The following is a 57,671-nucleotide window of genomic DNA, read 5'->3' as shown; positions in this document are numbered from 1 at the left end:
GAGGGATTCGAGCCGCGCGAAGAGTGTCTTCGACAGCGCCCTGGCGTCCAGGGCGCCGACTTCGGCGTAGGGCGGGATCTCGGGGAGTCCCTCGGTGCCCGGACCCTCGCTCAGAAGGTCGGCGTCGCCGGCGGTGTGGGGGGAGGCGGTGCAGGCGCGCGGGCCGGGTAGGGCGCTCGCGGCGGGGGAGTCGGAATCGGTCGGTCCCTGAGGACATGTCGACGTGGCGTTGTGGGTACGCGATACGTCGAGCCGGGGTGACATGGTTCTCCTCCATCGTTCTCGGCATATGGCTGCCGATGCCCATACGTGTTCCTGCGGTGAAGCGGCGCCTCCAAAGCCGATCGAATTCCGGGTTTCGGTGTCCCTTCTACCCTTACCCGGTTCCAACCATGAGTTACAAGTTCCAAATACGCCTGTATGTCCGGTTTGTTGAGGTCTCCGACTACCGTGTGGCGAGGGAAACGCGTAATGTTTTACGCACGTCGGCGACAGCCACGCAGACGACCGCGCACCTGGTGACGCGGACAGTGACGGACGGCGAAGAGAGTCGGGCATGGACCGCGCAACGGTCGGCAGTGCGAACCGGGGTCGGCTTCAGGTCGAGGTCCGGACCGAGGGGCGCAGTGAAGTGGTGACGCCGGTGGGTGAGCTCGATCACCACACCGCCGACCTGCTGCGTGAACCTCTGGAGAGCGCGGTCGAGCAGGGGCGTGCGCGCCTGGTGGTCGACTGCTCCCGGCTCGAGTTCTGCGACTCCACCGGACTCAATGTCCTGCTCGGAGCCCGCCTCAAGGCCGAGGCGGCCGGGGGAGGGGTCCATCTGGCCGGAATGCTGTCCGTGGTGGCACGCGTCTTCGAGATCACCGGGGCCGAGGCGGTCTTCACCGTCCATGCCTCGCTCGAAGAGGCCCTGGACACCTGACCAGGCCTTTCCTGCGCCCTTCCCGCCCCGCGGACCCCGGGTGTCGCACTCGTCACGCTCTTCGCACAGCCGAAGTGGGTGTTGTCACGATTCGGCAGGGCAGGAGACACCCCGGTGGGGTCACGGAGCCAGCACATTCTGTATCTGACCAGTATCTGTTCGATGGCAACACGGTGAATCGGTGAGGTGAAGCGCTGATGAGCACCACCCGGCAGCATCCGCCGGGCGGCCTCGGCCGCGAGCCGGACGGCACGGGCACCGGCTCTGCCGTACCTGCGGACCGGCAGTGGCGCACGCTCTCGCTGAGGCAGGCCAGTGGCATTGTGCCGATGGCCCGGGACTTCGCCCGGCAGGCCCTGCACGACTGGGGCTGGCTTCCGGCGGCCGGAGCCGACCGCCGTGCCGCCGCAGAGGACGTCCTGCTGGTCGTCTCCGAGCTCGTCACGAACGCCTGCCTGCATGCGGACGGTCCCGAGGAACTCCGTATCGCCTGCTCGCCCAAGGTGCTGCGGGTGGAGGTCGTCGACGGGGGCGCGGGACAGCCGTCGCCGCGTACCCCGCACCGCGCGGGGCGGCCCGGCGGGCACGGCATGTTCATCGTGCAGCGGCTCTGCCTGGACTGGGGCGTCATGCGTACGCCGGACGAACCGGGCAAGACCGTGTGGGCGGAGCTCGCGGCGCCCGAATAGCCCGTCCGCCCCGCAGCATGAAGAGCGCGCCCGACGGGCGCGCTCTTTGTCGTTTCCCGGCGGGCGCGACGGCGCTTCTCCGCTGGGCGACGGCGTTTCCCCACAGTGGCGCGACGTCGTTTCCCGCGGGGGCGCCGGAGGGCCGACGTGCTCATCCCGCAGGTACGGCGACTCTCCGACGTGCCGATCCTGCAGGTACGGCGACTCTCCGACGTGCCGATCCTGCAGGTACGGCGACTCTCCGACGTGCCGATCCTGCAGGTACGGCGACTCTCCGACGTGCCGATCCTGCAGGTACGGCGACTCTCCGCCACGCCAATCCTGCACGTACGGCGGTTCTCCACCGCACAGGTCCGACGGAGGGCCGCACAGGTCCGACGGAGGGCCGGTCCGATACGACGGAGGGCCGCCGCACCGGATCGGTGCGACGGCCCTCCGTTCGGGCGGGGTCCGTGTCAGCGGACGTTGCCCATGAGCGCCTTGACCTTGCCGCGGTACATGAAGATCGCGACACCCGCGGCCACCGCGAGGGCGGCCTGGAGCGCCACCACCCCGGTGCCGTTGAGTTCGACACCCGCGATGGACAGCAGACCGGTGGTGCAGTCGCCCGCGGTGACGGCCAGGAACCAGACACCCATCATCTGGCTGGCGTACTTGGCCGGAGCCATCTTCGTGGTGACCGAGAGGCCGACCGGGGAGAGCGTCAGCTCCGCGACGGTCTGCACGAAGTAGATCGCCACCAGCCACATCGCCGCAGCCTTGTGGCCGTCACCCGCGATGGTCAGCGGCAGCAGGAAGAGGAAGAACGACGCACCGATCAGCACCAGGCCGGAGCTGAACTTCACGATCGTGCTGGGCTCCTTGCCCCGCCGGTTCAGCGCCATCCAGAAGGCGGCGAAGACCGGGGCCAGCGCCATGATCAGGACCGGGTTGACCGACTGGTACCAGGAGACCGGGAAGTCCCAGCCGAGTACCGAGTTCTCGGCCGAGGAGTCGGCGAAGATCGCCAGGGTCGAGCCGCCCTGGTCGTAGATCATCCAGAAGATGGCGGCGGCCACGAAGAACCAGATGTAGCCGGACATCTTCGCCTGCTCGCTGTCGCTGAGCTCCTTGTCGCGCTTGATGCGCGTCAGGACCATCACCGGAATGACCAGGCCCGCGATCGTGATCGGGACCAGCAGCCAGTTCAGCGTGTAGACGCCCGTGACGACCGTGCCGATGTAGAAGACGGCCGCGACGGCCATCCAGATCATGGCCTTGCGCAGGGTCGAGGCGCGCTCGACCGCGCTCAGCGGCTTCGGGACGACGAGGCTGCGCTCGTTCAGGTGGCGCGTACCGAGCAGGAACTGGGCGACGCCCAGCCCCATGCCGACCGCCGCGATCGCGAAGCCCAGGTGCCAGTTGACGTTCTCGCCGATGGTGCCGATGACGAGCGGTGCGGCGAAGGCACCGAGGTTGATGCCCATGTAGAAGATGGTGAAGCCACCGTCACGGCGCGGGTCGTCCGGGCCGTTGTAGAGGTGGCCGACCATCGTCGAGATGTTGGACTTCAGCAGACCGGAACCGATCGCCACCAGGCCGAGACCGGCGAAGAACGTGCCCTCGGAGGGCAGCGCCAGCGTCAGGTGGCCGAGCATGATCGTGCCGCCGGCTACCGCGACGGTCTTGCGCGGGCCCCAGACCCGGTCGCCGAACCAGCCGCCGGGCATGGCGAGCAGGTACACCAACGACAGGTAGACCGAGTAGATCGCGGTGGCCGTACCCGGGTCCATGTCGAGCCCGTTGGGAGCGATCAGGTAGAGCGGGAGGAGGGCGCGCATGCCGTAGTAGCTGAAGCGCTCCCACATCTCGGTCATGAAGAGAGTGGCCAGGCCGCGGGGGTGGCCGAAGAAGGTCTTCTCCGAACCAGAAGTACTGGCCGAGTCCTTCGTCAGGCTGGACGCCATGGTCGATCCTTGCTGGTCGGGACGCACCGCCTCGTGAGAGTGACGCGCCCGGTGGGGGGTAGCCGGCACCGGCACGGCTGCGCCCCACCCCCGACGCCTCAAGGGGATTCGATCCGGCCACCGGCTCCGCAGGGAGTCGGGGCGGAGTCGGGGGACCGACCGCACCGGGATCCACGCCCGGTGCGCGCTTCTCGCGCTCCGGGCCCGGCTCACAGGTCATTCACTGGTCAGGGCCGGCGGGAACCGGCCCGCACATAAAAGCGACCCTTGGCGCGAAACGCTGCCCAAAGGTCTTTCTGTAGTGCAACAGGCGTCGAGCCACCATACGACACGACACACGGGGATATGAAAGGACTTGAGACATGGATCACAGGTATCCGTGGAACCAGAGTCCCATATTCAAAGGAGGATGACCGATTCGTGGACCTGACCCGCAGGTCCTCATCAGCGCCTCACCCCGGGCGCCTTGTGCGGACTACCATCACTGCATGACCCGTGTACTGCTCGCCGAGGACGACGCATCCATCTCGGAGCCTCTGGCCCGCGCCCTGCGTCGTGAGGGTTACGAGGTCGAGGTCCGCGAGGACGGCCCGACCGCACTCGACGCCGGACTCCAGGGCGGCATCGACCTGGTCGTGCTCGACCTGGGCCTGCCCGGGATGGACGGCCTGGAGGTCGCGAGACGGCTGCGCGCGGACGGCCATGCCGTGCCGATCCTCGTGCTGACCGCGCGGGCCGACGAGGTGGACACCGTGGTCGGCCTGGACGCCGGAGCCGACGACTACGTCACCAAGCCCTTCCGCCTCGCCGAGCTCCTCGCCCGGGTCCGCGCCCTGCTGCGCCGTGGCGCCACCGAGCCCGCCCCGCAGCCCGCCACCCATGGCGTGAGGATCGACGTCGAGTCGCACCGGGCCTGGATGGGCGAGGAGGAACTCCAGCTCACCGCCAAGGAGTTCGACCTGCTCCGGGTCCTCGTCCGGGACGCCGGCCGGGTCGTCACCCGAGACCAGCTGATGCGCGAGGTCTGGGACACCACCTGGTGGTCCTCCACCAAGACACTGGACATGCACATCTCCTGGCTCCGCAAGAAGCTCGGTGACGACGCCGCCAATCCCCGTTACATCGCGACCGTCCGGGGCGTCGGCTTCCGCTTCGAGAAGAGCTGACGTACAGAACACTCATGCGCCGTCGACTGATCAATTCCACGCTCGCCGTGGTGCTCGTGGTGATTGCCGTCTTCGGCGTCTCCCTCGTCATCGTCGAGACCCGCACCATCAGCAACAGTGCCCAGGAGAGCGTCGACTCCGAGGCGCTCCGGCTGATCAGCGTCGTCGAGAGCCGGCTGCTCGGCGAGGAGCGGATCACCTCCCCCGTGCTGTCCGAACAGGTCGACCCCAGCCGCTACGCGCGGGTCGAGATCCCGGGGCGGCCTCCCATCGAGGTCGGCGAGCGCCCCGACGGCAGCGTCATCCGCAGTACGGAGACGGGCGAGCAGGGCGAGAAGGTCACCGTCGAGGAGTCCCGCTCCGCCGTCACCCGTGAGGTCGGCCGGACCCTGCTCATCATCGGTGCGGTGGCGCTGCTCGCGATCATCTCGGCCGTACTCCTCGCCGTACGCCAGGCCAACCGGCTGACCTCGCCGCTCACCGACCTCGCCGAGACCGCCGAACGCCTCGGTTCCGGCGACCCGCGCCCCCGGCACAAGCGGTACGGGGTGACGGAGCTGGACCGGGTCGCCGACGTCCTGGACGCCTCCGCCGAGCGGATCGCGCGGATGCTGACCGCGGAACGGCGCCTGGCCGCGGACGCCTCGCACCAGCTGCGGACCCCGCTGACCGCGCTCTCGATGCGGATCGAGGAGATCTCCGTCACCGACGACCCGGACACGGTGAAGGAGGAGGCGAGCATCGCGCTCACCCAGGTCGAGCGGCTCACGGACGTGGTGGAGCGGCTTCTGACCAACGCCCGTGACGCGCGCACGGGCTCCGCGGTCTTCTTCGACCTCGACGAGGTCGTCAAGCAGCAGCTCGAGGAGTGGCGTCCGGCCTACCGCAGCGCGGGCCGCGCCGTCGTCTGCTCGGGGAAGCACGGACTGAAGGCGGTCGGCACCCCCGGTGCGGTCGCCCAGGTGCTCGCCGCACTCATCGAGAACTCACTGATGCACGGCGGCGGCACGGTCGCGTTGCGCACCCGTGTCACCGGCAACCAGGTCGTCATCGAGGTGACGGACGAGGGCCCGGGCGTCCCCGCCGACCTCGGGGCGCGGATCTTCGAGCGGACCATCAGCGGCCGCAATTCCACCGGGATCGGCCTCGCCGTCGCCCGTGACCTCGCGGAGGCCGACGGCGGCCGGCTCGAACTGCTCCAGCAGCAGCCCCCGGTCTTCGCCCTCTTCCTCAGCCGGATCGCGCCGACCCGCAAGGAACAGGAACGCCCGGTGCGCTGAGCGCCTCAGGGGAGTACGGGACCGGGCGCTACTTCGTCGGCGGCTCGTCGCTGCTCCAGAAATCGCTCCGCGTTCAGCACGGCCTCCTTGGCGGGCAGTGCCTTGAACACCCAGGTGCGGTACGACCAGAAGCGGAAGAGGGTGGCGACCCCGATCCCGACGATCTTGAAGACATTGCTCTGTACCGGGCTGTTCCACCCGAAGCCGTACGTCGCCGCGTACAGCACACCGTTCTCGATCACCGCACCCGCGGCGCTGAACAGCAGGAAGAGCATCAGTTCCCGGGTCCGGCCGGACTTGTCACGGTCCCGGTAGGTCCAGTAACGGAAGCCGATGTAGTTGAAGAGGATGGCGACGAACGTCGCCAGGACACTCGCCCGGACCACCTGGAGGTCCGTGGTGTGCCTGACCAGGTTGAAGACCGCGATATTGACCAGCAGGCCCAGAGCGCCGACCGCGCCGAACTTGGCGACCTCCCGGGCCAGCAGATCAAGCCGGGCCCGAAGTGCGCCCCGTTCGCTCATGATGATCGCTCAGCCCCGTCCGTTCGGTTTCGTCAACCCGGCCATGCTATCCAGCCCTCCCGTGTGATGCCTGTGAGCCGCCGCTGAGGTGCGGCGATGCCGTGACGAGGGCCTGTGGCGGGAGAGGGTGGGGGAAGCTCCGGCGCGCCGGATACCCTGGACAGGTGACGTTCCCGGTAGTCGGCATGGTCGGCGGCGGTCAGCTCGCCCGTATGACCCACGAGGCGGGTATCCCCCTCGGCCTCAAGTTCAAGCTCCTCAGTGACACCCCTCAGGATTCGGCAGCCCAGGTGGTGAGCGAAGTCGTCATAGGCGACTATCGCGACCTGGAGACGCTGCGTGCCTTCGCGCGCGGCTGCGATGTGATCACCTTCGATCACGAGCATGTGCCGACCGAGCATCTGCGGGCCCTGGAGGCGGACGGCATTCCCGTCCGCCCCGGCCCCGATGCGCTGGTGCACGCCCAGGACAAGGGGGTGATGCGCCAGAAGCTCACGGAGATCGGCGTGCCCTGCCCCCGCCACCGTCTCGTGACGGACCCGGCCGACGCCGCGGCGTTCGCCGAGGAGGCCGGGGGCTTCCCCGTCATCCTCAAGACGGTCCGCGGCGGCTACGACGGCAAGGGCGTGTGGGTGGTCCGCTCCGAGGCGGACGCCGCCGAGCCGTTCCGGGCCGGGGTTCCCGTCCTCGCCGAGGAGAAGGTCGACTTCGTACGGGAGCTGGCGGCCAACATCGTCCGCTCGCCGCACGGCCAGGCCGTCGCCTACCCGGTCGTGGAGTCCATCCAGGTCGACGGCGTCTGCGACACGGTCATCGCCCCGGCCCCCGAGCTGGACGAGCGGCTGGCCGGTGAGGCACAGCAGCTCGCCCTGCGGATCGCTGCCGAGCTCGGTGTGGTCGGTCACCTCGCGGTCGAGCTGTTCGAGACACGGGACGGCCGCATTCTCGTGAACGAGCTGGCGATGCGCCCGCACAACTCCGGGCACTGGACCCAGGACGGCGCGATCACCTCCCAGTTCGCCAACCACGTGCGGGCCGTCCTGGATCTCCCGCTCGGGGACCCGCGCCCGCGCGCCACCTGGACGGTCATGTGCAACGTCCTGGGCGGCGACTACCCGGACATGTACCAGGCGTACCTGCACTGCATGGCACGCGACCCGCAGCTCAAGATCCACATGTACGGCAAGGACGTGAAGCCCGGCCGCAAGGTCGGCCACGTCAACACCTACGGCGACGACCTGGCGGACGTGCGGGAGCGCGCCCGGCACGCGGCCGACTACCTGCGAGGAACAATCACCGAATGACTTCCCCCGGTACCGCCCCTGTCATCGGCATCGTCATGGGCTCGGACTCCGACTGGCCCGTGATGGAAGCGGCCGCGAAGGCACTCGACGAGTTCGAGATCCCCTACGAGGTCGACGTCGTCTCCGCCCACCGCATGCCGCGCGAGATGATCGCGTACGGCGAGCAGGCGGCGGACCGCGGCCTGAAGGCGATCATCGCGGGCGCCGGGGGAGCGGCCCACCTGCCCGGCATGCTCGCCTCCGTGACCCCGCTGCCGGTCATCGGCGTCCCCGTCCCGCTGAAGTACCTGGACGGGATGGACAGCCTGCTCTCCATCGTGCAGATGCCGGCCGGAGTCCCCGTCGCCACCGTCTCGGTCGGCGGCGCACGCAACGCGGGGCTGCTCGCCGCCCGGATCCTCGCCGCCCACGACAGTGAGCTGCTGGCGCGGATGAAGGACTTCCAGCAGGAGCTGAACGACCAGGCGACGGAGAAGGGCAAACGTCTGCGGGCCAAGGTCGAGGGCTCGGACTCCTTCGGCTTCGGGAAGTAGGCGCCCCATGGACAACCTGGACCGTGCCCGGGTGCTCCTCGCCGAGCACCCCGTCGTCGACGGCCACAACGACCTCCCCTGGGCACTGCGCGAACAGGTCGGCTACGACCTGGACGCCCGCGACATCGCCACCGACCAGGCCGGCAACCTGCACACCGACATCCCGCGCCTGCGGGCCGGCGGCGTCGGCGCACAGTTCTGGTCCGTCTACGTCTCCACCCGCCTGACCGGTGACGACGCGGTCAGCGCCACGCTGGAACAGATCGACGTGGTCGCCGAGCTGCTGGAACGCCACCCGGCTGACCTGCGGCGCGCCGTGACCGCCGACGACATGGAGAAGGCCCGCGCCGAAGGCCGTATCGCGTCCCTGATGGGCGCCGAGGGCGGCCACTCCATCAACAACTCCCTGGGCACCCTGCGCGCCCTGCACACCCTCGGCGTCCGCTACATGACGCTGACGCACAACGACAACACCGACTGGGCGGACTCGGCGACCGACTCCGCGCAGGTCGGCGGCCTGTCGGAGTTCGGCCGCGAGGTCGTACGGGAAATGAACCGCATCGGCATGCTGGTCGACCTCTCGCACGTGGCGGCGACCACGATGCGCGACGCGCTCGCCACCTCCGTCGCGCCGGTGATCTTCTCGCACTCCTCCGCCCGGGCGGTCTGCGACCACCCGCGCAACATCCCCGACGACGTGCTGCGGATGCTCGCGGCCAACGGCGGCGTGGCCATGGCGACCTTCGTGCCGAAGTTCGTCCTGCCGGCAGCCGTCGAATGGACGCTCGCCGCCGACCGCAACATGCGGGAGCACGGCCTGCACCACCTGGACACGACCCCGGCGGCGATGCGGATCCACGCGGACTTCGAGGCGGTCAACCCGCGCCCGATGGCCACGGTGGCGACGATCGCCGACCACCTCGACCACATGCGCGAGATCGCCGGGATCGACCACATCGGCATCGGCGGCGACTACGACGGCACGGCGTTCCTGCCCGAGGGCCTCCAGGACGTCTCCGGCTATCCGAACCTGATCGCCGAACTGCTCGCCCGGGGCTGGTCGGACACCGACCTCGCCAAGCTGACGTGGCAGAACGCCGTACGGGTGGTGCGGGACGCGGAAGCGGTCTCCCGCAACCTCAGCGCACAGCGCGGGCCCTCCCACGCGACGATCGACGAGCTGGACGGCCCTGCGGCGTAGCGCCGGCCGGCCGAACGCCGGGCGGGGGCCGAATCACCCCGTCCGGCGGCCGTACCCGACCACTGCGGTCAGGGCCGGATAGCCCGTCCGGCGATCGGGACACGACCACCGGGCGGTCCCGGCGCTCCGGCCCCGCGCGCCGGGGTCACGCCTTCGGCCGGCCCATGGCCCGGTAGGTCCACCCGGCCTCACGCCACACCGCGGGGTCCAGCGCATTGCGGCCGTCCAGGATGATCCGGCGCCCCGCGACCTCGCCCAGTGCCACCGGGTCCAGCTCGCGGAATTCGCGCCACTCCGTCAGGTGCAGCACCACATCCGCCCCGCGCACCGCGTCCAGCGCGGTGTCCGCGTAAGCGAGGGTGGGGAAGAGGCGCCGGGCGTTGTCCATCCCCTTCGGGTCGTAGACCGTGACCTGGCCGCCCTGCAGATGGATCTGCCCGGCCACGTTCAGGGCCGGTGAATCCCGTACGTCGTCCGAGTCCGGCTTGAACGTCGCACCCAGCACCGCGACACGCTGCCCGAGGAACGAGTCCCCGCCCACCGCCTCGCGGGCGAGCTCCACCATGTGCCCGCGACGGCGCATGTTGATGGAGTCGACCTCGCGCAGGAACGTCAGCGCCTGGTCCGCGCCCAGCTCACCGGCGCGCGCCATGAACGCCCGGATGTCCTTCGGCAGGCAGCCCCCGCCGAACCCGATCCCGGCCCGCAGGAACTTCTTCCCGATCCGCTCGTCGTGACCGATCGCCTCGGCCAGCTTCACGACATCGCCGTCGGCGGCCTCGCAGACCTCCGCCATCGCGTTGATGAAGGAGATCTTGGTCGCCAGGAACGAGTTCGCCGAGGTCTTCACCAGCTCGGCGGTGGGGAAGTCCGTCACCACGAACGGCGAGCCCTCACCGACCGGCCCCGCGTACACCTCGCGCAGCAGCTTCTCGGCCCGCTCGCTCTCCACGCCGACGACGATCCGGTCCGGGTGCAGGGTGTCGTTCACCGCGAAGCCCTCGCGCAGGAACTCCGGGTTCCAGGCCAGCTCCGCATCCGTGCCCACCGGCGACAGCTCGGCCAGCCGGCCTGCCAGCCGGGCGGCGGAACCCACCGGGACGGTGGACTTCCCGACCACCAGCGCGGGCCGCGTCAGCTGCGGGGCCAGCGACTCGAAGGCACTGTCCACGTAACTCATGTCGCACGCGTACTCACCGTGCTTCTGCGGAGTGTTCACGCAGACGAAGTGCACATCACCGAAGGCGCCGACCTCCTCCCAGGAGGTGGTGAACCGCAGCCGGCCGCTGGAGCCCTCGATGCCCGAGACATGCTTCTGCAGGATCTCCTCGAGCCCCGGCTCGTACATCGGCACCCTGCCCGCCGAGAGCATCTCGATCTTCTCCGGCACGACATCGAGCCCGAGGACTTCGAAGCCCAGCTCAGCCATGGCCGCAGCATGGGTGGCGCCGAGATAGCCGGTGCCGATCACAGTGATCCTGAGGGCCATGGGTGCTCCTGAACGATGCGGACAGACGTGCGGAGCCGAGCATATCCGGGCCTGCCGGACCCCCGTTTTGCGGCTGTCGGCAAGCTCACGTACCCCGCCCGTATGCCAGGTCGAGCCCCGGCCACTAAAATTGGGTTACTTAACAGTAGTTAGCATCCTTGGGGAGTGAACGTCTTGGCGGGTTCGACCGACTTCGACCTCTACCGTCCGGCCGAGGAGCACGACATGCTCCGCGAGACGATCCGTTCGCTCGCCGAGGCAAAGATCGCTCCGTTCGCCGCCGAGGTGGACGAGGAGGCCCGCTTCCCGCAGGAGGCCCTGGACGCCCTGGTCGCCTCCGACCTGCACGCGGTCCACGTCCCGGAGGAGTACGGCGGCGCGGGCGCCGACGCGCTCGCCACGGTCATAGTGATCGAGGAGGTGGCCCGCGCCTGCGCGTCCTCCTCCCTCATCCCGGCCGTGAACAAGCTGGGCTCGCTCCCGGTGATCCTCTCCGGCTCCGAGGACCTCAAGAAGAAGTACCTGGGCCCGCTCGCCAAGGGCGACGCGATGTTCTCGTACGCCCTCTCCGAGCCGGACGCCGGCTCCGACGCGGCGGGCATGAAGACCAAGGCCGTCCGCGACGGCGACTTCTGGGTCCTCAACGGCGTGAAGCGCTGGATCACCAACGCGGGCGTCTCCGACTACTACACGGTCATGGCCGTCACCGACCCGACCAAGCGCTCCAAGGGCATCTCGGCGTTCGTCGTCGAGAAGTCGGACGTGGGCGTCTCCTTCGGCGCCCCGGAGAAGAAGCTCGGCATCAAGGGCTCCCCGACGCGCGAGGTCTACCTCGACAACGTCCGTATCCCCGCCGACCGCATGATCGGCGAGGAGGGCACCGGCTTCGCCACGGCGATGAAGACCCTGGACCACACCCGCATCACGATCGCGGCCCAGGCCCTCGGCATCGCCCAGGGCGCCCTCGACTACGCCAAGGGCTACGTCCAGGAGCGCAAGCAGTTCGGCAAGCCGATCGGCGACTTCCAGGGCATCCAGTTCATGCTCGCCGACATGGCGATGAAGCTGGAGGCGGCCCGCCAGCTCACCTACGCGGCGGCGGCGAAGTCCGAGCGCCTCGACGGCGACCTGACCTTCTTCGGCGCGGCGGCGAAGTGTTTCGCCTCCGACGTCGCCATGGAGGTCACCACGGACGCCGTCCAGCTGCTCGGCGGCTACGGCTACACGCGGGACTACCCGGTGGAGCGGATGATGCGTGACGCGAAGATCACGCAGATCTACGAAGGCACGAACCAGGTCCAGCGGATCGTCATGGCCCGCAACCTGCCGTAACGGCGGGCGCACGGATCAGCGGTCACGGCCTCCGGCACACCTGCCGGGGGCCGTACGTGTGGGTCCGGCGGCGGCGCGGGCGGTGGGTGACCGGCGCCCTGCCTCCGGCTGTCCGGCCGAAGCCCGCTCCTGGCCGGTCGGCTTGTGCGGTAACGCAGTCGGGGACGTTCGCGGCGGTACGAGACGCCGCTGATATGGTCCGCAGAGCTATCCGCGACGTGATGGAGTTGGATCGGTGAAGCTGCTCCCGCTGTTCCTCCGACGGCCGATAGAGGCGGTGTACGAGCGCCGACTGGCCGCCACCCTCGTGGGGCTGCCGCGTCCGCAGCACGTCGGGATCATGCTCGACGGCAACCGGCGCTGGGCCCGGCAGGCGGGCCACACGGATCTCCGGGAGGGGTACCGGGCGGGCGGCGCCAAGGCGACCGAGTTCCTGGACTGGTGCACGGCCGCCGGAATCGAGCGTGTGACCCTCTTCATGCTCTCCGACGACAACCTCGGGCGCCCCGCCGAACAGCTCGGCCCGCTGATCGAGATCATCAAGGAGACCGTCCAGGACATCACGGCCGTCGGCCGTCCCTGGGAGGTCCAGGTGATCGGCTCGCTCGACCTGCTGCCCGGCGCCACCGCCGAGGTACTCAAGGAAGCCACCGCCGCGACGGTCGGCCGCAGCGGGCTCAAGGTGGATATCGCGGTCGGCTACGGCGGCCGACGGGAGATTGTCGATGCGGTGAAGAGCGCCTTCGAGGAACACATCGCAGCCGGTGGCGACGTGGCCGAACTGGTCGAGCGGTTCGATGTCGAGGACATCTCCCGGCATCTGTACTCGCCGACCGCCGACCACACCGACTTCATCATCCGCACCTCCGGCGAGCAGCGGCTGTCGGGTTTCCTGCTCTGGCAGTCCGCATACGCCGAGATGCACTGGGTGGACTGCTACTGGCCGGCGTTCCGCCGCGTGGACTTCCTGCGCGCAATTCGCTCGTACGCCAATCGACAACGGCGATTCGGCAAATGACCGCCGTCGGCGCCCGGTAGGTACCTCCCGGAGCGGCCGGGACACGCCGCCGTCACCGTGGCTGTGTTCCGGGGCGTCGGGACGGGCCGCCGCGCCGGGGGTCCACCGGCTTGCGCGGCGGCTTCTCCGTCAGGGTCCACGTGACTCCGAAGCCGTACGCCTGGTCGATCTGTTCGTGCGAGGACATGTCGGGACGGCCGGAGAACCAGCGGACCTCGCGGCGAACCGCGAGCCCCGTGACGTCCGGCGTGACGAGGGCGATGGCGCAGGCGATCGCTCCGGCGGGGGATTCGTCGAGCAGGATCCGGCAGCCGGGGTCGCCGGGCGCGGTGACCGTCACCGTCGCGCCCAGCCGTCGGAAGTCCGCCGCGCCCTCGTAGATGTACACGAAGAAGAGCAGCCGGTCGAAGAGCGCACGGTGTTGCGGATTCACCCGGAGTGTCTCGCCGTCGGACGATTCCCCGGTCCGGTCGTCGTGGTCGAGGGCGACGTACGGCCACGAGGTGAGCGAGCCGTAGTCGTCGGCCAGAGCCTGCACCACCTGTACCGTCCCGTCCTTGAACGAGACGAGGCAGCACAGGTTCACATCCGCCCCGGAGCCCGGTAGCCAGTTGAGATTGGCCTGAAGCGCACCTCTCCCGCCGAACCGGCGGGCCGGCGCGGCCCGCGTCAGCTCGGGCGGACGCGCATCGGAGCCGGTCACGGGACCGGTCACGGATCCGGTCCGGGGCGGGCCGCTCGGACCACCCAGTCGGATCACGCCACGCGTTCGGTCATCGGTACTCATGAGGCCCCCAGCCAGGCGTTCCTTCGGGAACGAACGCCTGGATTGTATGCCTGACCTGACGGTGCGTGAGGTACGCTCTGCGCCCACGGCGATGCTCCACGCGTGCGCCGCCGTGCGGGGGGCGAGGGCGTTTCGATCGCTGGGGAGCGAGAGGCGCGAGGTGGGGAGCCCCCTGCGTTTCTCTCGTAGGGATGGGCATGCCCGTAAGTACATTGATGGACCGTCAGGATGTAGCCCGGCAGGTCAGGGAGCTCGCCGCCGAACCCCGGCTCGCTTCACGGAAGGGCGAACTGGCAGCCCTTGCCGATGCGTTCACGGCGAATGACGCGGCGGAGCTGGACCCGTGGACGGATCTTGATCTCCTCCATGCATACGCCCGGCCGGAGAGTATCGACCTCGCGGGCGGCAGCACCGAGGAACACCGGGCCTGGTCCTGGCTGGAGGCGCTGCTGGGGGCGCTGGTCTTCGTGCCCCTGATGATGACGTGGTACGGCCTGACGCAGGCGTCCAGTGCCTATCAGGCGCTGACCGGAGCAGACCCCAAGGCGGCCGCCAGGCCCTTTCTGCAGTTGTGGCAGTCCGGCTTCGAGGGGCATCTGACCGGCGCGTTCACCTTCGGGCACGTCGCGATGGGTGCAACCTCCGCGATCGCGTTGCTCTGTGCGCTCGTGCTGGTGCACGGGCTGCGCAAATCCTCCGTCACCCGTCGGGAGGAGAGTGCGCAGCACGAGGCGGAGAAGCTGAGCAGGCGTCTCGTACCCGTGCTGACACGGGCCCAACTCGTGCTGAACACGCATCGGTTGACGTCACCGCAACGCTTCACCGCCGAGCTCACCGAGGCGGCTGCCACGCTCACCCGCCTCGGTAACCGGGCAGTCAAGGTGCAGAAGGACCTGTCGGCCGCAGCTGGTGTCGTGGGCGACGCGGTGGAGAAGGCCGAGGGGCGTCTCGCCGGGATCGACAGCTCGGTACGTCCGCTGGAGGACGCGGCAGGACGGATCGAGGAGGCCGTGCGGGACGGCGGCAAGCAGGTCGAGTCCGCGGTGAGTGGCAGCGGCGTCCTGGTGGCCAAGGCGCTGGAGGACGTCCGGGAGGTCAACAGCTCCGTACGTGACGTGATCGACGCGGCAGGGGACCGGGTCGAGGATTCGGTCAGCGTGCTTGCCGCGTCGCAGCGCTCGTTCACCACCGGCATCGAAGTGGCCGCCGATGTCTCCGCGCAGGTGCTGGGCAGGCTCAGTGACGTCGCCGAGGATTCGGCCCGTGGCGTCGCACAGTCGCAGGACGCCGTACAGCGCCTGGCGGACCAGGCGGGAGCGCTGCAGGAGATGGCGGAGCGGTTCGGTGAACTCGTGGACGTACTGCGGACCGCGCCGCTGCCCGCTGACCGGCGGAGCCGGACCTCGGTGGCGCTGGAGAAGGTGCCCCAGGACGCCGTCCCGCCGCGGGGCGGCACTCGATGAGGGCACCGCGCTTCAACCCGTTGCATCTGGCGGGCTGGCTCTTCGCCGACATGCTGCTGGTGCTGGCCCTGGTGGCGATGGGGGACCGCGGCGATCCCCTGGCGGCGGAGGCGGCGGCCGAACCCGGGGCATCCGCATCGGCACAGCCGAAACCGCCGAAGGCTCCGAAGTCCAACGGGCCGCGCTCCGTGGTGAACAAGCCCGTGAAGGTATCCATCGACGCCGCGCCGGGGGACCGGCGTCGCATCGAGCAGCGGCTGCGTGCGGCGACGGCCGCGTACCGGGGGCGTCAGGCCGCGTTCGTCCTCACCTTCGGACGCCATACGGATCCGGGTGCCGGCGGTGCGTACGCCCATGAAGTCAACTCCCTCCTGGACAACGCCCGTCCGGACATGTTCAAGGGGGCCACCACGCGCGACTTCTGGAAAGGCGGGTCCTCCTCGGGCCACGCCGACATCGAAATCTACTTCTACACCTACTGACCGGCACCACCGGAGGTACGAGACCGTGCAGATCCTTCCGTTCTACCTGCTCTGTGACGAGTCGGGCTCGATGTCCGGCGGCCCGATCGACGCCATCAACAACGCCCTTCCCGAGCTGCACCACGAGATCAGTACCAACCCGACGGTCGCTGACAAGACCAGGTTCTGCCTGATCGGATTCTCCGACGACGCCGGCGTGCTGCAGCCGCTCGTCGACCTGAGCGATATCGATCAGGTCCCGGCCCTGGCGGCCGGTGGACTGACGTCGTACGGAGACGCCTTCCGTACGCTGCTGCGGTGCATCGAGACCGATGTGGCCGCGCTCAAGGCGGAGGGGCACGACGTCTACCGTCCGGTTGCGTTCTTCCTCTCCGACGGAATTCCTACCGACCACGGCTGGGAGCAGGCGCTCAAGGAGCTGGAACAGTCCCGGTTCTGCCCGAAGATCATCGCGTTCGGCATCGGTGACGCGGAGGAGGCCACGATCGGGCAGGTGGCCAACTTCCGGGCGTTCATGCAGAAGGACGCCTCGGTGTCACCCGCCCAGGCCTTGCGGGAGTTCGCCTCCAGCCTGACGCGCTCCATCGTGCGGTCCGCGAGCAGCATCGCCGCGGACGGCGGGTCGGGCTTCACCCTGGCAGTGGACGAGACGGTGCCGGGATTCTCGACCGTGTCCCTCGACAAGCTCTGAGGACGTGATGATGCAGCAGGAGGGAACGGGCGGGGCCGGCGGGGCTGCCGGGCACGACGACCCGTTGGAGGCGACCTGGAGTTCGGTCGAGTCGATCGTGTCGCCGGGACGCCCACAGCCAACGCAGCAGACGCCGCCCGGCGCGCAGCCACCGCCACAGCAGTTGCCGCCCGGTCCGCAGCCGCTGCAGCAGTTGCCGCCCGGTCCGCAGCCACCGCAGCAGTTGCCGCAGGGTCCGCAGCCACCGCCGCAGCAGTTGCCGCCCGGCGCGCAGCCGCCGCAGCAGTTGCCGGGCCCGCTGCCGCAGCAGCACATGCCCGGCGCGGAGGAACCGCAGCCGTTGCCGAGCCGTGCTCCGGAACCGCAGCCGGAGACCGGGCACCCTCCCGTGCTCCATGAGCCGGCTGACGAACCCGAGCACGGGCAGTCCGCAGCGGGATCGTTCCCGCTGCTCGGGGACCCCTGGCACAGCGGGAAGAAGCCCCCCACCTACGCACCGGTTCCGCAGGAGCTGCCGAACGCGGGCGAGGACCCGGTGGCCGCCGCTCTGCCCGACATCGTGGTGGACGGTGCGGCGTACGGCCCGCTGACCGTCAGGGCCGCATCCGTGCGCGGGGACTCCCACCGTTATCGGGGCGAGCCACGCCAGGACGCGTTGTGCGTCACCCGGATCGGCACCCCCGCTGCCGGGGAAATGCTGCTGCTCGCCGTTGCCGACGGGGTCGGATCAGCAGCCCGTTCACACGTCGGCTCCAACGAGGTGTGCCGTCGTGCGGCCGTCTACCTGGACCGTGCGGCAGGCAGCCTGCTCGCCGCCCTGCGGGCTGCCGACCTGACCGCCTTCACCGAGCTGGCGGACGAGGCGGTGGGCCGCATCGCAGTGCTCCTTGCCGACCTGGCGATGCACGAGGGCCGGCAGCCGGATGCGTACGCGACAACCCTCAGGGTTCTGCTGGTGCCGCTCGACCCCGCCGTCCGCACGCGCGGGTTCCTGGCCGTGGGCGACGGAGGTACGGCCGTGCTGCGGTCCGGCACCTGGTACCTCGATGTCACGCAGGAGGAGGACGCGGACGCCTCGGGGATGATCGACACGCGTACCGCCGCCCTGCCGCTCACCCGTACCGCCGTGACGAGAATCCTCGGTCCCGCGATGCCGGGGGACGTGCTCGTGCTCTGCACCGACGGGCTGTCCACACCCCTGTCGGGAGAGCAGGAGATGCGCGACTTCCTGGGGGCGGCTTGGGGGAACGGCACGGTGCCGGGGCCCGCCGACTTCCTGTGGCAGACACAGTTCCGGGTGAAGTCGTACGACGACGACCGGAGCGCCGTCGTGCTGTGGGAGGGCTCCGCATGAGTGTGCACGACGGCCTGGACGTCCCGTACGACTCCCTGAAGCTGTTCGACAAGGTCGGCGACGGGGGACAGGGGGAGGTGCATGCGATCGGCGGACCCGGTGCGCTTCTCTACAAGAGCTACCGGGAGCCGCACAAGGCCGACGGTGCGGCCCTCGCCGCGCTCGTGTCGCTCCGGCAGGCGCTGGTTCCCGCCGACCGCGACCGGCTGGACCGCGAAGCGGCGTGGCCGCTGTGCCGGGTGGTGGACCAGAACAGGGCCATCGGCTTTCTCATGCACCGGGCGCCCGATGCCATGACGTGGACGACCTCGAAGGGTGAGAGCAAACTCGTCGAACTGTCCTACCTGCTGCGGCCCCCGAAGGCTGCCTGGCAGTCCGTCCAGCAGCCGTCACCGGCCGAACGGTACGCGCTGACCGTGGCTCTGGTGGCGCTCTTCGAGTGGTTGCACGCGATGGGGCTGGTGATCGGAGACCTCTCCCAGGCCAATGTGCTCTGGACCGTCCACCCGGCCCCTGCCGCGTACCTCCTGGACTGCGACGGCGCCAGACTCGTCGGGCGGGGCCCGGTGCTCGAGCAGGCAGACACCCCGGACTGGCACGATCCTCTCGCCCCGCCGGGAACCGTCTCCGTGGACAGCGACCGCTACAAGGCGGCCCTGATGGTCGGGCGCGTGCTCGCCCAGGACGCCTATGTCTCGCCCGGTACGCCGCTGGTTCCCGTGCCGGGCGTGCTGGACGAACGCCGTGAGGCGGCGGTGCGGCGGCTGTGGCAGCAGGCGGACGGCCCCTGCGGTACCCGTCCCGATCTGGGCCAGTGGCGCACAGCGCTCGCGGGCCGCGATGTGATCAAGCTGAGCGCCGCCCGCCCGGCCCGGCGCCCGGCGGTCGACCGGTCGAAGTTCGACGGCAACCGCCAACGGGGCAGCATCAGCTTCCGGGACTGAACGGTCCGGGACCGAGCGGGCGTGCGCAGGTCCCGAACCGAAGCGGTCGCCGATCTTCTCCTTGAGTACGGCGAGGACTCGGACGCACCGGAGAACCGGAGAACCGGAAAGGTCCGGACGGCTCACCGTCCGGACCTTCCTGGGTACCTGCGGTCAGTTGCCCTTGACCGTGACCTTCTCGTCGTTCTTCAGCTGCTCCACGAGCTGCTTGACCTTGGCCTTGTCCCAGACCAGGTTGCCGCCGGTGCTGCCCGAGATCGGGATGTTCATCGACGTGCCCTCGCCGCCCGTGACGCCCTTCATCGCGAAGAACATCTTGCCCAGCGACCAGAGCGACATGTCCTTGTCGACGATCAGCGTGTCCAGGCCCGCGCCCATCGTCGGGTAGAGCTTGAACGGATTGAGGATCGTGGACGGGGTCGCCGTCTGGGAGGCCAGCGCCGCGAGGAACTTCTGCTGGTTCTTCGTACGGTCCAGGTCGCTGCCCGCGAACGCGTACCGGGTGCGGACGAAGGCGAGCGACTGTTCGCCGTTCAGCGTCTGCTTGCCGGCCTGGAAGTCGGCGCCGGACTTCTTGTCCTTGAATGCCTTGGGGATGTCCAGCTCGACGCCGCCGATCGCGTCCACGATCTTGGCGAAGCCGCCGAAGCCGATCTCGACGTAGTGGTCGATGCGCAGCCCGGTGTTGAACTCGACGGTGCGGACCAGCAGCTCCGGGCCGTCCTCCGCGTACGCGGCGTTCAGCTTCACCGTGCGGCCCGTGCCCTTGAAGGTCTTACCGGACTCCGAGCCGACGAAGGTCGGGATCTCGACGTTCGAGTCACGGGGCAGGGAGACCAGCGTCGGGCCGTTGGAGCCGTCGTGAAGGATCATCATCGAGTCGGTGCGCTTGCCCTCGGCGGAGCCGGTGTGCAGCTTCTCCTTGTCCTCGGCCGTCATGCCCTCGCGGCTGTCGGAGCCGACGATCAGGTAGTTCGTCCCGTCGCCCTCGGAGGGACGGTCGATGACCTTGGAGAGGTCGACCTCGCGCTTGAGCTTGCCGTCGGCCCAGAAGTACGTGCCGATGGAGACGGCGAGCAGCGCCACCACGAGGGTCAGCGTGCCGACCTTGATGCGCCGGCCCCAGTTGGGCATGGGGCGGCCCTGCACGTAGCCGCGGTCACCGCCACCGCCGCTGCCGTAACCGCCGCCGCCCTGTCCGCCGCCGTTGCCGCCGCCGTAGACCTGGCCTGTGTTGTAACCGTCGTACCCGCCGTCGCCGTACCCCTGTCCCTGCGGCGGGATCCGGGGCGGGGCCTGCGGTGTCTGCGGCGGTGCGGGGCGCCGCCGGACGTGCGGCATGGCGCGGGCGTTCTCGGGCTGCGGGCTTGCACTGCCCTGCCCGTAGCGCTCGCCGGGTCCGCCGTTCCGTCCTTCGGGCCAATCGTTCATGCAGACCAGTGTGCCGTCCCGGCCCGTAGGTATTACAGGGTGTATCGCAAATCGGACCAGGGCTGTTGCGAAGCTGATGCAATGCGACCGGGTGCAAGCCCCCGCATAAGGTGGACGGCATGACAGATCAGGACCAGCCACCGGAGGGTGAGATTCCGGCCAAGCCGACCGCGGCCTCCCGGACCACCCTCAGCCACATCATGACCGGCAGCGACACCAACCTCCTGGGTACGGTTCACGGCGGTGTGATCATGAAACTGGTAGACGACGCGGCGGGCGCGGTCGCCGGCCGGCACTCCGGTGGTCCGGCCGTGACGGCCTCGATGGACGAGATGGTCTTCCTGGAGCCGGTCCGCGTCGGTGACCTTGTTCACGTCCGCGCGCAGGTGAACTGGACCGGCCGCTCCTCGATGGAGGTCGGCGTCCGTGTCCTGGCCGAGCGGTGGAACGAGTCGACCCCGGCCCAGCAGGTCGGGACCGCCTATCTGGTGTTCGCGGCGGTCGACGAGGACGGCAAGCCGCGCCGCGTACCCGAGGTGGTGCCGGAGACGGAGCGGGACAAGCGGCGCTACCAGGAGGCTCAGATCCGGCGCACGCACCGCCTCGCCCGGCGGCGCGCGATCAAGGAGCTGCGGGAGCAGCGCGCCGCCGAGGGCATCGACGACTGATGTCCGGCGCGAAGGTGCTGGTCACCGCCGGCCGTTGAGGGCTCGGCCAACACGTCCGTACGCCGATGGCCCGGCTCCCCAGGGAGCCGGGCCATCGGCGATGGGGCCGGGTTCCTAGACAAGGGCGACGACGAACAGTGCGAAGGCGAGCACGATGATGCCCACGCGGACGTAGTGGAACCGGTCCCACCGCCCCACCTGCTCTTTCCAGTCCGCAGGCACGCCTTCCTGCGACCAGGTCGCGACCCGCGAGTTGATCGGCACGAGCACCACGAGCGACATCACCACGCTCAGTACGAGCAGCGCGCTGCCTGCGGCGACGAGTGATGCCCCCTCGTCGCCCCAGGTGAGTGCGGCCCACACCGTGCCGAGGACGACCGAGCTGATGTACCAGAACGGCATGACGCGGCCGAGGACGCGTGCCCCGTCGCTGCGGGCGTCGAGTCCGCCGTTGTCCGGGAGCCGGTCGAGGATCGGGTTGACGAACACCGCCACCGCGAACTCCACGCCCACCATCATCCCGGCCACGACGACCGTGACGACGGCCAGTGCATCCTGCATGATCCCTCCCCAAGGATTACCCTAGCGGTGCTAGGTTCTGATGCGATGCTAGACCTGCCAGTGCCTGATTGTCTAGCGGTGCTAGAATCGACCCATGCCGGTGCGTGGACGTAAGGCGCGCGAGCGGGGCGACCGCCACAGGCTGATCGTCTCCACGGCCCGCGAACCGGCCGAGGCCCACGGATGGGACGCCGTCACCGCGCGTCGAGAGACCTGGTTCGTCCCCCGGCCGTGGGGAGACCCGGCGGCCGGGGGTGCGGTGGCCGGGGGTGGGTCACGGGCAGACCACCTGGTCGCCCGTAACCGTGCCGAACTCGCCCTGCTGAGGGTCCTCGGCCTTGACCCGCTGCACCTTCGTGAAGCTGGAGCCCGCCGCCACCTTCATCACCCCGCCCTGCCCCTTCACCGCCTTCAGCTCGCACCCGGGCAGGGCGGTCGCCAGGGCCTTCGCCGACCTGTCCCACCGGGGGTCGTAGCTGACCACGGTCCGCTTGAGATCGTGCGGGCCGCCGTTCAGCGGGGAGCGGGTGGTGTGGAAACCGGTGTCGCGCAGCGCCGCGTCGACCTTCTGGCCGAGCCCGTCCTTCGGCGTCCCGTTGTAGACCTGCACCCGAATCTGCTCCGGGGCCACGCCGACGATCTTCGCCTTGGGCTGCTCCGGCAGCTGGGGGGCGAGCGGCTTGTCCTCGCGCAGGGCCCGGAACAGCCTCTTCGACTTCGTCGTGTCCCACTTCACCGTGGAGCCGATGCCCTTGACGGGGTAGCTGCGGTCCTTGATCGGTACGGAGGCGAATTCGGACGAGGACGGGGTGAAGTCACGCATCGCCTTGCCGAGCTCCAGCAACTGCTCCGTGCCGAATCCCTTGTCGGCGCGGACCGAGTCGAGCATCGACGAGGCGACCTGCTGGAATTTCACCGGGTTCGTCAGCACCCCGCTGCTGGTGGTCTGCTTGATCAGCGAGGCCATGAACTTCTGCTGGCGCTGCATCCTGCCCAGGTCGGCGGCCCCGTCGATGTGGCGGGAGCGAACGTACTGGAGGGCCTTGCCGCCGTCCAGCGTGTGGGTGCCCGCGGCCAGGTCCAGGCCCGTAAAGGAGTCCTTGAGCGGCTTGGCGGTGCAGATCTCCACCCCGCCCAGCGTGTCGACCGTCTCCATGAAGCTGGTGAAGTCGACCTCCAGATAGTGGTCGATCTTGATGCCGGTCATGCCCTCGACGGTGCGTACGGTCAGATGGGGGCCGCCCTCCGCGTAGGCGGCGTTCAGCTTCACCGGGTGTGCGGAGTGCTCCTTGCCGGTGGTCCTGTCGGTGTGGGCCGGGATCTCCGCGTAGCTGTCGCGGGGCAGGCTGACGACGCTTGCCCGCCGCTTGTCGGCCGAGAGATGGACGAGCATGAGGGTGTCCGTGCAGTGACAGGGCGCGCCGCCCAGCCTGTACTTCTTTCTCTCCGCCTTGGTGATCGTCTCCCGGCCGTCGGTGCCGACCAGCAGGAAATTCATGCCGTGGCCGCCCTCGGGCCGGTTCTTCATGTCCTTGAACGGATCGACCCGGCCGATCCCCGTCTCCAGGCTGCTCACTACGGCGTGGCCGATCCCGCCGGCCCCGAGCACCAGTACGGAGAGCCCGGTGGCCACCCGCATGCCCCACCGGGGCGGCCCCTTCCGGCGGCCGGCCCGGGGCCGGTTCCTGGAGCCGGCCTTGGGCTGCCGAGCGGATCTGCGCTGCGGGGGAGCGGTGCGGGGGTGCGGTGGACGGGGCGATCGGTGCGGCGTGGGCACGGGGGACACCTCCGCGGTGCGAGTAGGACTTTCGCACGGTAGGCCCATACGATCTGCAGACCGGGAGGAGACCCGGTGGCGCGCGCCGGTGTCCCCCATTCGCGGTAACGTGGCGGCCGAATCACGCCGCATCCTGGGGTGCGCACACCCCCGGAACCCCGGCACCCCCGAGGACCCCCTGAGGACCACATGTCTGCCGCGCAGTACCCCGCCGTCTCCGTGATCATGCCGGTGCTCAATGAGGAACGCCATCTCAGGAACTCGGTCCGGCACATCCTGGAGCAGGAGTACGCCGGTGAGATGGAGGTGGTGATCGCCCTCGGCCCCTCGATCGACCGTACGGACGAGATCGCCGCCGAGCTGGTACGGGAGGACTCCAGGGTCCACACCGTGCCGAACCCGACCGGCCGCACCCCCGCCGCGCTGAACGCCGCGATCAAGGCATCACGTCACCCGATCGTGGTACGGGTCGACGGCCACGGCATGCTCTCGCCGAACTACATCGCGACCGCGGTCCGCCTCCTGGAGGAGACCGGCGCGCAGAACGTCGGCGGCATCATGCACGCCGAGGGCGAGAACGCCTGGGAGGACGCGGTCGCCGCCGCGATGACGTCGAAGATCGGTGTCGGCAACGCCGCCTTCCACACCGGCGGCCAGGCGGGCCCGGCTGAGACCGTGTATCTGGGGGTCTTCCGCCGCGAGGCGCTGGAGCGGGCCGACGGCTACAACGTCGAGTTCGTCCGCGCCCAGGACTGGGAGCTGAACTTCCGCATCCGCGAGGCCGGCGGCCAGATCTGGTTCTCTCCGGAGCTGAAGGTGCAGTACCGCCCCCGCCCCAGCGTCCGCGCGCTCGCCAAGCAGTACAAGGACTACGGGCGCTGGCGCCATGTCGTGGCCCGCTACCACGCCGGCTCGATCAACCTTCGCTACCTGGCCCCGCCGACGGCCGTCTGCGCGATAGCCGCCGGCATCGTCGTCGGTGCCGCGGTCACCCCGTGGGCGTTCGTCGTGCCGGCCGGGTATGTCGCGGCGATCGTCGCCGGGTCGCTGCCCGCGGGCAAGGGCCTGCCGTTGAAGGCGCGGGCGCAGATCCCGGTGGCGCTGGCCACCATGCACATGTCGTGGGGGTACGGCTTCCTGACCAGCCCGCGTTCGCTCGCGAAGAAGGTCATCGCGAGCCGCCGCCCGGCGGTGCGGGAACAGACGGTCTGACCGCGGTACGGAGAAGCGGTACAGAAGAGTCGTACGGAAAAAGAGGGGCCCCGCCGGAAACGGCGGGGCCCCTTCCGTGCGGGCGTCAGAAGGTGTAGTTCGGGTTGACGTGCATGCACGCCTCCTCGTTCGCGCCGTTGAGCGCACCCGCCGACTCCGGCGTCTTTTCCTCCCCAGCCGAGGCCGGATAGGCCCCGTCCTCGCGCCAGTCGGCACCCACGGCCAGCGTGATGCCCGAGACATCGGTCGACTTCTTCACCTGCGACACCGGGATCCCGAGCGCCTTGGCGACCGCCTGTGCGTCACCCTCCATGTCCGCGCTCGGATAGAGGATCGCGGTCCGGGCCGTCGCCTCGACGTTCTGCGAGTCGACCGAGGCCTTGGCGAAGCCCGCTCCCGTCAGCAGGTCCTTGACCGCGCTCGCGCGCCCCTGCGCCGGGCCCAGCGTGTCCGTTCGCGTCGCGTTACGCACGCTGACCGGGATCTCGGCGACGGGTGCGGCCAGATCCTTGGTGACGGGCGTCTTGCGCTTGGCCCCCTTGCCGTCCAGCGGAATGTCCTCACGGACCATCCGGAACACCTGCTCGGCCTCGCCGGGCTTGGGGAACACCCGGCCCTTCAGATTGCCCGTCCCGTAGACGTTCGGCATGGTCGTCATGGTGATGCGGTTGGTCGGGGCCTTCTTGAGCTCCTCCGCCAGGTCGTACAGCTTCTTGACCGTGTCCAGGCCCTTGTCGACCGTCAGCGCGCTGGTGGCCGCCTCGGCGAGACCCATCAGCTTCCCGGGATCGGTGAGCTTGGTGCCCTTGCGCAGCTCACGCACCATCGAGTTCAGGTACTGGTGCTGGGCCTTCGCGCGACCGAGGTCGGTGTTGTCCTCGAAGCCGTACCGGGTGCGCAGCCACTGGAGCGCCTGCTTCCCCTTGATGGAGGTGGTGCCGTCCTTCAGCTTCAGGCCGGAGCCCTTGCCGTCTCTGCCGTGCGAGTAGATGTTGGCGTCCACGCAGACCGGAACGCCTCCGACCGCGTCGGCCATAGAGACCACACCCGAGAAGTCGATCATCATGAAGTGGTCGATCGTGATGCCGGTGAGCTCGTACCAGGCGGCCACCGTGCACCCGGGCCCGCCGCGGCCGAGGCTCTCATTCGTCTGGACGGGCAGCGTGCTGGCCGGGTACTCCTTCTCGGAGTCCGGATCGGTGCACTTCGGCATCTTCAGCATGGTGTCGCGCGGCATGCTCACGACCGAGATGTTGCTGCGGTCGGCGGAGAGGTGCAGCAGCATCTGTACATCGGCGAGCGGCGTGCCCCCGAACGTCTCCTTGGCGCCTCCGAGCTTCTGGTTCTCCTCGGAGTCCCGGGCATCGGACCCGATGATCAGGATGTTCAGCGGGGTCTGCCCGGCGGCGTTGGCCTTGTGGTCGGCCATGTCCTTGTCGCCGAGGGTCAGGTCCTCTTTTCTGATGTTGCCGTTGAGGTGCTTGTAATAGAGGTATCCGGCGCCGCCGGTGCCGAGTATCAGCAGGGCGAGAACGGATGCCACCCAGCGCAGTACGCGCCGTTTGCCACTTTTGTTGGCCCGTCTGGAGCGGCGGTTCGGACCGCCTTGGCGATGTCCGCGCTCCGGCGGGGCGGACCGTTCCCGCCGGCCGTGACCCGCACTTCCCCCTCGACCGTCCTCCGCGTCGCCGCTGCCGAGGGCGCCGTCGACCGGGCCCTCGTGCCGGACGCGTGACCGCGTCCCCTCCCCAGGCGTGCTGCTCCGTCCCACCAGGACCCCCCTGCTGCTCAGACTTTCGCTGTGGCGCGACGACCTGTCGTCACTTCGCGCACTCTGCCTTGTCGGCGCTGGCCTTCTGAATGTCTTCCGGTGCCTTCGTCGGGCCGGTGATGGGCACTCCCGCGCCCTTGAAGTCGGCTCCCAGGGTCAGCACCATCGCCTGAAGGCTCTCGGCGTCGGCTGTTCCCTGCTTGAGTGCCGTGGCGGGCAGGCCCATCATCGCCGCGAGGGCGCGGGCCTGGTCCGCCTGCTTCGGTGCGTACGCCAGTGTCGTCCCGTCGATCTTCGCCGGGGCGTTCGCCTTGTTCGTGGACTCCGGCACGCCCTGCTCGTTCTGCAGCCAGGAGACGGTCGAGCTCGCGGCACCGGCGATGCTGCCGCCGTTGAGGACGTCGACGCGTATGTCGGCCGGAGCGGCCCTGTCGCCCTTGAGCACCGCTTCCTGCTTGCTCCTGGCCGCCGTCGCCTTCTGCTTCACCTCGGTCAGAGAGGTGTCGGAGCGCATCATCGCGAAGAGCTGCTCCGACTTCTGCGGTTCGACGACCACGGTGATGGGCGTCGGCTCCGCCGGGTTGTCGATCACCGGCAGCGTGACGAAGGTGATGTTCTTGGTGTCGATCCTGCCGAGCTCCTGGGCGAGCGAGGTCAGCTTCTTGATCGAGCCGATGCCGGAGTCGACCGTGAGCGCCTGGGTCGCCGCGTCCGCGAGGTTGAAGAGCTTCGTGGGGCTCGTCAGCGTGTCGTCGGACTTCATCTGCCGGATCATCGAGCCGATGAACTGCTGCTGCACCTTGATCCGGTCGAGGTCGCTCTGATTCCCGAAACTGTGCCGGGTGCGGACGAAGGCCAGTGCCTGCTCGCCCTCGACGGTGGACTCACCGGCCGGCAGATCGAGGTGCGAGTCGGGGTCCTTGACCGCCTTGGCCAGGCAGACCTTGACCCCGCCGACGGCCGTGGAGAGCTCTTTGACCGCATTGAAGTCGACCATCATGAAGTGGTCGACGGAGACGCCGGTGATCTTCTTGACCGTGCGCATCGTGCAGCCCGGGTCGCGCCCTTCCTGGCCGAGGCTGACGTTGAAGCGGACGTTTCGCGAGCCGGGTATGACCTTCTGCGAACCGTCCGGCTGCTTGGTGGTGCACTCCGGGATCTCCGTCATCAGGTCCCGGGGGATGCTCAACGCCGTGGCGTTGGTGCGGTCCTCGGAGACATGGAAGAGGATGTTGGTGTCGGCGTGGCCGGTGCTGCCCTTGTCGCCGTAGCCCTCGTTGCCGCTGCCGGTGCGCTTGTCCGTGCCGATGATCAATATGTTGAGGGGCCCGTCGGCGGCGACGTTCTTGCTGCCCGCGTCACCGACGTCGACGGTGTCGAGGTTGCCGTTGAACTTCTGGTAGAGGGCGTACGCCCCCGCCGATCCGGCGACGATCACGAAGGCCATCACGCCGCCTGTCCACAACAGGGCCTTCTTGCGCCGCGCCTTCGGGGACGTGCGCTTACGGCGTCCTGCCGCCACCGGAGGCATCTCCTGGGTGTGCCCGTTCTGCGTGGACCGGCGGTTCCGCTGCTCGGGGACCTCGCGGAGGGGCTCGTTCCTGCTGCCGGAGCCATGACGGTTCGGCGTACGGGGAGCACCTGGCGACTCTGTTCCGGAGTGGTTCAGTCGCAATTCGTAATTGCCGGTCTGCGGGTTGATCACCCACTGGTCGGCGGCGTCGATTTCGTCCGCCCCACGGCTATGCGCGTCCACGGTTTCCTGAATCCTCCGTCGGTGCCACGCGAGGCGCCTCCCCCGACAGGGCGCTCGGTCTCTCGTTCCAGCAGTGCGTGGCCTGGGGGCCGTCGGCACCGGATCGCGTCACACTATCCGGCCGATTCGGCCATGGGTGACGTGCGTGACATATTCCACGCTCCCTATAACCGGGCATTCTGCCTATTCCGCTCCGATTGCCGCCCCTTGCTTGGCAATTGCTTTACCGGTCGCACAGGTCGTCCGCAGCATTCGACCCCGAATAGGTGGGGGCCGGGGTCGGGCTTCTGTCCGTACCGCCGGGCTTTTCGCCGGAGGAATCCTTCTCGGAGCTGTGACCCGCCTGTGAATCCCCTGCGTTGTTTTCGGCGGCCGGGACCACGGCGACGGGTTCGTCCTTGCGCAACTGCTCGAACAACCGGTCGGCGTCCGGCTGGACGAGCTCGTCCCGGTTCGGGTTCGCGCGGTAGGGCTGCCGGGGCACGGTCAGGAACTGCACCTTTTCCGTGGGTACGTTCCGCATCCCGCGCACCAGGTCGTACAGATCCCTGAGAGAGTCCAGTCCCGGGTCCGTGGTGAGCGACTTCGTCGCCGCGTCCAGCACCGGGTACAGCCTCGTCGGGTTGAGCAGGACGCCATTGCTCTGCATCTTGTTCACGAGGGCCCCCAGGAACTTCTGCTGGCGGTCCATTCGCTCGGTGTCGCTGCCGTTGCCGATCGACTTGCGGGCCCGTACGTACCCCAGCGCCTGCTCGCCGTTGAGCTTCTGGCGTCCTGCGGGGAGCTCGAGATGGGCGTCGTCGTCCTTGACCGGCTCCTTGAGGCAGACCTCGACACCGTCCACGGCGTCGACCATGTCCTTGAAGCCGCTGAAGTCGATGACCATGTGGTGGTCGACGCGAATGCCCGTCATGCTCTCGACGGTGCGGATCGTGCAGGCCGTGCCGCCGAGCTCGAAGGCCCAGTTGAACTGGGCGAACTGCTTCCTCGTGGCCTTTCCGTCCTCGGGGTGGCAGCTCGGGATGTCGACCATCAGGTCACGCGGGATGGACACCGCGGTGGCGCTCCGACGGTCGGCCGCGAGGTGCAGCAGGATCGTGGTGTCCGAACGCTGGCTGCCGCCGTCGTCCCGGCCGTACTTGCGGTTGTCGCCCGACCGGGTGTCGGATCCGATGAGCAGGATGTTCTGTGCGTCCTGCGCGATCGGGCTGGGGCGCTCCTTCTCGTACGCCTTGAGCTCGGCGGCAGCGCTCGTGTCGGTCGTGATGTTGCCGTCGAGCTTCTTGTACAGCCACCAGCCGACCCCGGCGGCGACCAGCACGAGGAACGAGGCGGCGAGAGCGGTCCAGCGCAGCCAGTGACGCCGGCGCCCGGGAAGGCCGTCCTTGGGCCGGTCGGCCCAGGTCCCGATCCCGCCGTCGCTCCCGTCGCTCCCGTCGTTTCCGCCCGTGGCGGGCGGGCCGTCCTGCGAGGTGGCCCCGGTATCGTCCTGCGTCCCTTCGCTCGGCTCGCCCTCGGCCGAGGGGGCCGGGCGGTCCGGGCGGTCCGGGTCGGCAGGGGGGCCGGCGCTGTCGGTCACGTCTGCGTCCATCCTCACGTTCGGCGGCGCGATGAGCCGCCCGTCCCAGGAGTAGACGGCTGAACCTCACGCTTGGTTGTGCATTCAGGCAGAGTGGTCTGTGCCGCCCGATCATGTACCGCAGCCGGTGCTCAGTCCCGGGGGCTCGGCCCGCCGTGGGCCGGACGAGTGGCCCTCGGAGCGCTTGTCATACCGCGGTGCTGGTCACCCGCTCGCTCTCGACGCGCTTGGCCAGGCCGTTCTCGTCCAGCCGGCCGAGATGGCGGCACAGGACCACGGAGCCCCCGGCGGCCAGCGGGGCGAAGAGGCCGGCGGAGAGCCCTTCCCAGCTGTCGTACGTACGTCCCGTCAGCAGTCGTGACCCCGGGGCGAGTCCCAGTTCCGCCGCGTCCTCGCGAGCCCGTGCGACGAGCCGGTCCGCCGTCAGTTCGACGCCCCCGACGGCCAGGGCGGGTGCGGCGGGGTCCACGGGTGCGTACGGCGCGAAGCGGTCGCCCTGGCCCGGCACTTCCACCGCGTAGTCCGCGAAGCCCTCGGGCGGTTGCGGGAAACGGCCGCCCAGGGGGCGCAGCGCCAGCGCGACCCGCTCGCCGCGGCAGGCGCGTGCACGGTCCAGCGTGTCCGGTCCGCTGACGACGAGATCGGCGGCGGAGGGGTCGCCCTGGACATCGGCGACGACGCCGACCGATGAGCACGCGAGCAGCCAGACCGCGGACTGCCAGTGGGCGGGAAGCAGCAGGGCCAGCCGGTCGCCGGGTTCGGCGGCCAGGTCTCCCTGCAGCAGATTGGCGGTCTTGGCCACCCAATTGGCGAAGGTGGCCACCGACAGTTCGACGCGCTCTCCGGTTGCGTCGTCGTAGAAGGTGACCAGGGGGCGGGCCGGGTCCGCGGCGAGCGCGGATCGCAGCAGGTCGGCGGGGGTGCGATCACTGGCGTTCATCCGCGCAAGGGTACGCGGCCGGTACGAACGGGGCGGGGTGCTCCGGGTGCTGCGACACCGGTTCGGCAGACGGCCCGTCACGTGGGGGCGGTCACCCTCCAGTAGCCGGAGATGCCGGATTCCATCAAGGATTTCCTGTATGCGTGCACTTCTTGCAACCTCCATCGGCGTCACCTGCGCGGCGGCACTCACCCTCCCGCTCGCCGTGCCCGCGCCCGCCGCACCCGTTCCTGCCCCGGCCGCCCAGGCGCCCGCGGCGACCGCTGTCGAACCGCTCGGTTCGACGCAGTCCCTGCCCCTTCGACCGCTCGCCGGCGCGTCCTCACGGGCCACCGGTGAACCCACCGACTCCAGGTCACTGTCCCCCGAAACCGTCCAAGGCCTGGGGCAACGCGACGCCCGCCGCTTCTCGCTCGTCGGCGTGGTCTGGGACGACGCCGACGCCGAACTGCAAGGAATTGTCCAGGTCCGTACCCGCTCGAGGGGTACCTCGCGCTGGTCCGGCTGGCAGGACCTCGAGACACACAACGCCGACCACGGAGCCGATACCGGGAGCGCCGAACGCGAATCGGCCACGGTCCGCGGTTCCACGGCCCCGCTCTGGGTCGGTGACTCGGACGGTGTCGAGGTACGCGTACGTTCCGAGGCCACCGGCGGCCGGAACCGGGCCGGCCTGACGCCACCGCTCCCCGCCGGCCTGCGGGTGGAACTCGTCGACCCCGGCGACGACCCGCAGCAGCCGCCCGCCGCGGACTCCACGGGCGTCGGTACTGGCACGCCTGCCGCGGACACCGCGGGCGTCGGTACTGGCACGCCTGCCGCGGACACCGCGGGCGTCGGTACTGGCACGCCTGCCGCGGACACTGCGGGTGCGGGTACTGGCACGCCTGCCGCGGACACTGCGGGTGCGGGTACTGGCACGCCTGCCGCGGACACTGCGGGCGTTGGTACTGGTACGCCTGCCGCGGACACCACGGGCGCCGGTACTGGCACGCCCGTCACGTCCCCCCAGCCCGGTGCGCTGCCCGGCGCGGGCGCCCTGACCGTGGCGGCGGCCGAGAGTGCCGCCGTGAACGCCGACCTGGCCCCGCTCGACGCCACCGAGATCACCGCCCTGAGCAAGGCCGAGTCCGAGGCGCTGGCCGTCGTAGCAGCGGGCGCCAAGCCATTCGTGGGACCACGCCCGCGCATCGTCACGCGCAAGGGCTGGGGCGCCGACGAGAGCCTGCGGGAGCGCAACTTCGCGTACACCACGACCGTCAAGGCTGCCTTCATCCACCACAGCGCAACGGGCAACAGCTACACCTGTGCCCAGGCGCCCTCGGTCCTGCGCAGTATCTACCGCTACCACGTCAAGAGCAGTGGATGGCGCGACATCGGCTACAACTTCGCCGTCGACAAGTGCGGAAACATCTACGAAGGACGCGCGGGGGGCGTGACGAAGGCCGTCCTCGGGGCACACACCCTCGGTTTCAACTCCAACAGCATGGGCATCGCGGTACTCGGAACGTACAGCTCGAAGAATCCGCCCGCCGCCTCGGTGACCGCGATCGCCAAGCTCACCGCCTGGAAGCTCGGCCTGTTCGGCCGTAACCCGAAGTCGAAGGTCACGCTTGTCTCGGGCGGCAGCGGCAAGTACAGGAAGGGCGCCAGCGTCAAGCTCAACGTCATCTCCGGTCATCGCGACGGGTTCGCAACCGAATGCCCCGGGAGCCGTCTCTACAAGAAGCTCGGCACGGCCCGGACCAGTTCGGCCAACCTGCAGGGCCGCTGACCGGGAGAGCCCCGAACGGTCTGCATACACTGGCCAGCCGATACGAGGCCCGGCCCCAGCAGGAAGCAGAGACGGTGCTGTGACAGAGGCAAAAGAAGCGATCCTCCTGGTAGGAGGCAAGGGCACCCGGCTGCGTCCGCTCACGGTGCACACCCCGAAGCCGATGGTTCCGGCGGCGGGCGTCCCGTTCCTCACGCACCAGCTGGCGCGTGCACGGGCAGCCGGGGTGGAGCACATCGTGCTCGCGACGTCCTACCTGGCGGAGGTATTCGAACCGTACTTCGGTGACGGTTCGTCGCTCGGCCTCTCCATCGAGTACGTCACCGAGCACGAGCCGCTCGGTACGGGCGGAGCCATCCGCAACGTGGCGTCGCGGCTGGCCTCCGGCCCGGACGAGCCCGTCCTCATCTTCAACGGGGACATCCTCACCGGTCTCGACATCCGGGCCCTGGTCGCGTCGCACGCCACGTCCGGAGCGGACGTCTCCCTGCACCTCACGAGGGTGGAGGACCCGCGCGCCTTCGGTCTCGTACCGACGGACGCCACGGGCAGGGTGACGGCCTTCCTGGAGAAGCCGCAGACGCCCGAGGAGATAGTCACCGACCAGATCAACGCGGGGGCCTACATCTTCCGCCGGTCGGTCATCAACACCATTCCGGCGGGCCGGGCGGTCTCCGTGGAGCGTGAGACCTTCCCCGGTCTCCTCGCCTCCGGTGCCCATCTCCAGGGCATGGTCGACTCCACCTACTGGCTGGACCTCGGCACCCCGCAGGCGTTCGTACGCGGCTCCGCCGACCTGGTCCTGGGCCGCGCCCCCTCCCCGGCGGTTCCCGGCCGCTGCGGCGACCGCCTGGTGCTGCCCACGGCATCCGTAGCCGCCGATGCCAAGCTCACCGGCGGTACGGTCATCGGCGAAGGTGCGCTGATCGGCGAAGGCGCACGGATCACGGGCTCCGCCGTCCTGGCGGGAGCGGTCGTCGGACCCGGGGCCGTGATCACCGACTCACTGGTCGGGGCAGGCGCCCGGATCGGCAGCCGTACGGTGCTCGCCGGCGCGGTGATAGGCGACGGCGCACAGGTCGGTGCCGACAACGAACTGCGTGACGGGGTCCGCATCTGGTGCGGTGCGGTGCTCCCGGACGCCTCGGTACGTTTCTCGTCCGACGAGTGAGCTCCGGTCCGTCGGGCCGTACCCTCGAAGGCACCCCCGACGACCGAGGACCTCACCCGTGGCAGGACGCTTCGTACCCCGTACCACCGCCGTGCCCCACCAGCAGCACGCGGCGGACGCGTCCGCCCCGTCCCGGGAGCGGACCTGGACTCCGCCGGGGCCGCTCGATCTGCGGCTGGTCCTGAGCCCGTTGCGGCGGGGCCCGGCGGATCCCACGTACCGGGCCCTGTCCGACGGATCGTTCTGGCGGGCCACTCGCACACCGGCCGGCCCCGGCACCCTCCGGGTCACGGCGGCCCGGGACGGCCGGATCGAGGCGGCTGCCTGGGGTTCCGGCGCGCAGTGGCTCCTGGACCGGCTGCCGGCGCTGCTCGGCGAGGGCGACGACCCGGGCGCCTTCCGCCCGCGCCACCGACTGGTCGCCGCGACCCAGCACAGTCGGCCCGGTCTGCGCCTGCTGCGCACCGGTCTGGTGATGGAGTCCCTGATTCCGTCGATCCTGGAACAGAAGGTCACCACCGACGAGGCCTACCGTGCCTGGCGCCTGCTGGTCCGCCGTTACGGCACCCCGGCCCCCGGACCCACGAACGCGCTGTTCGGTGCCCACGGCCTGTACGTCATGCCGGACGCCAGGACCTGGTCGCTGATCCCGTCCTGGGAATGGCACCGCTCGGGCGTCGACGCCAAGCGCGCGACGACGATCCTGCGTGCCGTCCGGGTGGCCCGCCGCATGGAGGAAGCGGCTGCCATGGAGCTCCCCGAAGCCATGGCCCGTCTTGAGCTGATCCCCGGCATCGGTCCATGGACCGCGGCGGAGACCCTGCAGCGCTCGAACGGCGCGGCCGACGCGATCACGGTCGGTGATCTCCACCTGCCGGGCATCGTCGGCCATGCCCTGGCGGGCAACAGGAACGCCGACGACGAGGAAATGCTGGCCCTTCTGGCCCCGTACGAGGGCCAGCGTCACCGGGCAACGCGCCTGATCATGCTGTCGGGCCACATCCCGCCCCGCCGGGCCCCGCGCATGACACCGGGCGACATCGCCCGCCTGTGAGCGCCCGGGCCCGTGGCCCGCCTCATCGCACCGCGACGAACTCCTCCACATCCCGCGCGCCCCGCGCCCGCGGCACGCCCGCCGCGTGTCCCACGGCCACCGCACCCAGCGGATCCCACGAGTCCGGAAGGTCCAGCACCTCACGCACCACGTCCCGGCAGAACATCGTCGAGGACACCCACGCCGAGCCGAGCCGTTCACCCGCCAGCGCCACGAGGAAGTTCTGGACGCCCGCACCGGCCGCGACCACGAACATCTCGCGCTCCGCGGCGTCCCTGCGCTCGTCCCCGTAGGTGTGCGAGCCGTCCATCACCAGGCACGGCACCGCCAGATACGGTGCGTTGCGCAGGACATCGCCCCGCCGTACCCGCTTGGCGATCGACTCCTCGCTCCGGCCGTCCCGGCGCAGATCCGCGATCCACGCATCCCGCATCGCGTCGAGCAGCCGGGCCCGCGAGTCCGCCGACTCCAGCAGGACGAACCGCCACGGCGTCGTGTGATGCGGAGCAGGAGCCGTCACCGCCGCCGCCACCGCACGCCGTACGGCCCCCGGGTCCACCGGCTCGTCCGTGAACTCCCGCACCGTGCGCCGCAGATTCAGCGCCTCCCGTACCGCCTCGGACGTCCCCAGCCGGAACATGTCATCGGCCGCGACCCGCACCATGGCCCGGGCACCGTCCCCGGCGTCCGCCGTGGCCACCACATGGGCCAGTCCGCGCACCACCGCGACCGGCAGCCCCGACGCCTTGCCCTTCACCAGGTCACCGGCCGAGGCCAGCTCGTCGGCAGTGGCGACCACGGTCGCGCTCAGCGGATTGCCGTATGCGTCCGTACCGCCCCGGAGGTCGTCCAGCACCCGGACCCCGGCCGCCCCGATCGCGACATCCGTCAGGCCGTTGCGCCAGGGGCGCCCGAAGGTGTCCGTGACGACGACCCCGACCTCGACCCCGAGCGTGTCGCGCAGCCCGTCCCGGATCGCCCGCGCGGAGGCGTCCGGGTCCTCGGGGAGCAGCAGTACCGTGCCGGCGGGGGTGTTGGACGCGTCGACCCCGGCCGCGGCCATGACCAGGCCCTGCCGGTTCTCCACGATCCGCAGCGTTCCGCGCCGGGCGACCACGCGGACGGTCTCGGCGTCGATCGCCGCCTCACGGTCGGCCGCCTCGACGATCCGGCCCTCCGCCTTGGAGACGATCTTCGAGGTGACGAGCAGGACGTCGCCGTCCACCAGCCCCGGTTCCGTGGTGGCGATCAGCTTCGCGATGTCGTCCCCCGCCCGCACTTCGGGCATCCCGGGCAGCGCCCACACCCGGTACGAGGGTGACTCGGCAGGTCCGCGGCTCACGCCCGTACCTCCTCGGCGAGCGCCAGCGCCTGCCGTGCCATCTCGGCGGTCGCGTCCACGTCCGTCATCATCAGCGGCACGGCGAGGCAGCGGATCCCGGCCGCCTCCACCTCGGCCACGGCCCCGGCGTCCACGGTGTCGACGAGCCAGCCGTCGAGCAGCCCCGACCCGTAGTGCTGCGCGACGGCCGAAGCCGTCGATTCGACGCCCACCGCGGCCAGCACCTTGTCGGCCATGCCTCGCACGGGTGCGTCACCGACGATGGGGGAGAGCCCGACGACCGGCACCCCGGCCTCGGCGATCGCTTCCCGGATACCGGGCACCGCCAGGATGGTCCCCACCGAGACGACGGGGTTCGACGGCGGGAAGACGATGACATCGGCCTCGGCGATGGCTTCGAGCACCCCGGGCGCGGGCTTGGCCTGCCCCGCGCCGACCGGCACGATCGCCTGCGCCGTGACGGAGGCACGCAGCTTCACCCAGTACTCCTGGAAGTGGATGGCCCTGCTCTCGCCGTCGATGTCGACCGCCACATGCGTCTCGACGCGGTCGTCGGACATCGGGATCAGCCGGACCCCCGGCTTCCAGCGCGCACAGAGCGCTTCGGTGACCGCACTCAGCGGATAGCCCGCGCCGAGCATCTGCGTACGGACGATATGGGTCGCGAAGTCACGGTCGCCGAGCCCGAACCACTCGGGTCCCACGCCGTACGCCGCGAGCTCCTCCTTGACCTGGAAGCTCTCGTCCGTACGCCCCCAGCCCTGCTCCTCGTTGATGCCACCGCCGAGGGTGTACATCACGGTGTCCAGGTCGGGGCAGACCTTCAGTCCGAACAGATGGATGTCGTCGCCGGTGTTGCCGATCACCGTGATGTCCGCGTCAGGGGCGGCCTGTTTGAGGCCACGCAGGAAACGAGCACCACCGATACCGCCGGCCAGAACCACAATGCGCATGAGGACCAGTCTGTCAGGCGGGGCGCGGTCCTTGTGGGGGTGGTGGGGGCTGTGCCGTCAGGCGGGTACGGCATCCAGGGCCGCCGGAGCGCACTGCGCCGTGTGCATCGGCATGTCGGTCAGACCCGGGTAGTAGATGTGCAGGCTGACGGCCGGTTCCAGCGAGTCGTTGACGACCTCGTGGACATAGCCGGGCGCGAAGACGCGCTGTGCGCCGGAGCCGAGTGTCCGTGTCCCGCGCTCCGTGCGCTCGGTCAGTTCGCCTTCCAGGACGGTGAGTACACCGGACGACAGGCCGTGGTCGTGGAGCCCGCTGCCCTGGCCGGGGACCCAGCTGAGCAGCCACACCTCGTAGCCGAGCGGGGTCTCCCCTGCCTGAGCGGAGCCGAGAGCCTGGGGAACGCTCTGCAGCCGGTGGTACCAGCGGGAGGTGGTGTCGTACCGGACGAGGTGCGCCCAGCGGCTCCGGTCCGCTGCGAGGGAACGGGCCAGTCCGACGAACTCGGCCACGGTGGAGGGGTGGGTGCGTGCCGGCTGAAGGAGGTGCTGGACCTCGAGGATGTCGCCGGCGATGGAGAGGTCGCTGTCGCTGCTGTTCATGGGTGCGGTGGTTCCTCGGCATGGGGGTGCATGTGCGGGGGGTGTCGCGGAGACCCGGAAGCGGTGAAGAGGAGCTGGATCAGAGCTGGAGCGCTACGGCTTCAACAGCTGTGACAGCTGGAACAGCAACAGCGGGCCTGGACAGCTGTACGGAACCCACGGACGTGGGTCGTGTGCAGAGCTGCGGTCGCTGGCATGCAATCAAGGAGACCGGCTCGCTCGGCCTTCTGTCAACCCAATGCCGGAATTGGCGGCAATGTTTCACCCCATCCGGTTGCAGTAGGTGGAGAAAGGTTTTGGCAGTTGTGGGAGAGGCAAGGTGGCGCATCAACCGCATGCGTAAACGCGGTTGAGTATCCGTGACCCGACTGTGATCTTGATCCCTTCGGTGATCGAATCGCAACATCGGGGCAACCCCGGTCGTCTCACTCAGCGAGAAGCGGCGCGGAGCCAGGCCGATGGCATATGTCAGGTTTTTGGTGATTTGAACACTTTCCGCATAGGCTTGGTTCCGCAGAGTGAATACGAGGGCCAATAGCAGATCTTCGCTTGACTGGCCCGGAGCTACACACTTGTAATTTCACTCGTGTCGTTCGGCCGCATCAGTAACGGCTGCATCACGGGGACGCAAGAGACAGACGAGGGGCGCACATGACCGAGCTGTTCCAGCAACTGCTGGTCGAGGACGCGGACGAGGAACTCGGCTGGCAGGAGCGCGCACTGTGCGCCCAGACAGACCCCGAGTCCTTCTTTCCCGAGAAGGGCGGATCCACCCGCGAGGCGAAGAAGGTCTGCCTCGCCTGCGAAGTCCGTTCCGAATGCCTTGAGTACGCCCTCGCCAACGACGAACGGTTCGGTATCTGGGGCGGCCTCTCCGAGCGTGAGCGGCGACGCCTCAAGAAGGCAGCCATCTGAGCAGCGACACCGCAAGCCGGATGCCTCCGATTCCGGCCGTTGAACCGCTCGGCGCAGGGCGGACATCCGTACCGTTAGTGTGGGGCCCCGTCCGAGAGACGCGCCAACGCCCCGCCGGGGCGCGCGTGTACACCGATGCAGCCCCCGGGGGGATCCCCCTCCGGACCCGGCCGGAGGGCCCGTACCTCGATGTCCGTGCACAGCACCTCGGCGGCGCCGAACGCGGTCGCCGCCGCCCCAGAGTTCCCCCGGCACGTCGTCACCGCCGTGCTCGTCTCCCACGACGGCGCGCGCTGGCTGCCCGACGTGCTCGCCGGGCTGCTCGGGCAGGAACGCCCCGTACAGAACGTCGTCGCCGCCGACACCGGCAGCGCAGACGACTCCGCACGGCTGGTCACCGAGGCACTGGGCGGCGAACGCGTCCTGCACCTCGCACGCCGTACGAACTTCGGTACGGCCGTCGACGAGGCGAGCCGCACGGCCGGCGTCCTCACCCCGGACGACCTTCCGTACCTCAAGCGCCCCAGCGGCTGGGACCCGGTCAGCCGGACCTGGCGCGACGACGCGTACGACATGCCGGAGCTCCCGCACGGCGAACCCGTCCAGTGGCTCTGGCTGCTGCACGACGACAGCGCACCCGAGCCGGACGCGCTCGCCGAGATGCTGCGCCTCGTCGACAACGACAAGCACGCCGCGATCGTCGGACCCAAGCTGCGTGGCTGGTACGACCGCAAGCAGTTGCTCGAGGTCGGCGTCTCCATCGCCAACAGCGGACGCCGCTGGACCGGACTGGACCGGCGCGAGCAGGACCAGGGCCAGCACGACCAGGTCCGTACCGTGCTCTCCGTCTCCTCCGCGGGCATGCTCATCCGCCGCGACGTCTGGGACGAGCTCGGCGGCTTCGACCGCAGACTCCCACTGATGCGTGACGACGTCGACCTCTGCTGGCGGGCCCACATGGCCGGCCACCGGGTCCTCGTCGCCCCCGACGCGATCCTGCGGCACGCCGAGGCCTCCGCCAGGGAACGCCGACCCATCGACTGCGCCGGACGCTCCGTCTCCAGCCCGCACCGCGTCGACAAGGCGGGCGCGGTCTACACGATGCTCGTCAACGCCCGCGGCAAGCAGTTGCCCTGGGCCCTGCTCCGCCTCGTTTTCGGCACCCTGCTCCGTACCCTCGCCTACCTCGTCGGAAAGGTCCCCGGGCAGGCGCTCGACGAGGTCGCCGGACTCTTCGGCACCCTGTTGCGTCCCGGGCGGATCATCTCCGCGCGCCGCAAGCGCGGCAAGGGAGCCGTGGACGCCGCCGAGCTGCGTTCGCTCTTCCCGCCGCCCGGAGCGACCATCCGCGCGACCTTCGAACAGGTCGCGGGCAACTTCGGCAACCGCACCGATTCCGACTCCGGCGGCTCACGCCACGGAGCCGTCGAGTCCGGGCCCGGCGGTGACGACGCCGACTTCCTGGAGATCGAGCAGTTCGCCCGGCTCAAGAGGATCGGCCGCAAGCCCGGCCCCGTGCTCTTCGTGCTGCTCCTTCTCGTCTCGCTGATCGCCTGCCGCAGCCTCCTGGGCGGCGGCGCACTCGTGGGCGGCGCACTGCTGCCCGCACCCGCGGACGTCTCCGACCTCTGGGGGCGTTACGCGGACGGCTGGCACCCGGTCGGTACGGGCGGTACGCAGACGGCACCGCCCTACCTCGCTGTGATCGCCGCCCTGTCGGCACTGTTCCTCGGCTCCACCGGCTTCGCGCTGACCCTGCTGCTGGTCTGCTCGGTACCGCTCGCCGGACTCACCGCCTACTTCGCCTCCCGGCCGCTGATCGAGTCCCGGCTGCTGCGGGCCTGGGCGAGCATCGCGTACGCCTTCCTGCCCGCCGCGACCGGAGCGCTGGCCACAGGCCGCCTCGGCACCGCCGTGCTGGCTGTCCTGCTCCCGCTGACAGCCCGTGCGGCCGTCGCCGCGTACGGGCTGCGCGGCGACGGCGGAACGGCGCGCGGCAGCTGGCGTGCCACCTGGGCGTACACCCTGCTGCTCACCTTCTCGATGGCCTTCACCCCGATCGTCTGGCCGCTCGCCGTTGCCCTCGGTATCGGGGTGCTGGTCCTGCGCCGGGACGACATCACCGCGTACGGGCTGCGCTTCCTCGCCACGGCCGGCACTCCGCTGCTGGTCCTCGCACCCTGGTCGCTGTCCCTGCTGTCCAGCCCGTCCGGCTTCCTGAAGGAAGCCGGCCTGGACATCGGTACGGGTACGGCGTCCGCGCTCGACCTGCTCGGCATCAGCCCCGGTGGCCCCAAGGCCACGGGCGGCATTCTGCTGCTGGGCATAGTGCTGGCGGCGCTGGCGGCCCTGCTGCGCGGGGAGAGGCAGTTCGCGATCCGTACCGCCTGGGCCGCCGCGCTCGTCGCGCTGCTCTTCGCCGGCCTCTCCAACGGCTCGACCTGGGCCGGACCCGCCACCCTCGTCTACGGGACCGCGCTGATCACCGCCGCGCTGCTGGGCGCCGACGGCGCCCGGGTGCGGGTGACCGCGCTCAGCTTCGGCTGGCGTCAGCCGGTCGCCGCACTGATCGCCCTGGCGGCAGGAATCGCGCCCGTGCTGGCCGCAGCCGGCTGGATGATCGGCGGCGCCGCCGGACCGCTGGAGCGCCGGGACCCGGTGCAGGTGCCCGCGTTCGTCGAGGCCGAGAGCAACACCAGCGACCAGCCGCGCACCCTGGTCCTCGGCGGTACGTCACCGGCGGCTGTCTCGTACAGCCTGGTCCGGGGCTCGGGCGCCCGCCTCGGCGACGCCGAGCTCACCGAAGCGGGCGGCAGCAACGCCCACCTCGACAAGGTCGTCGCCAACCTGGTCGCGGGCTCCGGCGCCGACCAGGGCGGTCAGCTGAGCGGCTTCGCGATCCGCTACGTCCTCGTGCGGGACGGGGCGCCGCGGCAGATGAGCCGCGTGCTCGACACCACCCCGGGCCTGAGCAGGCTCAGCCAGCTCGACGGCAGCGCACTGTGGAGCGTCGATCGCAAGGTCGCCCGCGTCATGATCGTCCCGTCGTCCGGGGCGAGCGGCGAAGTGGCCGCGCAGGTGCAGGTCGGCTCGCGCGCCGTCGAAGCCCACTCCAGGATCCCGGACGGCGGCTCCGGGCGGGTGCTGCGGATCGCCGACGCGGCGGACCCGGGCTGGCAGGCCACGCTGGACGGCCGGGCGCTGACCCCCAAGACCGTGGACGGCTGGGCACAGGGCTTCGAGCTCCCGTCCGAGGGCGGCACGCTGGACCTCACGTACGACACCCCCGTCACGCACACCGCCTGGATCTGGGCGCAGGTGGCGCTCGGCGTCGTCCTGCTGGTCCTGGCACTGCCGGGCCGCCGCCGGGAGATCGACGACGATCTGCCCGCGGAGGCGGTGGCTGCCGCAGCCGAATCGGTCACCGGAGACGGACGCCGGGCGCGCAGGCTCCGGGCGGCGGCCGAGGCGGAGGCCACGGCGGCAGGGGAGGACGGCGAGGAGATCCCGTACGAGGTTCCGTACGGCCAGGACGCCGCAGCCGCTCCGGGCGCCCCGGAGGCGACGGGAGCGCCCGGGGAGTACATCCCGGCGCAGCAGAGCGCCGATCCGTATGCGGCGGCCCCGGAGGACCAGGACGCGACCGGCACGTACGCGGCGGTCCCGCAGCAGAACTACGGGGAGTGGGACGCGCAGCAGCAGTACCAGGGCGCCGACTACAGCCAGCACCAGGGCGAGCAGTACCAGGGCGGGCAGGACCCCGGCCAGTACGGCGCCGGCCAGTACGGCGGCGAGCAGTACGACCCCGGCCAGTACGGCGGCGAGCAGTACCCGGCGGCCGACCCGTACGGGGCGGGCCAGCACCAGCAGGACCCGTACCAGCAGGACCCGTACCAGCAGCAGGCCGCCTACGACCCGTACGGCTACGCCCAGCAGCACCGCACGACGGGCACGGGCGAAGCCGCCCCGTACGACGCACATGACGAGAACACCGCCCCGGGCGAGGGCCCGTGGCCGTCCGGCAACGCATCGCGAGGCGAGTCCGAGTGAAGTCCACCCCCCTGTCCCTCATCGCGGGCACCGTCGCCCTCGCCGCCGTCACCGGCTTCGCCGCGCTCACCGCGCCGGGCGGCGCGGACACGCCGCAGGCCGGGGCGGCTGCCCGGCTCCCCGTCGAACGCTCCACCCTGCTCTGCCCCGCGCCCAGCGACTCCGACCTGTCGGACACGACGTACACGTCCTTCACCCCGGCAGGGGAGGGCGACGGCGAAGCCGGCACCGCCGAACTGAAGCCGTCCGTGGCCCTCCCGGTGGACGAGGACGAGCCGGCCGACGCGGAGAAGGACGAGGACAAGGACAAGGACAGCGAGAAGGACGAGGCCAAGGAGAAGGCCGCGGCCGAGAAGCCGGTCATCACGCTCAAGGAGGCCGGCAAGCCGGCCACCGCCGAGACGTCCGAATCCGACGCTCCCGCACTGATCGGCACCGCCACCGGCCGGCTCGCACCCGGCTGGACCGCCCAGCAGACCACCACGTCGCTGGCCGGCGGCTCCCGCGGCCTTCTCGGTGTCAGCTGCACCGCGCCGGACACGGACTTCTGGTTCCCGGGCGCGAGCACCACGGCGACGCGTCAGGACTACGTCCATCTGACCAACCCCGACGACACCGCGGCCGTCGCGGACATCGAGCTGTACGGCCCCGAGGGCACGCTCAAGTCCGATGTGGGCGAGGGCATCACGGTCCCGGCCCGGTCGAGCGTCCCGATGCTGATCTCGACCCTGACCACCGAGGCCGTCGACGATGTGACGGTCCATGTCACCACCCGGACGGGACGCGTCGGCGCCGTCGTCAGGGTCGAGGACGACAAGGCGGGCAGTGACTGGCTGGCGGCGTCCGACGACCCGGCGGGCACTCTTGTACTGCCCGGTATCCCGGCCGACGCCACCTCCGTGCGTCTGGTGGCCTTCGCGCCCGGCGAGGACGACGCCGATGTGAAGGTGCAGCTGCTGGGGAAGAGCGCGACGTTCTCACCGGCCGGGAACGACACCCTCCACATCAAGTCGCAGATGACCGCGGGCGTCGACCTCAAGAACGTCACGCGGGGAGAGCCCGGATCGCTCCGGCTGTCCCCCGCGCAGGGCGCGGCGACCCCGATCGTGGCCGCGCTGCGCGTGGTCCGGGGCACCGGTGACAAGCAGGAGGTCGCCTACATTCCGGCGACCGGCCCGGTGGGCGAGCGGGCGACCGTGGCCGACAACCGGCAGAAGGGCTCGGTGCTTTCCCTGACCGCGCCCGGCGAAACGGCCAAGGTCAAGGTGACGGCGTCCGCGGGCAGCGGGGGCGGCGAACGGACCGTCAAGACGTACACGGTCAAGGGCGGTACGACCCTCGAAGTGACCCCGGAGGTTCCGTCCGGGCTCAAGGGCGGCTACGCGCTGACGGTCGAGACGGAATCGGGCGGCCAGGTCCATGCCGCCCGCACCCTCACGCTCGCGCAGGACGGTGTCCAGATGTTCACCGTCCAGACGCTGGCGGACGACGGCGGCACGGTCGAGGTGCCCGCGGTGGAGCAGGATCTCTCGGTCCTGGACGACTGAGGTCTCCCGCGCCGCGGGCAGGCGTCAGTCCTGCCCGTAGCGCGGGTCGACCGATTCGGGGGACAGCCCGAGCAGCTCCGCGACCTGTTCCACCACGACCTCGTGCACCAGCATGGCCCGCTCGTCGCGGTTCTTGGTGCGGATCTCGACGGGGCGCCGGTACACGACGACCTGCGCGGGCTGTCCCTTCGCGGCGGGCTCCGAACGCCCCAGCGGCACGGTGTCCTCCGGTGCCCCCGGCACATCGAGAACGAGGAAGTCGACATCGGCCAGCTGCGGCCAGCGCCGCTCCAGCCGTTCCACCGAGTCCTGGACGAGATCGCGGAAACTCTCCCCCCTGCTGGCCGACAGCGGCACCTGGGGCGGGGCGACCGGCCCGCGCATGCCGCGGCCATGACGGTCGCGGCGGCGGGGTCGTGGCTCGGACGGGTGGGGCGGTACGGGACTGTCCATCACCGACGCAGCGTAACTCTCCGCAGGACGCGCGGATCACGGCTGCTCCGCAGGTGGACCCAATGTCCACACGTGAGCATTCCGGCCAAGGTTGAGTCCGAATTTGGCCCCTGCTGCGACCGTCGATCCTCCGTCGAGTGACTGCTTGTGTTCCTTCCGGTGACCGGAACGGAACCGGGCGTGCCGGTACGTCCCGGCCGCCGCGCAGGTCAGGGCGACGGAGCGTAGGTGGTTGCGGGCGACCTCGCCGGGCGACACGGGGGTATGACCTCAGGGAGAGTCGTCGCAGCCCGCTCAAGAGTGCGGTACCGTCCAACATCGTGAGCCCTGTACGTCGCTGTTCGCGAACCGCGTGCGGCCGTCCCGCCGTCGCGACACTGACGTACGTCTATGCCGACTCGACCGCGGTCCTCGGCCCGCTCGCCACCTATGCCGAGCCCCACTGCTACGACCTCTGCGCCGAGCACGGTGAGCGGCTGACCGCGCCGCGCGGCTGGGAAGTCGTCAGGCTCGCCGACCCCTCGGCCCCCACGCGCCCCAGCGGTGACGATCTCGAAGCGCTCGCCAACGCGGTACGGGAAGCGGCGAGGCCGCACGAGCGCAGTGCGGACGCCGGCGGCCGCGGGCCGCGTACGGCGGACCCGGTGGAGGTCGCGCGCCGAGGTCATCTCCGGGTCCTGCGGTCCCCGGACAACTGACGCACCCTTCCGGTTCATCTTTCAAGTTTTCTTCTTCCCCGAGCAGTTTTTCCTGCACGGGGCATTGACTGAGACTTGTCGCGGACACGACCATTCCCCCACCCGTGAGAGATCGCTTCCGCATCACGGAATCCGGGGAGGTCTGTGTGTTTGTCCAGCAACTCGAACCCGTAGCCGATTCGCTCGCCCTGTCCGCACTTGTCGCCTCATTGCCGCTGGTCACGGTCCTGGTCCTGCTCGGCGCCGTCCGGGTGAAGGCCCACAGGGCCGGGCTCGTCGGCCTCGCCGTCGCCGTGCTCGTCGGCTGGCTCGCGTACGGCATGCCCATCGGGCAGACCCTCTCCGCGGGCGCCCAGGGCGTCCTCTTCGGGCTCTTCCCCATCATGTGGATCGTGGTCAACGCCCTCTGGGTGTACCGGATGACCGTCCGCACCCTGCACTTCGACATCCTGCGGCGCTCCTTCGGCCGGCTCTCCGACGACCCCCGCATCCAGGCCCTCGTCATCGCCTTCTGCTTCGGCGCGCTCCTGGAGGCTCTGGCCGGCTTCGGCGCCCCCGTCGCCATCTGCTCGGTGATGCTCGTCGCGCTCGGCTTCGACCCGGTCAAGGCAGCCGTCGTCTCGCTGGTCGCCAACACCGCCCCCGTCGCCTTCGGTGCCATGGGCACGCCCGTCGTGACGCTCGCCCAGGTCACCGGGCTCCCGCTGGACGACGTCGCATCGGTCGTCGGCCGCCAGACACCGCTGCTCGCCCTCGTCGTACCGCTCATCCTCGTCTTCCTGGTGGACGGCAGGCGCGGCCTGCGGGAGACCTGGCTGCCCGCGCTCGTCTGCGGGGTGGCCTTCGCAGTCGCCCAGTTCGCCGCGTCCAACTACGTCTCGGCGCAGCTCGCCGACATCGCGGCCGCGCTGGTGGGCGCGGGAGCCCTGATCGCCGTTCCCGGTGCCCGCAAGCCCGCCGCCGAGTCCGTACGCGCATCCGTGCTGACAGGCGCTCGGAGCGAGGACCTCGACCAGGAGGACCCGCGCCGCGAGGTGCTGCGCGCCTACGCCCCGTACGCCCTGATCGTCGCCGTCTTCTCCGTCGCCCAGATTCCGCCCGTCAAGCGGCTGCTGGCCGAGGCGACCCGCGTCTTCGACTGGCCGTTCCTCGACGTCGCGAACCCCGACGGCGACGCCGTGGGCGCCAACGTCTTCACCCTTCCGCTCCTTGCGACCGGCGGCACCCTCGTCCTGCTCGCAGGCCTCGTCACCGCCGTCGTGCTCGGCGTACGGTCGCGCGACGCGGTACGGGAGTGGGCCGCCACCGTGCACGAACTGCGCTACGCGATCCTCACCGTGACCTCGGTGCTCGCCCTCGCCTACGTCATGAACCTCTCCGGACAGGCCGCCACCATCGGCCAGTCCGTCGCCGCGGCGGGCGCCGGACTCGCCTTCCTCTCCCCGGTGCTCGGCTGGTTCGGCGTCGCGGTCTCCGGCTCCGACACCTCGGCGAACGCCCTCTTCGGCGCCCTGCAGGTGTCCGCCGCACGCGAATCCGGCCTCTCGCCCGAACTGCTTGCCGCCGCCAACAGCTCCGGGGGAGTGCTGGGCAAGATGATCTCCCCGCAGAACCTGACGATCGCCTGCGCGGCCGTGGGCCTCGCCGGAAGAGAGGGCGATCTGCTGCGCAAGGTCCTGCCCTGGAGCCTCGGGCTGCTGCTCGTGATGTGCCTCGTCGTGATGGCTCAGAGCACGGCGGTGCTGGGCTGGATGCTCCCCTGACGGGCGGTGCGGGAGGGCCGGGTAGTTTGGGCGGTCCGTAAAGATTCCCAGGAGGACCGGCCGTGGTTGCTGATCTGTCGCAGCTCGTGAAGGCGTACGACGTGCGCGGAGTGGTGCCCGACCAGTGGGACGAAGCACTGGCCGAACTGTTCGGCGCCGCATTCGTCCAGGTCACCGATGCGGACGCGATCGTCATCGGTCACGACATGCGGCCCTCGTCGCCCGGGCTGGCCGCGGCCTTCGCCCGCGGCGCGACGGGGCGCGGCGCCGACGTGACCCTGATCGGCCTCTGCTCGACGGACCAGCTGTACTACGCGTCCGGGGCGCTGGACCTGCCCGGAGCGATGTTCACGGCCTCGCACAACCCGGCGCAGTACAACGGCATCAAGATGTGCCGCGCCGGGGCCGCGCCGGTGGGCCAGGACACCGGCCTGACCGAGATCCGCACCCTGGTCGAGCAGTGGTCGGAACACGGCGCCCCGGCACCGGCCACCACGGTGGCAGGCACGGTCACCGAGCGCGACACCCTCACCGACTACGCCGCGCATCTGCTGGGCCTGGTCGACCTCGCCGGGATCCGCCCCCTCAAGGTCGTCGTGGACGCGGGCAACGGCATGGGCGGCCACACGGTCCCCACCGTCTTCGCGGGCCTCCCGCTCGACCTCGTACCGATGTACTTCGAGCTGGACGGCACCTTCCCCAACCACGAAGCCAACCCGCTGGACCCGAAGAACATCGTCGACCTCCAGGCCCGTGTCCTCGCCGAGGGCGCGGACCTCGGCCTCGCCTTCGACGGCGACGCGGACCGCTGCTTCGTCGTCGACGAGCGCGGCGAGGGTGTCTCCCCGTCCGCGATCACGGCCCTGGTCGCGGCCCGCGAGCTCGCCCGCAACGGCGGCGAGGGCACCGTCATCCACAACCTGATCACCTCCTGGTCGGTCCCCGAGGTCGTCCGTGAGAACGGCGGAACCCCCGTCCGCACCCGGGTGGGCCACTCCTTCATCAAGGCGGAGATGGCCGAACACGGCGCGATCTTCGGCGGCGAGCACTCCGCGCACTACTACTTCCGCGACTTCTGGAACGCCGATACGGGCATGCTCGCCGCCCTCCACGTCCTGGCCGCCCTCGGCGGCCAGGACGGCCCGCTCTCCGGCCTCGTCGACCAGTACGACCGCTACGCGGGCTCCGGCGAGATCAACTCCACCGTCACCGACCAGGCGGACCGGCTGGCCGCGATCAAGGCGGCCTACGGGGACCGCGACGACGTGACCCTCGACGAGCTCGACGGGCTCACGGCGACGAACGCCGACTGGTGGTTCAACCTGCGCGCCTCCAACACCGAACCGCTGCTGCGCCTGAATGTCGAGGCGCGCGACGAGAAGACGATGACGGCCGTACGCGACGAGGTACTGGCGCTGGTCCGCGCATAGGCCTCCTCCGGACCGTGCGGGACCCGCGAGCCCGCACGGTCCGCTCCGCGTCGGCTCCTCATCCGGCTGATCATGGGCGATCCGCAGCAGCTGGTCCGGCCCGAGCCACCCGGTTGATCAGGCCTGATCCGGCGGGGCTGATCCGGTCCGATGAGGCCTGATCGACAAGAGAGGCCCTGAGGGCTTCCCGCGCACCCACCCGCCGGATGCCCCGCCGGGCAGGCCCCGCCGGGCCGCGCCCCTGTCGGCCCGGCGGTAGGCTGACGACGCCCCAGCTCCGCGGACCCGAATCCGGTCCGCACCTGATCCGTTCCGCATGCTCGAAGGGACCCGCCCCATGCCGCTCGAAGCCGGCCTTCTGGAGATCCTCGCCTGCCCGGCCTGCCACTCCTCGCTCGACGACAGGTCGGCAGCCGACAGCCCCGAGCTGGTCTGCACCGGCGCGGACTGCGCCCTCGCCTACCCGGTACGGGACGGGATCCCGGTCCTCCTGGTCGACGAAGCCCGCCGTCCCGCGTAGTCCGCACCCTGATCAGCACGGTGATCGGAGGCCCACCGCCATGCTCGACGAGTCGTTGCTCGACGCCCCGGAAGCCCTGGCCCGAGCCGACCGGCGCGGTCTGCTCCGAGGAGCCGCCGAGGCCGGTGCCCGCGTCCGTACCGCCGCCCGGCATGCCGCCGAGGCGGGCATCGGCGCACTGGCCCCCGAAGGCCGGCCCCGCGCCGTCCTCGTCGCGGGGCCCGGCACCGCTGCATCGGGCGTCGCCGACCTGATCGGCGCCCTCGCGGGCGCCGCCGCACCCGTCACCCAGATCCGCCCCACCGGCGTCGCACCCGCCGCCGGAGCCCTGCTCTGGGCACTGCCCGGCTGGGCCGGGTCACTGGACCTGCTGCTCATCGCCACGGCCGACGGTTCGGAACCGGGCCTCGCCCTGCTCGCCGAGCAGGCCTACCGCCGCGGCTGCACGGTCGTCGCGGTCGCCCCCGTCCGGTCACCGCTGCGCGAGGCCGTCGACGGCGTCCACGGACTCGTCGTACCGATGGCCACCGCCCCGCACGGCGAGTACGACGCCGAGACCTCGGCCGCGGGCCCCGGCACCCTCTGGGCCCTGCTCACCCCGCTGCTGGCCCTGCTGGACCGGGTGGGCCTGCTCGACGCCCCCGCTGACATGCTGCAGAAGGTCGCCGACCGCCTCGACCGCACCGCCGAACGCTGCGGCCCGGCCATCGCCACGTACAGCAACCCGGCCAAGACCCTCGCCGCGGAACTCGCCGACAGCCTGCCGCTCCTCTGGACGGAGGGCGACGCCGCGGGCCCCGTCGGGCGCCGGTTCGCCGCCGTCCTGGCCGAACTCGCCGGACGCCCGGCCCTTGTGGCCGAACTGCCCGAGGCGCTGCCCTCCCACGGTGCGCTGCTCGCCGGGGCGTTCGCCGCGGGAGCCGACCCCGACGACTTCTTCAGGGACCGGGTGGACGAGCCGGAAGCCATGAGGGCCCGGGTCGTCCTGCTCCGCGACCGGCCCACCGGCGGTCTCACCGCAGGACCGGCTGCCCGTGAACTGGCCCTCAGTCACGAGACGGCCATCAGCGAGCTCGAACCCGAGGAGGGCAGCGAACTCGAAGCCCTCGCCGAGCTCCTCGCCGTCACCGACTTCGCTGCCGTCTATCTCTCCCTGGCCTCAAGCAACCGGGCCTGAAGTCCCGCTTGTTCTCCCTTCCTCATCCCGCACCACCCGCCCCGCGCACCACACGAGGACGAAATTTCCATGGACCGGCTCTCCAACACCGTGCGCCCCTACGCATGGGGCTCCACCACGGCCATTCCCGAGCTGCTCGGCACCGCCCCCACCGGCGAACCGCAGGCCGAGATGTGGATGGGAGCCCACCCCGGAGCCCCCTCCCGACTCACCCGACCCTCGCGTAGCGGCGCGGAGCAGTCCCTCACCGACGTCATCGCTGCCGCCCCCGAGCGTGAGCTGGGCCCGGCGGCCGTCGCCGCGTTCGGCCCCCGCCTTCCCTTCCTGCTGAAGCTGCTCGCGGCGGGCGCGCCGCTCTCCCTCCAGGTCCACCCCGACCTCGCACAGGCACAGCAGGGGTATGAGGACGAGGAACGCAGGGGCATCCCGATCGACGCCCCCCACCGCACATACAAGGACGCCAACCACAAGCCCGAGCTGCTCTGCGCGCTCACGCCGTTCGAGGGACTGTGCGGCTTCCGCAGGCCCGCCGACGCGGCCGACGCGATAGCGGCCCTCGGCGTCGACTCCCTCAAGCCGTACGTCGACCTGCTCCGCGCCCGCCCCGAGGAAGCGGCCCTTCGTGAGGTCCTCACGGCGATCCTGTCGGCCGACCCGGCCGAGATGGCCCACACGGTCAACGAAGCGGCCGAGGCCGCCGACCGGCTCGGCGGCGCTCACGCCCCGTACGCCCAGATCGCCCACCACTACCCCGGCGACCCGGGCGTCATCGCGGCCATGCTGCTGAACTACGTACAACTGCAGCCAGGCGAAGCGCTGTTCCTCGGTGCGGGTGTGCCGCACGCCTACCTCGGCGGTCTCGGCGTCGAGATCATGGCCAACTCGGACAACGTGCTGCGCTGCGGACTGACCCCCAAGCACGTCGACGTCCCCGAACTGCTCCGTATCGTCCGTTTCGAGGCCACCGACCCCGGCATCCTGCGCCCCGAGGCCTCGCCTGCCGGCGAGGAGCTGTACGAGACGCCGGTCGACGAGTTCCGGCTGTCGCGCTACGTCCTGCCCGCCGGTGGAGCTCCCGTAGCCCTGACGGCTGCGACCCCGCAGATCCTGCTCTGCACGGCAGGCGCCCCCAAGGTCGGCGAGCTCGGCCTCGCACCCGGCGAATCCGTCTTCGTCCCGGCGGACGAATCGGTCGAAGTGGCCGGTACGGGAACACTCTTCCGCGCCACCGTGGTGGTCTGACGTACCGTCCCCATCAGCGGCTGCAACAATGTCCGGCCGTACCGCGGCGCCCGTGCCGCAGCACCGAGGAAGGGACACCACGCACCCATGAGCGCGTCAGGCGGAACCAAGGCGATCGTGGCGGCACTCGCCGCCAATCTCGCGATCGCAGTGGCCAAATTCGTGGCGTTCCTCTTCAGTGGCTCGTCGTCGATGCTCGCGGAGAGCGTCCACTCCCTCGCGGACTCGGGCAACCAGGGCCTCCTGCTGCTCGGCGGCAAGAAGGCCCAGCGCGAGGCGACCCCCCAGCACCCCTTCGGGTACGGGCGCGAGCGCTACATCTACGCCTTCCTCGTCTCCATCGTGCTGTTCTCGGTCGGTGGCATGTTCGCGATCTACGAGGGCTACGAGAAGATCAAGCACCCGCACGAGATCGAGGCCTGGTACTGGCCCGTCGGTGTGCTGGTCTTCGCGATCATCGCCGAGAGCTTCTCCTTCCGTACGGCCATCAGGGAGTCCAACCTGACGCGCGGCTCGCGCTCCTGGACGGAGTTCGTCCGCCGCGCCAAGGCACCCGAGCTCCCCGTCGTCCTCCTCGAGGACCTCGGCGCGCTCGTCGGCCTGATCCTGGCCCTCGCGGGCGTCGGCCTGGCTCTCGGCACCGGCGACGGCGTATGGGACGGCATCGGCACGCTCTGCATCGGCATCCTGCTGATCGTCATCGCCATCGTCCTCGCCGCCGAGACGAAGTCCCTGCTCCTCGGTGAGGCCGCCGGCGTCGAGGACGTAGAGATGATCAAGGCCGCCGTGGTCGACGGTGACACCGTCACCCGCATCATCCACATGCGTACGCTCCACCTCGGGCCGGAGGAGCTGCTGGTCGCCGCCAAGATCGCGGTGCGGCACGACGAGTCCGCCGCCGAGGTCGCCGCCGCCATCAACGCCGCGGAGACCCGGATCCGTGAGGCGGTCCCGATCGCCCGGGTCATCTACCTCGAGCCGGACATCTACAACGAGGAGGCCGCCGCGGCGGGCACCAACCCGGGCAAGACCCCCGGCGGTCCGGCTCCTGCCGACACGGCTGCCCCCAGCTCTTCGGCCGACCCCGACTCTCCGGACTCTCCGGCCGAATCAGGCCACTGACCCGTCGAGGATCGGCCCGGAACGCTCCGAACGGCCCCGTGAGGGACCCCCGATGCCCGGACGGGCTAGGGCGCACTGGGCCGTTCGGTGTAGATTCGTCGCAGTACCAGACGTCGCTGCTGATGGCGGTCGATCGGTTCGCATGCGCGGGCCGGCCGAGGGAGAGAGGGCCTCCGACGGACTGCACTGCGGATCACCCGGGCATTCCTGTGCCCGCACCGCCGCAGAGCCAGCCAGCCCACCCTCGACCCATCACGAGGAGCAGCCCGTTATGACGACGGCCGCCAATCGCCAGGACTTCAAGGTCGCAGACCTTTCTCTTGCCGTCTTCGGGCGCAAGGAGATCACCCTCGCCGAGCACGAGATGCCCGGCCTGATGTCGATCCGCAAGGAATACGCCGCCACGCAGCCGCTGGCCGGTGCCCGCATCACCGGTTCGCTGCACATGACGGTGCAGACCGCGGTGCTCATCGAGACGCTCGTCGCCCTGGGCGCGGACGTCCGCTGGGCCTCCTGCAACATCTTCTCCACCCAGGACCACGCCGCCGCCGCCATCGCGGTCGGTCCGAACGGCACCCCGGACGCCCCCGCCGGCGTCCCGGTCTTCGCCTGGAAGGGCGAGACCCTGGAGGAGTACTGGTGGTGCACGGAGCAGGCTCTGACCTGGCCCAACACCCCCACCGGCGGCCCGAACATGATCCTAGACGACGGTGGTGACGCCACCCTCCTCGTCCACAAGGGCGTCGAGTTCGAGAAGGCGGGCGCCGCCCCGGACCCGTCGACCGCAGACAGCGAGGAGTACGCGTACATCCTCACCCTGCTGAACCGCACGCTCGGCGAGTCCCCGCAGAAGTGGACGCAGCTCGCGTCCGAGATCCGCGGTGTCACCGAGGAGACCACGACCGGTGTGCACCGGCTGTACGAGATGCACCGCGACGGCACCCTCCTGTTCCCGGCGATCAACGTCAACGACGCCGTCACCAAGTCGAAGTTCGACAACAAGTACGGCTGCCGCCACTCCCTGATCGACGGCATCAACCGGGCCACCGATGTCCTGATCGGCGGCAAGACCGCCGTCGTCTGCGGCTACGGCGACGTGGGCAAGGGCTGCGCGGAGTCCCTGCGTGGCCAGGGCGCCCGTGTGATCATCACGGAGATCGACCCGATCTGCGCCCTGCAGGCGGCGATGGACGGCTACCAGGTCGCCACCCTCGACGACGTCGTGGAGACCGCGGACATCTTCGTCACCACGACGGGCAACAAGGACATCATCATGGCCGGCGACATGGCCAGGATGAAGCACCAGGCCATCGTCGGGAACATCGGCCACTTCGACAACGAGATCGACATGGCCGGCCTGGCGAAGATCGACGGCATCGTCAAGGACGAGGTCAAGCCGCAGGTCCACACCTGGACGTTCTCCGACGGCAAGGTCCTGATCGTCCTGTCCGAGGGCCGCCTGCTCAACCTCGGCAACGCCACCGGTCACCCCTCGTTCGTCATGTCCAACTCGTTCGCGGACCAGACCCTGGCCCAGATCGAGCTGTTCACCAAGCCCGAGGCGTACCCGACCGATGTCTACGTGCTGCCCAAGCACCTGGACGAGAAGGTCGCCCGACTGCACCTCGACGCGCTGGGCGTGAGGCTCACGACCCTGCGCCAGGAGCAGGCCGACTACATCGGCGTCCCGGTCGAAGGCCCGTACAAGTCCGACCTCTACCGCTACTGAGCCGCCCGCCGGCCACCGGCCGGCGGACTCTCAGCAGCAGGTACGAGCGCAGGCCCCCGCACCCCCGTGCCGGGGGCCTGCCCCGTACCGCCCCCGCACCGCCCGAGGAACCCGAAGGACCCCATGCCCCGCGGCCGCTATTCGCTCCATGATCTCCACGACCACACCCCCCTCGGCGAAGAGCACTTCCACTGCGCCCCCGGCCCCTCCGGCTGGCGCTATGTCTCCCAGACCACGGCCCCCTCGTGCGACCACCTGGGCTCCGTCGACCTGGCCCTGGACGAGCTCGGCCGCCCCATCCGCCTCCAACTGCACGCCGCGAGCTGGCAGATCCGAGGCGCAGCCCTCGAAGGCGTCACCTGGGTACGGACCGACCCGACCGGCACCCATGCCACCGAGGGCAATGTCCGCGCCCACGCCTTCTCCGGCACGTCCCCCGCGTTCCTCGTCGCCACGGCACGACTCCTGCGCCTCACCCCCGATTCCCCCGCGACCCGTGTCCGCCTGGTCACCTTCACGGAGCCGGTCCTCGCCCCCCGTACCGTCGACCAGTCCTGGGCCTTGGTGAACAGTGAAACGCACGCCACTGACAACGGGCCCCTGATCGTGGACGAATACCAGGTCAGCGCCCTCGACACCGGTGATCAGTACACCGTCCACATCGCCGGGGACGTAGTCCTCGCGGCTCCCGGTATCGAGCTCGAGCACCTGGAATCCCCGCCCTCGCCGCGGCTCCACTAGGCGGGCGGTGCGAACCCGGTCGTCTCGGCGGGCGGTGCGAACCCGGTCGGCAGCGGCCCGCCAGGTGTCCCTGCCGGAGATGTACCGGACGGCGCCGTCGGTACCGTGGCGGAAGCTGCGTCCTCCGCGGGCCGGGCCACTCCTCCGGGCTGGAACCCTCCGGTGCGGACCGCACTTGGCGGCACCGGCCCCTGAGCCCCTCGCCGGGCAGCCGCCATGACCCGGCGGATGTCCCGCGCCTGCCGCTCGTTCACGACCGCCGCCAAATACGCCGCCGCAGGAACTCCCTGCGGAACCGGAACCCCCGTACGGCCTGCCAGATCTTCCGACAGCCGCTGCGCGATCGACCCGCCCACACCGGCATCGAGCTGGTGCATCCGCGTGAGGTACTGCCGTATCGCGAGCCAGAGGCCGTCCGGCACGGCGGACAGGTCCAGCTGTGCGAAGCGCCCCACCAGCCAGGGCGGTGGTGGCGGCACGGCAACCGCCCGCCCGGTGGGCACCCGCTCACGTACGACGAGGGTTCCCGCGAACACGTCCCCCAGCCGCCGTCCCCGCGCCGACACCAAGGACGCGATGCATCCCACGACGCCGAACGTACCCAGGATCTCGACCACGCCCATCGAACCCCGCACGAGCGCGTGCCGGAACCGGATCGGCCCGCCGTCGTCGCGCACCACGCGCAGCCCGCAGGCCAGCTTCCCGAGCGAACGGCCGTGGCTGAGAGTCTCGACGGCGATCGGCCCTCCCACCAGCACCAGGAGGAAGGTGGCGACGGCGATCGCCGCGCTCGCTGCCTCGTCCAGCGCCACGGTTGCGACGGCCAGGCCGATCGATATCAGAACAAACGCCGTCAGAACCACCGCGAGATCGATGGCGATCGCCAACGCCCGGCTCGGCAGCCTCGCCGGCTGCAACCCCAGAACGACCGCATCCCCGGTCACGAGCTCATTCATTGCCGCCCACCCTTCGCCGCCCTTCCCTGCCCCTCGGAACCTCAGTCTGCCAAGCTGACCCGCAGCGCGCCGCAGTAGTACGGACCCGTACGCACCCATGCCTGGAGCAGCAGCCGACCATGGATCTCGACGTCTTCGTGACCACCCACCGCACCGAGTGGGACCGCCTGGACCACCTTCTGCACCGAGGACGCAGTCTGACCGGTGCAGAGGCGGACGAACTCGTCGCCCTCTACCAGCGCACGGCCACACACCTTTCCCTGATCCAGTCCAGCGCCCCGGATCCCCTTCTCACCGCGCGACTGACCCAACTCGTGGCTCGTGCCCGGTCCACGGTGACCGGGACCCGCCGTGCCTCGTGGCGCGACGCCGCACGCTTCCTGACCGCCGGTTTCCCCGCAGCGGTCTACCGCTCCCGGCACTGGTGGATCCCCACGGCCGTGCTCTCCGTACTTCTGGCCGCCGTCATGGGCTGGTGGATCGGCACCCACCCCGAAATCCAGTCGGCGATCGCCGCCCCTGAGGACCTGCGCAGCCTGACCCGCCCCGGCGGGGAGTACGAGACCTACTACTCCAGCCACCCGGCTGCTTCTTTCGCAGCCCAGGTCTGGACGAACAATGCCCAGGCGGCAGCGATGTGCCTGGTGCTGGGCGCGTTCCTCTGCATACCGGTGATCTGGATCCTCTTCGTCAACGTGCTCAACCTCGCCGTCGGTATCGGCCTGATGTCCTCGGCCGGCCGTCTGGACACCTTTCTGGGGCTCGTCCTGCCTCACGGTCTGCTGGAACTCACCGCTGTCTTCGTGGCTGCCGGTACCGGCCTCCGTCTCGGCTGGACGGTGATCGACCCAGGACCTCGTACCAGGCGCTCAGCCCTGGCCCAGCAGGGCAGGGCAGCGATCGGCATGGCCATCGGTCTCGCCCTGGTCCTGTTCGTGTCCGGTGTCATCGAGGGCTTCGTGACTCCCTCGGGCCTCCCCACCTGGGCCCGGATCGCCATCGGGATCGTGGCCGAGCTGGCCTTTCTCGCCTACGTCTACGTTCTCGGAGGCCGAGCGGTGCGTGCCGGCGACACGGGCGATCTCGAGGCTGTCGAACGAAGCGCCGAGTTGCCCTCCGCCGCCTGACGGCCGATGTGCGTCTACCCCTGCTGACCTGCTAGTGTCCTCCATGCCCACAAAAACTGTTGACACAGTCGGCGTGGGGAGGTAGATTTTAACGGTTGCAGCGGACTGGACAAGTTCGGGAGCAGCGGGTAAAGTTTGACTTGCTCTTGCTGGGAACGAGATTCTCGGAGAGCCGATCGATTCTTCTTCTTCTCTTTCAAGCACGGGCCGATTAGCTTCGGCCCAATTGCTTCTGATAAAGTCGAGTCAGCCGAAAGGCAAAGGCCAGTCCACAGGCCGCCGGAATCAAATTCGGACCGGAAACGGAACGAAAAAGAGTCTGGTAAAGTTGGAATCGCCGGAAAGGGAAACGCGAAAGCGAAGAACTAGAAAGCGAAACCCGCTTCGATCGGGAATCGGACACGAAAGAGTCTGATAGAGTCGGAAACGCAAGAACGAAGGGAAGCGCCCGGAGGGCCCCGGTGAAACGGGACCGAAGGAAGCG

49 protein-coding genes (1 of these 49 running past the window's edge) are annotated in these 57,671 nt (G+C 70.1%); 32 read left to right on the top strand and 17 right to left on the bottom strand.

What is annotated here, in order from left to right:
- On the bottom strand, positions 1-264 hold the 5' end (the start) of the coding sequence (locus ACFWBQ_RS13395; protein ID WP_385487307.1) for an RNA polymerase sigma factor SigF. The gene continues 708 nt to the left of window position 1, outside the view; only the first 264 of its 972 coding nucleotides appear in the window; its start codon is at positions 262-264; its stop codon lies beyond the left edge, outside the window.
- Positions 265-556: 292 nt separating this feature from the next.
- Here ACFWBQ_RS13395 and ACFWBQ_RS13390 point away from each other — a divergent pair, with 292 nt between their 5' ends.
- Positions 557-925: an STAS domain-containing protein gene (locus ACFWBQ_RS13390; protein WP_385487305.1), complete on the top strand. Its 369-nt coding sequence runs from the start codon at positions 557-559 to the stop codon at positions 923-925.
- Between the two features lie 197 nt (positions 926-1,122).
- Positions 1,123-1,614 (top strand): ATP-binding protein, encoded by a 492-nt coding sequence (locus ACFWBQ_RS13385; RefSeq protein ID WP_385487303.1) that lies wholly within the window; start codon positions 1,123-1,125, stop codon positions 1,612-1,614.
- Positions 1,615-2,069: 455 nt separating this feature from the next.
- Here ACFWBQ_RS13385 and ACFWBQ_RS13380 read toward each other — a convergent pair whose 3' ends face one another.
- The gene (locus tag ACFWBQ_RS13380; RefSeq protein WP_385487301.1) at positions 2,070-3,560 is read right to left on the bottom strand and encodes an oligopeptide:H+ symporter; all 1,491 of its coding nucleotides are present in this window, start codon (positions 3,558-3,560) and stop codon (positions 2,070-2,072) included.
- Positions 3,561-4,048: 488 nt separating this feature from the next.
- Here ACFWBQ_RS13380 and ACFWBQ_RS13375 point away from each other — a divergent pair, with 488 nt between their 5' ends.
- Together ACFWBQ_RS13375 and ACFWBQ_RS13370 are read left to right on the top strand one after the other, a co-directional pair.
- On the top strand, positions 4,049-4,726 hold the full coding sequence (locus tag ACFWBQ_RS13375) for a response regulator transcription factor (RefSeq protein ID WP_385487299.1): 678 nt from the start codon (positions 4,049-4,051) through the stop codon (positions 4,724-4,726).
- Between the two features lie 14 nt (positions 4,727-4,740).
- The gene (locus ACFWBQ_RS13370) at positions 4,741-6,006 is read left to right on the top strand and encodes an ATP-binding protein (protein WP_385487297.1); all 1,266 of its coding nucleotides are present in this window, start codon (positions 4,741-4,743) and stop codon (positions 6,004-6,006) included.
- 5 nt (positions 6,007-6,011) lie between these two features.
- On the opposite strand, the gene ACFWBQ_RS13365 is transcribed toward ACFWBQ_RS13370, so the two are convergent.
- On the bottom strand, positions 6,012-6,530 hold the full coding sequence (locus ACFWBQ_RS13365; RefSeq protein WP_385487295.1) for a GtrA family protein: 519 nt from the start codon (positions 6,528-6,530) through the stop codon (positions 6,012-6,014).
- 164 nt (positions 6,531-6,694) lie between these two features.
- Between ACFWBQ_RS13365 and ACFWBQ_RS13360 the strand changes: the two genes are divergently transcribed.
- From ACFWBQ_RS13360 to ACFWBQ_RS13350, 3 genes are read left to right on the top strand one after another with little or no spacing between them, the layout of a single operon-like run.
- On the top strand, positions 6,695-7,834 hold the full coding sequence (locus tag ACFWBQ_RS13360; RefSeq protein WP_385487293.1) for a 5-(carboxyamino)imidazole ribonucleotide synthase: 1,140 nt from the start codon (positions 6,695-6,697) through the stop codon (positions 7,832-7,834).
- Complete coding sequence (purE, locus tag ACFWBQ_RS13355) at positions 7,831-8,367, top strand: 5-(carboxyamino)imidazole ribonucleotide mutase (RefSeq protein ID WP_385487291.1); 537 nt, start codon at positions 7,831-7,833, stop codon at positions 8,365-8,367. The genes ACFWBQ_RS13360 and purE overlap by 4 nt, the downstream gene beginning before the upstream one ends.
- Before the next feature lie 7 nt (positions 8,368-8,374).
- Positions 8,375-9,568: a dipeptidase gene (locus ACFWBQ_RS13350; protein ID WP_385487289.1), complete on the top strand. Its 1,194-nt coding sequence runs from the start codon at positions 8,375-8,377 to the stop codon at positions 9,566-9,568.
- Positions 9,569-9,713: 145 nt separating this feature from the next.
- On the opposite strand, the gene ACFWBQ_RS13345 is transcribed toward ACFWBQ_RS13350, so the two are convergent.
- Positions 9,714-11,057, bottom strand: coding sequence for a UDP-glucose dehydrogenase family protein (locus ACFWBQ_RS13345; protein ID WP_385487287.1), 1,344 nt, complete (start codon positions 11,055-11,057; stop codon positions 9,714-9,716).
- A gap of 174 nt (positions 11,058-11,231) precedes the next feature.
- On the opposite strand from ACFWBQ_RS13345, the gene ACFWBQ_RS13340 reads away from it, so the two are divergent.
- The gene (locus ACFWBQ_RS13340) at positions 11,232-12,389 is read left to right on the top strand and encodes an acyl-CoA dehydrogenase (RefSeq protein ID WP_385487745.1); all 1,158 of its coding nucleotides are present in this window, start codon (positions 11,232-11,234) and stop codon (positions 12,387-12,389) included.
- 235 nt (positions 12,390-12,624) lie between these two features.
- Entirely contained in the window at positions 12,625-13,407 is a 783-nt protein-coding gene (locus ACFWBQ_RS13335) for an isoprenyl transferase (protein ID WP_385487285.1), read from the top strand.
- Between the two features lie 52 nt (positions 13,408-13,459).
- On the opposite strand, the gene ACFWBQ_RS13330 is transcribed toward ACFWBQ_RS13335, so the two are convergent.
- Entirely contained in the window at positions 13,460-14,122 is a 663-nt protein-coding gene (locus tag ACFWBQ_RS13330) for a tellurium resistance protein TerA (RefSeq protein WP_385487283.1), read from the bottom strand.
- Positions 14,123-14,391: 269 nt separating this feature from the next.
- Here ACFWBQ_RS13330 and ACFWBQ_RS13325 point away from each other — a divergent pair, with 269 nt between their 5' ends.
- From ACFWBQ_RS13325 to ACFWBQ_RS13305, 5 genes are read left to right on the top strand one after another with little or no spacing between them, the layout of a single operon-like run.
- A complete protein-coding gene (locus ACFWBQ_RS13325; protein WP_385487281.1) occupies positions 14,392-15,657 on the top strand; it encodes a hypothetical protein in 1,266 nt (421 codons plus the stop codon).
- Positions 15,654-16,139 carry a hypothetical protein gene (locus ACFWBQ_RS13320; protein ID WP_385487279.1) on the top strand — a complete coding sequence of 162 codons (486 nt, stop codon included), beginning with the start codon at positions 15,654-15,656 and terminating at the stop codon, positions 16,137-16,139. The genes ACFWBQ_RS13325 and ACFWBQ_RS13320 overlap by 4 nt, the downstream gene beginning before the upstream one ends.
- Positions 16,140-16,164: 25 nt before the next feature.
- Positions 16,165-16,830, top strand: a complete 666-nt coding sequence (locus ACFWBQ_RS13315; protein ID WP_385487277.1) for a VWA domain-containing protein — start codon at positions 16,165-16,167, stop codon at positions 16,828-16,830.
- A 10-nt stretch (positions 16,831-16,840) separates the two neighbouring features.
- Positions 16,841-18,184: a protein phosphatase 2C domain-containing protein gene (locus ACFWBQ_RS13310; protein ID WP_385487275.1), complete on the top strand. Its 1,344-nt coding sequence runs from the start codon at positions 16,841-16,843 to the stop codon at positions 18,182-18,184.
- Complete coding sequence (locus tag ACFWBQ_RS13305) at positions 18,181-19,128, top strand: hypothetical protein (protein ID WP_385487273.1); 948 nt, start codon at positions 18,181-18,183, stop codon at positions 19,126-19,128. Before ACFWBQ_RS13310 ends, ACFWBQ_RS13305 begins: the two co-directional genes overlap by 4 nt.
- Before the next feature lie 153 nt (positions 19,129-19,281).
- Here the strand turns inward: ACFWBQ_RS13305 and ACFWBQ_RS13300 are convergent, their stop codons facing one another.
- On the bottom strand, positions 19,282-20,559 hold the full coding sequence (locus ACFWBQ_RS13300; RefSeq protein WP_385487271.1) for an LCP family protein: 1,278 nt from the start codon (positions 20,557-20,559) through the stop codon (positions 19,282-19,284).
- Positions 20,560-20,678: 119 nt separating this feature from the next.
- Here ACFWBQ_RS13300 and ACFWBQ_RS13295 point away from each other — a divergent pair, with 119 nt between their 5' ends.
- Positions 20,679-21,227 carry an acyl-CoA thioesterase gene (locus ACFWBQ_RS13295; protein ID WP_385487269.1) on the top strand — a complete coding sequence of 183 codons (549 nt, stop codon included), beginning with the start codon at positions 20,679-20,681 and terminating at the stop codon, positions 21,225-21,227.
- A 114-nt stretch (positions 21,228-21,341) separates the two neighbouring features.
- Here ACFWBQ_RS13295 and ACFWBQ_RS13290 read toward each other — a convergent pair whose 3' ends face one another.
- Positions 21,342-21,788: an anthrone oxygenase family protein gene (locus tag ACFWBQ_RS13290; RefSeq protein WP_385487267.1), complete on the bottom strand. Its 447-nt coding sequence runs from the start codon at positions 21,786-21,788 to the stop codon at positions 21,342-21,344.
- 274 nt (positions 21,789-22,062) lie between these two features.
- Positions 22,063-23,427: an LCP family protein gene (locus tag ACFWBQ_RS13285; RefSeq protein WP_385487265.1), complete on the bottom strand. Its 1,365-nt coding sequence runs from the start codon at positions 23,425-23,427 to the stop codon at positions 22,063-22,065.
- Between the two features lie 327 nt (positions 23,428-23,754).
- Between ACFWBQ_RS13285 and ACFWBQ_RS13280 the strand changes: the two genes are divergently transcribed.
- Entirely contained in the window at positions 23,755-24,777 is a 1,023-nt protein-coding gene (locus ACFWBQ_RS13280) for a glycosyltransferase family 2 protein (protein WP_385487263.1), read from the top strand.
- An 85-nt stretch (positions 24,778-24,862) separates the two neighbouring features.
- On the opposite strand, the gene ACFWBQ_RS13275 is transcribed toward ACFWBQ_RS13280, so the two are convergent.
- The 4 genes from ACFWBQ_RS13275 to ACFWBQ_RS13260 form a co-directional block, all read right to left on the bottom strand.
- A complete protein-coding gene (locus ACFWBQ_RS13275) occupies positions 24,863-26,548 on the bottom strand; it encodes an LCP family protein (protein ID WP_385487261.1) in 1,686 nt (561 codons plus the stop codon).
- 49 nt (positions 26,549-26,597) lie between these two features.
- On the bottom strand, positions 26,598-28,304 hold the full coding sequence (locus ACFWBQ_RS13270; RefSeq protein ID WP_385487259.1) for an LCP family protein: 1,707 nt from the start codon (positions 28,302-28,304) through the stop codon (positions 26,598-26,600).
- A 223-nt stretch (positions 28,305-28,527) separates the two neighbouring features.
- On the bottom strand, positions 28,528-29,895 hold the full coding sequence (locus tag ACFWBQ_RS13265) for an LCP family protein (RefSeq protein WP_385487257.1): 1,368 nt from the start codon (positions 29,893-29,895) through the stop codon (positions 28,528-28,530).
- Between the two features lie 175 nt (positions 29,896-30,070).
- On the bottom strand, positions 30,071-30,823 hold the full coding sequence (locus ACFWBQ_RS13260; RefSeq protein ID WP_385487255.1) for a TIGR03089 family protein: 753 nt from the start codon (positions 30,821-30,823) through the stop codon (positions 30,071-30,073).
- A 139-nt stretch (positions 30,824-30,962) separates the two neighbouring features.
- Between ACFWBQ_RS13260 and ACFWBQ_RS13255 the strand changes: the two genes are divergently transcribed.
- The 3 genes from ACFWBQ_RS13255 to ACFWBQ_RS13245 all read left to right on the top strand — a co-directional run bounded on the left by ACFWBQ_RS13255 (position 30,963) and on the right by ACFWBQ_RS13245 (position 34,822).
- The gene (locus tag ACFWBQ_RS13255) at positions 30,963-32,597 is read left to right on the top strand and encodes an N-acetylmuramoyl-L-alanine amidase (protein WP_385487253.1); all 1,635 of its coding nucleotides are present in this window, start codon (positions 30,963-30,965) and stop codon (positions 32,595-32,597) included.
- Positions 32,598-32,676: 79 nt separating this feature from the next.
- The gene (locus ACFWBQ_RS13250; protein WP_385487250.1) at positions 32,677-33,768 is read left to right on the top strand and encodes a sugar phosphate nucleotidyltransferase; all 1,092 of its coding nucleotides are present in this window, start codon (positions 32,677-32,679) and stop codon (positions 33,766-33,768) included.
- Between the two features lie 58 nt (positions 33,769-33,826).
- A complete protein-coding gene (locus ACFWBQ_RS13245) occupies positions 33,827-34,822 on the top strand; it encodes a DNA-3-methyladenine glycosylase family protein (protein ID WP_385487248.1) in 996 nt (331 codons plus the stop codon).
- 22 nt (positions 34,823-34,844) lie between these two features.
- On the opposite strand, the gene ACFWBQ_RS13240 is transcribed toward ACFWBQ_RS13245, so the two are convergent.
- The 3 genes from ACFWBQ_RS13240 to ACFWBQ_RS13230 are packed head-to-tail and all read right to left on the bottom strand — an operon-like array spanning position 34,845 to position 37,717.
- Positions 34,845-36,164 carry a coenzyme F420-0:L-glutamate ligase gene (locus ACFWBQ_RS13240; RefSeq protein WP_385487246.1) on the bottom strand — a complete coding sequence of 440 codons (1,320 nt, stop codon included), beginning with the start codon at positions 36,162-36,164 and terminating at the stop codon, positions 34,845-34,847.
- A complete protein-coding gene (gene cofD, locus ACFWBQ_RS13235) occupies positions 36,161-37,117 on the bottom strand; it encodes a 2-phospho-L-lactate transferase (RefSeq protein WP_385487244.1) in 957 nt (318 codons plus the stop codon). The genes ACFWBQ_RS13240 and cofD overlap by 4 nt, the downstream gene beginning before the upstream one ends.
- Positions 37,118-37,174: 57 nt before the next feature.
- Entirely contained in the window at positions 37,175-37,717 is a 543-nt protein-coding gene (locus ACFWBQ_RS13230; RefSeq protein ID WP_385487242.1) for a cysteine dioxygenase, read from the bottom strand.
- A 651-nt stretch (positions 37,718-38,368) separates the two neighbouring features.
- Here ACFWBQ_RS13230 and ACFWBQ_RS13225 point away from each other — a divergent pair.
- The 3 genes from ACFWBQ_RS13225 (at position 38,369) to ACFWBQ_RS13215 (ending at position 44,229) form a co-directional block, all read left to right on the top strand.
- Complete coding sequence (locus ACFWBQ_RS13225) at positions 38,369-38,632, top strand: WhiB family transcriptional regulator (RefSeq protein ID WP_014046372.1); 264 nt, start codon at positions 38,369-38,371, stop codon at positions 38,630-38,632.
- A gap of 189 nt (positions 38,633-38,821) precedes the next feature.
- On the top strand, positions 38,822-42,682 hold the full coding sequence (locus ACFWBQ_RS13220; RefSeq protein WP_385487239.1) for a glycosyltransferase: 3,861 nt from the start codon (positions 38,822-38,824) through the stop codon (positions 42,680-42,682).
- A complete protein-coding gene (locus ACFWBQ_RS13215) occupies positions 42,679-44,229 on the top strand; it encodes a DUF5719 family protein (protein WP_385487237.1) in 1,551 nt (516 codons plus the stop codon). Before ACFWBQ_RS13220 ends, ACFWBQ_RS13215 begins: the two co-directional genes overlap by 4 nt.
- Before the next feature lie 24 nt (positions 44,230-44,253).
- Here ACFWBQ_RS13215 and ACFWBQ_RS13210 read toward each other — a convergent pair whose 3' ends face one another.
- Positions 44,254-44,682 (bottom strand): metallopeptidase family protein, encoded by a 429-nt coding sequence (locus ACFWBQ_RS13210; protein WP_385487743.1) that lies wholly within the window; start codon positions 44,680-44,682, stop codon positions 44,254-44,256.
- Between the two features lie 320 nt (positions 44,683-45,002).
- Between ACFWBQ_RS13210 and ACFWBQ_RS13205 the strand changes: the two genes are divergently transcribed.
- The 9 genes from ACFWBQ_RS13205 to ACFWBQ_RS13165 all read left to right on the top strand — a co-directional run bounded on the left by ACFWBQ_RS13205 (position 45,003) and on the right by ACFWBQ_RS13165 (position 55,104).
- Positions 45,003-45,380 (top strand): DUF3499 domain-containing protein, encoded by a 378-nt coding sequence (locus ACFWBQ_RS13205; protein WP_385487235.1) that lies wholly within the window; start codon positions 45,003-45,005, stop codon positions 45,378-45,380.
- A 146-nt stretch (positions 45,381-45,526) separates the two neighbouring features.
- Positions 45,527-47,143 (top strand): L-lactate permease, encoded by a 1,617-nt coding sequence (locus ACFWBQ_RS13200; protein WP_385487233.1) that lies wholly within the window; start codon positions 45,527-45,529, stop codon positions 47,141-47,143.
- A 62-nt stretch (positions 47,144-47,205) separates the two neighbouring features.
- Positions 47,206-48,573, top strand: a complete 1,368-nt coding sequence (locus tag ACFWBQ_RS13195; protein WP_385487231.1) for a phosphomannomutase/phosphoglucomutase — start codon at positions 47,206-47,208, stop codon at positions 48,571-48,573.
- Between the two features lie 337 nt (positions 48,574-48,910).
- Complete coding sequence (locus tag ACFWBQ_RS13190; RefSeq protein WP_385487229.1) at positions 48,911-49,093, top strand: Trm112 family protein; 183 nt, start codon at positions 48,911-48,913, stop codon at positions 49,091-49,093.
- Positions 49,094-49,133: 40 nt separating this feature from the next.
- On the top strand, positions 49,134-50,270 hold the full coding sequence (locus tag ACFWBQ_RS13185; protein WP_385487227.1) for an SIS domain-containing protein: 1,137 nt from the start codon (positions 49,134-49,136) through the stop codon (positions 50,268-50,270).
- 69 nt (positions 50,271-50,339) lie between these two features.
- Entirely contained in the window at positions 50,340-51,512 is a 1,173-nt protein-coding gene (gene manA / locus ACFWBQ_RS13180; protein ID WP_385487225.1) for a mannose-6-phosphate isomerase, class I, read from the top strand.
- 87 nt (positions 51,513-51,599) lie between these two features.
- The gene (locus ACFWBQ_RS13175) at positions 51,600-52,634 is read left to right on the top strand and encodes a cation diffusion facilitator family transporter (RefSeq protein WP_385487223.1); all 1,035 of its coding nucleotides are present in this window, start codon (positions 51,600-51,602) and stop codon (positions 52,632-52,634) included.
- A 271-nt stretch (positions 52,635-52,905) separates the two neighbouring features.
- Entirely contained in the window at positions 52,906-54,363 is a 1,458-nt protein-coding gene (ahcY, locus tag ACFWBQ_RS13170) for an adenosylhomocysteinase (protein WP_385487221.1), read from the top strand.
- 123 nt (positions 54,364-54,486) lie between these two features.
- A complete protein-coding gene (locus tag ACFWBQ_RS13165) occupies positions 54,487-55,104 on the top strand; it encodes a hypothetical protein (protein ID WP_385487219.1) in 618 nt (205 codons plus the stop codon).
- Here ACFWBQ_RS13165 and ACFWBQ_RS13160 read toward each other — a convergent pair.
- A complete protein-coding gene (locus ACFWBQ_RS13160; protein WP_385487217.1) occupies positions 55,101-56,060 on the bottom strand; it encodes an RDD family protein in 960 nt (319 codons plus the stop codon). The two genes, ACFWBQ_RS13165 and ACFWBQ_RS13160, sit on opposite strands and share 4 nt — an antisense overlap.
- 119 nt (positions 56,061-56,179) lie before the next feature.
- On the opposite strand from ACFWBQ_RS13160, the gene ACFWBQ_RS13155 reads away from it, so the two are divergent.
- Positions 56,180-57,187, top strand: a complete 1,008-nt coding sequence (locus tag ACFWBQ_RS13155; RefSeq protein WP_385487215.1) for a stage II sporulation protein M — start codon at positions 56,180-56,182, stop codon at positions 57,185-57,187.
- The last annotated feature ends 484 nt before the right edge of the window (positions 57,188-57,671 follow it).

Origin of the sequence: Streptomyces sp. NPDC060035 (assembly GCF_042736635.1) — a bacterium.
GTDB lineage: Bacteria > Actinomycetota > Actinomycetes > Streptomycetales > Streptomycetaceae > Streptomyces.
Note: the sequence above shows the minus strand (reverse complement) of the source record. Positions and strands in the feature narration are given on the sequence as shown.

Coding starts and splice junctions, on each gene's coding strand:
- ACFWBQ_RS13390 (WP_385487305.1), top strand. CDS start 557: ATGGACCGCGCAACGGTCGGCAGTGCGAACCGGGGTCGGCTTCAGGTC.
- ACFWBQ_RS13385 (WP_385487303.1), top strand. CDS start 1,123: ATGAGCACCACCCGGCAGCATCCGCCGGGCGGCCTCGGCCGCGAGCCG.
- ACFWBQ_RS13380 (WP_385487301.1), bottom strand. CDS start 3,560: ATGGCGTCCAGCCTGACGAAGGACTCGGCCAGTACTTCTGGTTCGGAG.
- ACFWBQ_RS13375 (WP_385487299.1), top strand. CDS start 4,049: ATGACCCGTGTACTGCTCGCCGAGGACGACGCATCCATCTCGGAGCCT.
- ACFWBQ_RS13370 (WP_385487297.1), top strand. CDS start 4,741: ATGCGCCGTCGACTGATCAATTCCACGCTCGCCGTGGTGCTCGTGGTG.
- ACFWBQ_RS13365 (WP_385487295.1), bottom strand. CDS start 6,530: ATGAGCGAACGGGGCGCACTTCGGGCCCGGCTTGATCTGCTGGCCCGG.
- purE (WP_385487291.1), top strand. CDS start 7,831: ATGACTTCCCCCGGTACCGCCCCTGTCATCGGCATCGTCATGGGCTCG.
- ACFWBQ_RS13350 (WP_385487289.1), top strand. CDS start 8,375: ATGGACAACCTGGACCGTGCCCGGGTGCTCCTCGCCGAGCACCCCGTC.
- ACFWBQ_RS13345 (WP_385487287.1), bottom strand. CDS start 11,057: ATGGCCCTCAGGATCACTGTGATCGGCACCGGCTATCTCGGCGCCACC.
- ACFWBQ_RS13325 (WP_385487281.1), top strand. CDS start 14,392: ATGCCCGTAAGTACATTGATGGACCGTCAGGATGTAGCCCGGCAGGTC.
- ACFWBQ_RS13320 (WP_385487279.1), top strand. CDS start 15,654: ATGAGGGCACCGCGCTTCAACCCGTTGCATCTGGCGGGCTGGCTCTTC.
- ACFWBQ_RS13310 (WP_385487275.1), top strand. CDS start 16,841: ATGCAGCAGGAGGGAACGGGCGGGGCCGGCGGGGCTGCCGGGCACGAC.
- ACFWBQ_RS13305 (WP_385487273.1), top strand. CDS start 18,181: ATGAGTGTGCACGACGGCCTGGACGTCCCGTACGACTCCCTGAAGCTG.
- ACFWBQ_RS13300 (WP_385487271.1), bottom strand. CDS start 20,559: ATGAACGATTGGCCCGAAGGACGGAACGGCGGACCCGGCGAGCGCTAC.
- ACFWBQ_RS13295 (WP_385487269.1), top strand. CDS start 20,679: ATGACAGATCAGGACCAGCCACCGGAGGGTGAGATTCCGGCCAAGCCG.
- ACFWBQ_RS13290 (WP_385487267.1), bottom strand. CDS start 21,788: ATGCAGGATGCACTGGCCGTCGTCACGGTCGTCGTGGCCGGGATGATG.
- ACFWBQ_RS13285 (WP_385487265.1), bottom strand. CDS start 23,427: ATGCGGGTGGCCACCGGGCTCTCCGTACTGGTGCTCGGGGCCGGCGGG.
- ACFWBQ_RS13280 (WP_385487263.1), top strand. CDS start 23,755: ATGTCTGCCGCGCAGTACCCCGCCGTCTCCGTGATCATGCCGGTGCTC.
- ACFWBQ_RS13265 (WP_385487257.1), bottom strand. CDS start 29,895: ATGGACGCAGACGTGACCGACAGCGCCGGCCCCCCTGCCGACCCGGAC.
- ACFWBQ_RS13260 (WP_385487255.1), bottom strand. CDS start 30,823: ATGAACGCCAGTGATCGCACCCCCGCCGACCTGCTGCGATCCGCGCTC.
- ACFWBQ_RS13255 (WP_385487253.1), top strand. CDS start 30,963: ATGCGTGCACTTCTTGCAACCTCCATCGGCGTCACCTGCGCGGCGGCA.
- cofD (WP_385487244.1), bottom strand. CDS start 37,117: ATGCGCATTGTGGTTCTGGCCGGCGGTATCGGTGGTGCTCGTTTCCTG.
- ACFWBQ_RS13230 (WP_385487242.1), bottom strand. CDS start 37,717: ATGAACAGCAGCGACAGCGACCTCTCCATCGCCGGCGACATCCTCGAG.
- ACFWBQ_RS13225 (WP_014046372.1), top strand. CDS start 38,369: ATGACCGAGCTGTTCCAGCAACTGCTGGTCGAGGACGCGGACGAGGAA.
- ACFWBQ_RS13220 (WP_385487239.1), top strand. CDS start 38,822: ATGTCCGTGCACAGCACCTCGGCGGCGCCGAACGCGGTCGCCGCCGCC.
- ACFWBQ_RS13210 (WP_385487743.1), bottom strand. CDS start 44,682: ATGGACAGTCCCGTACCGCCCCACCCGTCCGAGCCACGACCCCGCCGC.
- ACFWBQ_RS13190 (WP_385487229.1), top strand. CDS start 48,911: ATGCCGCTCGAAGCCGGCCTTCTGGAGATCCTCGCCTGCCCGGCCTGC.
- ACFWBQ_RS13185 (WP_385487227.1), top strand. CDS start 49,134: ATGCTCGACGAGTCGTTGCTCGACGCCCCGGAAGCCCTGGCCCGAGCC.
- manA (WP_385487225.1), top strand. CDS start 50,340: ATGGACCGGCTCTCCAACACCGTGCGCCCCTACGCATGGGGCTCCACC.
- ACFWBQ_RS13175 (WP_385487223.1), top strand. CDS start 51,600: ATGAGCGCGTCAGGCGGAACCAAGGCGATCGTGGCGGCACTCGCCGCC.
- ahcY (WP_385487221.1), top strand. CDS start 52,906: ATGACGACGGCCGCCAATCGCCAGGACTTCAAGGTCGCAGACCTTTCT.
- ACFWBQ_RS13165 (WP_385487219.1), top strand. CDS start 54,487: ATGCCCCGCGGCCGCTATTCGCTCCATGATCTCCACGACCACACCCCC.
- ACFWBQ_RS13160 (WP_385487217.1), bottom strand. CDS start 56,060: ATGAATGAGCTCGTGACCGGGGATGCGGTCGTTCTGGGGTTGCAGCCG.
- ACFWBQ_RS13155 (WP_385487215.1), top strand. CDS start 56,180: ATGGATCTCGACGTCTTCGTGACCACCCACCGCACCGAGTGGGACCGC.